Genomic DNA, 57,671 nt, shown 5'->3' with positions numbered 1-57,671 from the left:
TTTGCTTCAACTGAAATGGTTCCATTATTAGGTTTTCCGTCGAATGTAAACGAAAGTGTTCCGCCACCTGCATTATATGGAGCAACATTTCTCACTCGGCTAATAAAACCTCTTCCCGGTGTTGTAGTTACAAGATTCACCCAGGCTCCATCAATAGTTCCGGTAGTATTCCATACATATTTTTTATCAAAATCACTTGGAATTTGACTGACTACATTTTCTTGTATAGGACTCCCCCAATACACATAATCCAATCCTTTCATGGTTCGGGTGTTGCGAGTCATTAGGAGGTTATTGCCCGTATAAGTTGCATTTGGATCAATTTGTACCAAACTACCACCATTTTGAATGGCTATTGTGCCATTGTTTATAATGTCATGCCTTACGTTAACAAAGTTACCGTTTGTTATTGTTAAAACACCTGTAGTGGTCACTATTAATTTACATGCATTAAAACTAGGGCCGTTGTAAGGGCCTGATATTTCTACTGTTGCACCGTTATTAGGGAATCCTTTAGACCAAGTGCTTCCATCCCAAGTTGTAGTTATGAGTGATAAGCAAGAACCAAAAATTTCATTAATCAAAGCCGCATAAGCGGGCGGGTAACCATTTATGGGATCGATAGAATTATTACCGCCTTGAACGCTAATATTAATTGTTGCATTAGGGTCTATAAAGTAAAATTGACCACCGGAGCCTTGATTGATAAAGATACCAATGATATCGCCTCCAACTATAAGATTTCCATTGTTTTGTATTTGCGAAGCAGTATTGGAATTTAAATTACCCACAATTATTACTTCTGCCATGCCGAATTTTGTTGTACCGTCATTGGTATAATTGCCATAAACAACTATAACTGCGGTATCACTATTGCCATTTCCAACGGTAAATGTGCCGCCATTATTTACTACAACATTTCCTTGAATATTGATGCGTCGGCCATTGTCAACATCTAACTTGCCGTTGGTTCCATTGATAGTAATGTTACCGGTATTTAAAAATGAATTTGTTGTTGTTCCGCCATGGTTAATGTTTAAGGTGCCGTTAATAATCAAATGAGCGGGAGAAATTGAACCATTTTCTCCGGTTGAAACCGTGTGGTTTAAAATGGTAATGGTATTAGTGTTGTTAAAAGATACTGCATAAGGTGCAGTTGTTGCGTTCACCCAACCCGACCCGTTATAGATTTGCCATCCGGTAGGATTGTTAAAAGTGACGTTGTTTTGATTGGTTCGATAATCGCCCGTGACTTGCGAAAATAGACTGCCGGTTGTGACCAGCAAGAATAGCATTACAATTTTTGTACGCATGGTTAATTTTAGACTTAGGGTTAATAGACGGGGCAATATTACAATTTTTTTTATAAACGATGCATTTTGTCGATAAAATATAAAATATAATTAATCAATTTTTATTAAACGACATAAAATAAATGCATCTTGTCGATTAAAATAATCATTTAATCGATTATATCTTACAAAATTATAATTTCTATTTTTACTTGATTTTTATTTTGTAAGAATTAATAAAATGCGTTAAAAATCAACACATTGTGCGTATTATAGGAAATTATACACAAAGAATTAAGTTGAAAAAAACCGCAAATTTCACTTTGCGGTTTTTTAAGTATTAGGGTTTAACTATATTTTTCTTTAGTGCAAAATAATTTTTTGAGTATCTGTAGTGTTATTCTCTAAAACGGTTTTAATTATCAAAAATGATTTACTTTTAGTTTGTAGTGGAGTCGTAAATTCATTTGTGTCTAAAGACGTATTTGAAAATAATAGTTTACCTAAAATATCATATACTTGCACCTTTTTAATTTTTAACTCCTTAGAAAAAATGTAGATGGATTTTTCAGAACCATAAGTCAATACCTCATTTTCAATGATGTCTCCACTATAAGTAGCCTTTTCTATATCATAAAGTAGTTCAAATCGATTATTGAAAGATCCTACGGTTGTGTTGAAACTGAAAGCCCCATTTCTTAAATTATGATAGGTATTATTGGTTTTATCATGAAGGTATACCGGAAAACCTTTCTCAAAAAATCCGTCTTGTCCGTTGATTTGTATCGAGTAGTTTCCTGCTTCGTTTGTTTTGAATCCAATAGCAACAACATCATCTTCTTTGAATGGAAGAGCTCTACCTTGTATGGCTAAGTTTTTATCTTCTAATACACTATAAAAATCGATGTTGTTGGATGTAAAGCTTATGCCGTCAAATGCATCTTCAAATCCATTTGTTGCTCCTTCAATATAACCAACCATCATATTTCTAAACGCCCCTTTGTTATTTGATAGGGTTAACCAAATACGGTTTCTTTGTCTTTGTGTTGAAATGTGTTGGTTACTCTTAAGTGGGTTTGCTGTTCTGAAAAATTGATTATTCTCATCCTTTTTACGCATAGCGTTGTTGAACAGAGCGGTGCTATTTGCTTTTGCTTGAACAAATATACCTTGACCGGAAGCAATAGTTCCTCTTGGGTCTAAATCTTCATTATCAGTAGTACTATCTGGGGCATTAGAGCCACTTTTATTCCAAGTAGCATAATCCATGACGTTATATTCACCAGTTCCTGAATATAATGTTACTGATGTCCAAAAATGAATGGTTCCAGAAAGAACGTTATTATTTGCTTCTATAAATTTTGCTGCATCGATACCGCTTGGATAGGGGTTTGCCAATAAATTGTAGTTACTATAATTCGTTGCAACATTATCCACAAAGCTAACAGGTGCAGTTACAACGCCATTATTAGGCTTTCCTGTAAAGGTGAATGTTATTGGAGTAGGTGCTACAATAGTCGGATCAGGGTTTCTGTATCTTGTAATGAATCCGTTGCCCGGACTTGGTGTTGTTGTTGTCAAATCAAACCAATTGGCATTGGCTCCCGCTTGCCATCTGAATTTTTTATCAAATAAAGTCGGAATTTGTTCGATTACATTTTCTTGAACCGGAGAACCCCAATAGACATAATCATTTCTCTTCATAGGTCTGGAAGTTCTTTTGACTGTAATACTGTTTCCAGAGAAAGTTGATGCATCATCATTTTGCACTAAGCTACCTCCGCTTTCAATTACAATTGCCCCTTGATTATCAATACTACCTTCTACTTCCACATAATTGTTTGGATGGATAGTTAGAGTAGCATCATTATTTATTTTTAAAAAACAACTGCTGAAAGAAGCCCCGGAATAATTAGCAGCAATTATTGCACGAGATTCTAGTGTAGGTACTTCATTGTTTGTCCAAGAAGTTCCGTTCCAAACTAATAGTTTGTTATCGTAAGTAACTTTTCGGGTATGTGAAAAAGGCTGGCCACTAATAGTAGTAATATAGGTTAAATTAATCTCATAGACACCGTATTGATTTAAATCTAAAACTAAAGGATTATTTGTTGAATTAATTACAATATTATTGGGTTGTTTAATTGACCAACTGAATGTTGTATTGTTTCCGGCAACTCCAACATAACTAGGAACTAGCGAAACATTAAAAACAGACGCATTACAGTCTGCGAATGCAGCAGTAATGATGCTTAATAATGTACCATTAGACTGCATCAATTCAAAAAATGAAACCGGGTCACCTGGGCCATTTCCGTTACAAGTTGAAAATAATACGGTTCCTATATAAATTCTTTTTGAAGCATTGCAAGTGTTGTTGTTTTCGGCAGGTATTAAGCCACCCGGATGCACTGATAAAGACATGTTTTCAGGAAAATGTAAATCAGCATTACCTAAGAAATTAATTGTTCCAACATTTTGTGTAACAATAGTTGAAGTCGCATTGATGTACACATTTTGATTTAGTGCAATATTGATTTCTCCGTTTACAGTTAGGTTGCCAAATTGAAAAGGCATTAAAGCATTAAAGTTAGCACTAGTTGGTATCGTAACGGTATGGCCCGACACGATTTCAACATCAAAAGCTCCGCTAATCTGTCCAGGATAATTTGTAGCATCTACCCAATTGGTGCCGTTGTAAACTTCCCAACTTGAAGCTAGATTCCAAGCAACTGGACCCGCTCCTTTAGATCGATAATCTCCAGGGTTTTGACTAAGTACCCCAAAGGTACTTATCAGGGCGATAATAAGTAATAATTTTGTACGCATGATTTGTTAAGTTTTCCATTATTAAATAATTAAAAACGCTATAGGGCTGGATTTGGAGAGACAAAATTCTGCACAAATAAACAAGAAGCCTAGTTTTTTCGACATACAACATAGAAACTCGATTAAATGCAGGTTTTTACAAGAGGAATTATATTTATTCTAACGAATTTTAAAAAGAATTAAAAAAAAATCAAAATAATCGACTAAATGCACAAATTGTTATGAATTAATTAAAATTTACAATCCAAATTCTAAATGTCTATAAGTTTTTTTTAAATGTTTTGAAAAGTATTTAAAATGGTATTACTTTTTTTGTAGAAAAAGGTAGTTAGTCGGTGTTTGTTTAATTAGAAAATCGTTATGAAATAGCTGATTATAAAGAATCGAAATAATAAAAATTCAAAGATTCGAATAATCTAAAAAGAAATCAAATATTGAATCTTCGGATCAGTGGTAAACCAAAATAATCGAACAATCATTATTTATGCTATTTCTCAGAAAGCGATTTTATTTTTGCATACACCAAATCCGTTTCCCAACCTTTGCGAAGAAGATAGTCGCAACACTTCTTGAATTTTTTCATCGCATTGCGTTCAGAAATAGTCTCCCAGATTTTAGTAGCGAGTTGTTCGAAGGTAGTTTCATATTCTTCTGAAGAAATATCCCGCAATGCAGATTGAATCAACCGATCTATTACTTGTCGTTGCTTTAATTCGTTTTTTATACGAATGTTACCCCATTTTTTTTGGTGAAACTTACTGATGGCAAAAGTTTTGGCAAACCTTTCTTCGTTTAAAAAGTTGTAAGCAATCAAATGCACCACAATTTCATCTTGTTCCAAATTGGTTAACGGACACGAACGAAGTTTTTGCACCACTTCCTGATGACACCGCTCCTGATAGGAACAATAGTATTCCATTTTTTTGATGCAATCCGAATAAGTAACTTTTTTATCCATAACAGCCCATCGTGTGGTGCTACAAAAATACATTTATTTGGATAGGTACGACAATTTTCCTTTGTTGTAACATTTATACAATACTATCGTCTTTTTTTAATAAAGAAACTAATGAAACATACTATTTTATTGCTACTTACATTTCTTTTTCTAACAAAAGAAACATCCGCTCAACAGCCAACCAAACAAAAGGAGGTGTTATTAATTGGCACTTTTCACTTCCACAATCCCGGTTTGGACTTAGCAAAAACAGATAAGTTTGATGTCTTGTCCCAAGCATCTCAAGCAGAACTTGACAACATAGCCAACAAAATAAAAGCGTTTGCACCGGATAAGCTATTTGTTGAATGGGATTATAACCAGGGGGTCAAATTAGACTCTTTGTATTCCTTGTATGTTGACAATACCTATTTTGAATATATAGCTAAAAAGCACCCAACCACTTCCTTTTTTAAAGAAAATGAGATTTTTCAACTGGGTTTTAGGATTGCCAAATTGTGCAACCACAAAAAAGTGTATGCCATTGATGTAAAAACGGTATTCCCATTTGATAGTTTGATGCTTTCCTTAGAAAGGGCAAACCAAATTGCTTTAAAGGAAAAAATCTTTTCTCGCATTAAAGAGTTTGAAGTAAAGGACAATGATAACAGAAAAAAAATGACACTTACCCAGCTAATGGTAGCCTACAATGAACAAAGTCTTAGAGATCTAGACTTGGGTTCCTATATTTCGTTGTTTAATCGAGCCGGAGGGATTACTGATTTTGCCGGAGCCAATTTAGTAGCAAGTTGGTACCGACGCAATTTAATGATGTATTCGTTGGTTCAGAAAAGCACAACAGAAATAGACAAAAAAATTGTGATACTTCTTGGAGCCAGCCATGTGGCACTGTTCAAACAGTTTATTGATTTAGATGAAAATTTAAAAGTGGTAGAACTAAAAGAGGTGTTGGAGAAATAAACCACGGTCAAAAAGGATTTTGAAAAAATAGGAGCAACTTGATACTAACGCACTTTTGTTATATTTGGATTTGTAAATACAATAGCGTTAGACCTAAAACTAGTAAACAAGAAAATGACAACCAACAATTTCCCCACACTACAAACAGAAAAATTTTTACTACGACAATTTATAGGAAGCGACTTAGCAGCTATTTTTAATGGATTATCAGATCCGGACGTTATAAAATACTACGGTATAAGTTTTAGTACTCTCGAAGAAACAAAAGAGCAGTTGCAGTTCTTTACCGATTTAGAAGAAAATGAAACCGGAATATGGTGGGCCATTTGTTCGTTAGACAACCAAACTTTTTATGGTGGTGGCGGATTTAACAATCGCAGTAAAGAACATAAAAAAGCAGAAATTGGATTTTGGCTACTGAAAGATTTTTGGGGACAAGGCATCATGAGCCAAATCCTCCCGCTACTCTGCAGGTATGGTTTTAATCACTTAGACCTACACCGAATAGAAGCACTTGTAGAAACCGAAAATTGGAACTGCAAAAAGGCCCTGCAAAAATTGATGTTCAACCACGAAGGAACAATGAAAGACTATGAAATAAAAGATGGAAAATTTATAAGTATTGATATTTATGCCCTATTTAAAAATCAAATAGTCCTGCAAATGGAATCAAATTGATTTTGAAATAGAATAGTAATAGGTTATTTAACAAAATTCCGTAACTAAATAACTACTTCAACTATTCACTAGCACGCATGGTTACCGCTTATTTATTTTCATTTTAGACAAAACCCCATCCACTTGATGTAAATGCCTTATGTTGTGATTTATCAAAAAGCGAAAGGTATCGCCCAATTTAAGTGTAAGTAAGGGAAAAGTAGTTGTAATTTTCACCTTGTTCAAGCTGACGTTTCTCGATTTGTTCAACAAATCAATTAGCTGAAGTTGTTGTGTTAAAAATATATCAATAACCTTTTTGTCTAATTGGGCACGAATCGGATTTTTACTTTTAAAAGTTTTCATTTTAACCATTTTCGATTTAGGTAACATGCTTTTTGCAAAGTAATCACCTAAAAAGCTACTGTTGAATTCGGGTTCGCCTTGTGAGGTGGCATTTTTGATTTTATGTTCTATTTGTGGTAAGTAAAAAGCACCATACAAATTCAAATGTTCCAAACATTCCAAAACATTCCACGAATCGGGCTGGTCTTTCCAAGTTAAAGTAGCCAAGTCGTAGTTTTTCAGTTGTTCTACTTGGTTGCTGTTTTGTCGGGTTTGCTCGATAAGTATTTGTAGCAGTTTTTCTGATTCCATGATTTTATTATTTACAGCAAAGTTCAAAAAAACAGTTTGAATAAATCTTGATTGACGTCAAGACTTTTTTAAACGTGAAAGCGTTTCGGCACTCATTCGCAAATAATTGGCGATATATCGGCTTGGTATTTCCTGAAATAGTTGCGGACTTCTCTTTAGCACTCGTTGGTACCTTTCTTTGGGCGAGTTGGTTAACAAATCAACTTCGCGTTCCATTTGTTGTACCACTAAGTTTTGTAAAATTTGAATCCACAGCGTAGCATTGTCATTTTCTTTTAAAAATTGATCCATTTGTTTTTTAGTAATGATTTGCACCACCGTTTTTTTAATGGCTTGAATAAAAAAATCAGAAGGTTTACCGGTCAGAAAAGAGTCTAGCGAAGCAATTAAATTGTTTTTATAACCAAATCGTATCGTTTGTTCTTCAAAATCATCTAAAATGAAAATGCGTAAACTACCGTTTTCCACATAGTACACGTTGGTGTCAATACTTCCTTTTACCTTCAGAAATTCATTTCTTTCCAAGGTTACAGTTTTTTCAGAAAGGGCTATAATGGCTTCCATATCCTTTTGTTTTAAAATGACTTGTTTCTTTTATCTAATTATGACTTGGATATTATTTTTTTATTGTAAAGGTGGCAGTCAACCCAACACAAAAGTTTCTGGGTAATTTGTGTACCCCAAAAATAGCTCTTGAATGTTCGCCTTTGGCTCCCAATACTTTTACAAACAAGTCGGAGGCACCATTGGCTACCATAGGTCCATCGTCCCAATTGTCACCCGATTGAAAATAGATATCCAAGTGATTCAGTCCTACCAATTGGTCAAAACCAATTTTTTTGTCTACTTGAGCCAAGACGTTTAAAGCACAAATTTGCATAGCTTTATAACCATTTTTGGTAGTGAGTTCCTCTCCCAATCGTCCTTGATAAAAATTGACACCGTTTATTATAGGAAATTGGATGGCCACATAAGCAATGTTCTTGCGAATATTCACGGAAACATAACTTCCTCCCGGAGTGGAAACTTCGGGTAAACTAAGTTGTAGTTGTGTCAGAATTTCTTTTGGATGTTGCATGGTTTCTGTTTTAAAAATAGCCATTTTTAACTTATGATAACTTCAATATGTTAAAACTTAAATGGCTTGTATTGTTTGTTTTATCATCTTTAGCCTATCAAAAATAAGCATTTGTTTAAAGTAAAAAACCGGTCCGTACTGAAGCAGTACAAGACCGGAAAAAAACAAACCTATTTTTTAGGTTTAGAAGCGATAGCCAATACTAAATTGGAAACTCGAGTTTTTAATTTTTCCAACGGATTCCGAAGGTTCCTCTTCAAAGTCATCACTTTGTAAGTCTTTATTGATGTTTGTCAAACCAAGGTGGTAACGGGCTTGGAAAAACAAGTTGTTTTTCAACTGATAACCCAAACCAAAGTTTATACCCACATTTATTTTTTCAACAAAATCTTTGATGTCTTCTTTTCCGGATTCCTTGATTACAAATTCATTACCAATGTTAACGTCATAATCATAATGACTGTTGGCATGAAGTAAATAGCCTATTTGCGGACCGGCTTCCAGGCTTAGTCCATCGGCTACATAATATTTAGCCATGATAGGAAGGTTTAAGTATCCCAATTTCATTTTTTCTTCCGTATCAATTCGCGAAATTTCATCTTCATAAAAAAATGAAGATTTACCGCCTTCCAACGAATACAAAAGTTCCGGTTGCACCGAAAACTTTTCAGTTATTTTAAATTCGGCACTACCGCCAACATGATAACCGGTAAGGGATTTCATATCTTCTACATCTCCGGTTAGGGTAGCCAGGTTCAAACCGGCTTTAGCTCCAAAAGTTACTTTTTGAGCGGCAACGTTCAGTGTTGTCAGCAACACTACTACTAGACTTGTGATTTGATTTTTTGTCATTTTTTTTGATTGATTTAAATTACTACTTGTTGTGGGTTTGTTTTTTTACTTTTACTAAGACTGAAATTTTTAAACTTTGTTACAGACCTTTTATTTTTTTGACAAAATTATTTTAATCGTATTTAGAAAAGATTGATTGAAATCAAGAAATTTTTAAGTAGATCAAATGAGGATAAAGAAGGGTTTCTTTAGGGATAAAGAAGGGATACTAAACGGTTGTGGTACCCCAACCAAAATTATTTCGCCAGACCTGTACGTCATTTGTCAAACACCTGCGTAAAAATTGGTAACGGTAATCGGTAGCAAACAAACCGGCTTTGTAAACAATACTACAGGTCTAATAATTTCTTAACCTAAACCGCTTGTATACAAATGTTTTAGTATTATATTTGTTCGCCCAAATCTTCAGAAGAACCTTAAATCAAGTACGGTTTAACACACATTTCTTTCTTTATGAAGATAAAAGTTGTAATTTTCACTTTATTGACAAGTGTTTTGGGTTGGGGGCAGGTTACCATCGCGGGATGGGATATGAATGGATTGGGAAGTTACGGTTCTTCTCCTTTTGCAGCTACAACTTCAAATACCAATGTTACTGTTGGTGGTTTAACCAGAGAATCAGGCGTTACAACTTCAGGCACTGCTGCAGGAAATGCATGGGGTGGCAATGGTTTTGATTCAACAACTTTAGCAGCAGCAATAACAGCGAATGATTTTTTTACTTTTACAGTAACTCCTAATACCGGATTTACACTTTCATTAAATTCTATAAATCCCTATAATGTTAGACGTTCAGAAACCGGCCCAATAACCGGTCAATGGCAATATCAAGTTGGAGCAGGTGCTTTTATAAATATTGGCTCTGCAATTACTTGGGGGACAAATTATGCAGCAGCAGGAAATGCACAACTTGCTATTAATTTATCGGGAATACCGGCTTTACAGAATATTGCTGCTGGTACAACCATTACATTTCGTTGTGTATTGTGGAATGGAGCTTCAGCAGGAAATTTTTATTTAAACAACTTTCAAATAGGTAATGATTTTAGTGTAGATGGTACAGTCAATCCTGTCGGCATCACAACCGCTCAAAATGGCGATTGGTATACGGGTTCAACTTGGATTGACGGCGTTGTTCCCCCAGATGCACAAAATGTCATTATCAACCATCAAGTTACTGCCAATGCTAACATTATACGAAATGTAGGAACGCAAACCACTATAAATGCCGGGGCATCATTAGCAATGAATGGTGCTACTTATACAAATAGTGGCACAACTACAGTAAACGGTACCTTTGAACTACAAAACGGAAGTTTTGCCGATGGAAACAACTTCATCTATAGTGGGTCCACAGGCACACTTACATTTAATGTAGTGCCAAGCTACGGAGTAGCTAATAATCATGTTTATTGGCCCACTACCAACGGACCTTTTAATGTAAATGTAACTAGTGGAGGGTTTACTTTAACTTCTGCGAATCGAATAATTAATGGAACTTTAAATGTATCTAACGGAGGTGTTACTTTAAACACATCAACTTTAACATTAAATGGGACGTGTAGAATAAATGCAGGGGGATTCTTTACTAGTTCCCCGATATTTGGTGCTGAAGCTACTTTAATTTATAACTCGGGAGCAACATTTGGACGTGGAAATGAGTGGCAAGCTACGGGAGTAGGCACAATAGGTACCACCCCCGGTTATCCAAATAATGTCCAACTTTCCAACACCACCACTTTAAATTACAATAACGGAACTCCTTTGGCAAAAGCCATTCATGGTAATTTAACTATAGACGCAGGTTCCAATTTTTATATGGATTTTGGTGGCGGAGCTTCGGGAGGAACATTAACCGTAGCAGGAAACATTAATAATGCGGGGAATTTTAGTTTGGGAAATAGTGTTGGAGATGATTTACGTCTGGGAGGAAATTTTACACAAACAGGTGCAGGAACATTCAATGGGAACAATAGGGCGATTTTCTTCACAAGAAATGGTACGCAAACCGTTTCCTCTGTCACGCCATTAACAATTCCTTATGTAGTTTTTAATCCCGATTCAGGAAGTACAACAGTACAATTGTTGAATAATTTAACGGTTTCTGCCCCGGCAGCAGGGAATGCAATTAGCTTTTCAAGTGCAGCTGACATACTAAATCTTAACAATCAAACCTTAACAATTGGAACTACTGGTGTAGCCAACACAATAGCTGGATTGGGAACATTCAGAGGGACAACCACTTCAAATATGACATTGTTGGGAACGGGAAGTATAGGCACATTACGTTTTACAACAGGACAGCAAATTTTAGCAAATTTGACATTAAACCGTCAAGCTGCTGCAGTTGGATTTGAACTGGGAACTACACTTTCCATTAACGGTGTTTTATCACTTACAAATGGTTTGGTTCAATTGAATAACCAAACCATGATTTTTACCTTAAATGGTTCAGTTGTTGGAAATAATTCGTCTAATTACATTATTGCTGATTTTGATTTAGGAGGTAGAATTCAGAAAAACATCAGCGATGCATCCTTGAATTTTACCTTTCCGATAGGCGATGATTTTAGTTCGGCAGATGGATCTAATTATTCGCCGGCTACCATAAATTTTACAGGCGGTAGTTTTGGTGGCTCTTCAATAACTGTTTCGGTTAGAGATTTGAAGCATCCTAATATGGATTCAACTACTGATTTTATATCCCGATATTGGGCAGTGACTCGTAGTGGCACTTTTACAAATCCGATTTATAATTTTACAGGGACTTATTTGCCATTCGACATCAATGGCATAGAATCTAATAGTTCCTCTCAACAATGGGACGGTTCCGTGTGGTCCGTTTCGGGGACCAGTCTTCTTGGCGGTAACACTTTAACGATGAATGGCTTGACAGAATTGCCAGTAATTAACCATATCGCTGGCGGACTTCGAACCCCTGAAATACGAGTTGAACGTTCAACGAATGCTGAAATTCCAAACGGTTCAGCACCCAGTCCGGGATTCGATACGATTTTTGGAGCACAAAACATTGGTGGCTCAGGTACAAAAACATATAAAATTGTCAATATCGGAACCGCCGATTTAAATGTGTCCTCTATAACCTTGGGCGGTTTAAATCCCGAAGATTTTAGTGTGAATGCAGTGACACCTTTTGCAATTGCACCCGGTAGTTTTGTACCATTTACTGTTACCTTCGCTCCAACGATTTCAGGGGTATTAACTGCACAAGTGATAATTGCAAATAATGATGTGAATGAATCACCATATACTTTTGGAATACAAGGTACCGGAAATTGTAATGCATCAAATACAATCAGCCCCACCTCGGGACCAGTGGGTACAGAAGTAACCATAACAGCAAATATAAATAACTTAGATGGGGCAACAGTTACTTTTAACGGTATTCCCGCAATGGCTGTAACACAGGTTTCAACTACGCTACTAAAGGCAATTGTACCGACAGGAGCCACCACAGGAACAATTACAACAACGAATTTACAAGGCTGTTCCGTTTCAACTCCTTTTACAGTTATTAATAGTTTTACATCAGGTTGTCAAGGAGGTGCTTCGGGAACAGAGCTTTTTATCAGTGAAGTTACAGATGCAACCACCGGCTCATTAACTTACATCGAAATTTATAATCCCACAGCGAATCCAATTCAATTAAATCAATATAGCATACGAATGTTTTTTAATGGAAATGCTACTTCACAAAACATACATACATTAAATGATTACCTACTTAATCCGGGAGAAGTATATGTATTTGCAGTTGGAGTTGTGGCCTCTGCTACACCTAGTAATACATGTACAATAACCGGAGGTAATGGACAATTAGCAAATCAAACTTCTACAGCACAAGGACCAAATTTTGCCGATAGTGGTAATAATACTTTGGGACATGATCATATTGCTTTATTTAAAGGTGAAATAAAAATTGACAGTTGGGGAGTTTATCAAAATCAAAGCTGGGCTATTTCATTAAATTTAGATGGACGGGGTGCTAATTTTAGAAGAAAGAATACAGTAGTTGCACCTAATGTAAACTATAGTAATTCCGATTGGGATATTATAGATTGGGAAGGCTCAGGACAAACTTCTTGTTATACTAATGATTATTCAGATATAGGAAGTTATAGTTTTTTAGCAGGTAATCCACCTTCCATTACTACTCACCCAGTTTTTACACCCAGTTGTCTTTCAACAGTTTTAACAGTAGAAGGAACAGAAGGTTTTACCGGAGGAAATCCCTTAGTTTACCAATGGTTTGTTGCATTGCCAAATCAACTCACTTGGATCGCGTTAACTAACGGTGGTGTTTATTCTGGAGTAACCACCAATGTATTGGCAATATCTGACATTACCGGTTTAGAAGGATATCAATATTATTGTCAAGTTAGAGAAAACACCGCTACTTGTTTTAAAGCGTCCAATGCAGTTCAAATACGCGAGCCACAAACGATAACATGGAATGGCACAACTTGGACTTCAGGCATAACGCCAAGTTTTACTACTAATGTGATTTTTGATGCGGATTATGATACTGCTTTGAACGGTGATGTAACGGCGTGTTCCTGTCACATCAATTCTGGAAAAGTGGTTAATATTGCTAGTGAAGATTATTTTGATATTTACAATGGTGTTACCAATTCAGGCACATTAAACATTGCCAATTCAGCAAGTTTAAAACAACATAATGATTTTGCCATCAATTCAGGAGCCATAAAAATGACTCGCACCACCCGCAACATGTACCGTTGGGATTATGTGTATTGGGGTTCGCCGATTCAAGAAAGCTTGATGAGTCAAATCCCCTATAATTTTGATAAAAGATACAGATGGATGCCCGGTGTTGGGGCTAACTGGTATGTGTTGGATGTGATAACACCGGGACATGGTTTTATTACAAGGGTTAGAAATGTACACCCATTTAATGATTTGGCTCAGCTTGATCGTACCCTTTCTTATACTTTTGAGGGGACACCTAATAATGGTTTAGTACCAGTTAATGTGGCTTGGATGGATGACGTAGATACTAATTTTGAGAATTACAATTTATTAGGCAATCCGTATCCAAGTGCTATCAGTGCTGAAAGTTTTTTAACCCAAAATAGTGGTGCTATTGCCGGTACCATTTATTATTGGACTTCTGTTACTCCCTATCCCGGAATTGGGAATTATTCCACTGGTGATTATGCCAAGTGGAATTTAACAGGAGGTGTTGGAACAAACGCAACCAATGATTCGCCTGCAAACACGGCTCTAAAACCCGACGGACAAATAGTAGCCGGTCAAGGATTTTTTGTCAGGGCTTTGGCGAATAATGCTGTTGTCACTTTTAGAAATTCCCAACGTTTGATTACGCCCAATACTCAGTTTTTTAGAATGGCACAACCAGAGGTGACTCAGGAAAGTGCAGTGACGAAACACCGTTATTGGTTGAACTTGACCAGTACTAACGGTCATTTTAACCAAATGTTAGTGGGTTATCTTGCTGGAGCCACCAACGGCATTGATTCGGCCTATGATGGATTTTCGGTTGTGAATAATCCGGTGAATTTATACAGTATTGTGGAGGGCAAATCGCTGTCCATTCAAGGTAAAGCCTTGCCGTTTGAAACGTCTGATGTGGTTCCCTTAGGACTTCGCATCACCACAGCCGGAACCTATACCATCGCTATTGATGAATTGGATGGCTTGTTTGCTGCAGACCAAGCTATCTATATTGAAGATTTTACAACAGGTGTGATTCATAATTTGAAAACCACTCCTTATACGTTTACATCCGCTGCCGGAACGTTTCCCACGCGTTTCCAAATTCGTTATACCAATGTAACTTTAGGTATTGATGACGTAAGTGTACCTTCCAAATCTGTTTGGGTGTATGGTAATGATTTGATGACAGTGGTTTCCTCAGAAGAATTTTTAGCCACTGTTGTAGTTCACGACTTGTTGGGCCGCCGTTTGTATGAAGCTAAAAATATTGCCGCTTCGCAACATGTGATTGCTTTAAAACCGACAGAACAGGTGTTGTTGGTTACGATTACGTTGGGTAATGGACAGGTTGAGACTAGGAAGGTTAGGTTTTAGGGGTTTAAATTGTTTAAGAGTTTAAAGGTAAACTGCTTAACGGTGTAAAAGTCTCACTGTTTTTGGAATTTCAAATTACTATAATTTATGATAAGAAGCGTTTGTTCTATTGTTTTAGAACAAACGATTTTTTTATAAAATTCCCAACTTTTTATGCGTGCGTTTTACGGCTTCCTCATTTTTATAGTCAATCCAAGCCTGACCTTTTTGTCTTCGCATAAAATTGTCATAATGCCGCATGATAAAAACATTGTAAGCCGCACTAAACAGATTGGATAATTTTCTTGGAAAGGCACGCAAACTCATAGAAAATCCCGGAGTGAGATAGGTCATGTAATGCCAGTACCCTTCGGGCATGTAGAGCATTTCACCGTGATTTAATTCACAAACAAAACCTTTTGCATTTTTAAGAGCGGGCCATTTTTGATAATCCGGATGGTCAAAATCAATGTCTTCTCTCGAAATTAAGGCATGAGGCACTTTGTATAAATAGGGTGTTTGATCAGGAGGAAAAAGCACGCAACGTTTTTTTCCATGAAAATGGAAGTGGAGTATGTTGGAATAATCAATGTCATAATGCATAAAAACCTTGGCGTTTTCACCACCAAAAAAAAGCATGGGTAATTGTTTGACCAATCGCAAACCAATGTCAGGCCATTTAAAATCCTCTTTTAAAATAGGCACTTCTTTCATCAAATTGTAAAGAAATATTCTGTAGTTGGTAGGTTTTGAAAGGAGTAAGTCAACATAATCGGCCATTTTCATTTCAGCATGAGCGGCATTGAATCCGTCTTTGTGCGAAACTGGTCGGTCGTCATATAACGGAACGATTTTGTCACCGGCAACTTGCTTGATATACTCCAAGTGCCATTTTGAATAAGCCGGCCAATCTGCTGTCAATTGCTCAACAACCACTGGTTTTTGTTTTTTTACATAGTTGTTATAAAAATCAGCTTTAGAGATGGTTTTTACGCGTTCAATTTCAATAAGATGTAATGACATAATTATAACCACTAATTTTATTATGAGGATGTTACATAACTCAAACAAAATTACTAAACGTTTTTTTAATAAAACTACGCTAGTAGTGTTAAAAATTTTAAGAATCTAGTTCTTCGTCATAGCGATGAACTGTTGCTTAAATTTTCGTGTGCAATTTTCCATTCCCCATTGATTTTCTCATAAACAATTAGTGATTTTCCCTTTTCTGAAAATGGACCGTTTGGGGTGTCAAAACCCACTTCATAGTCATTTAAAGTATAGGCCATGTCGCCTGCTTTGGCAACAGAAATGCTGATTAATTTTAACTGTAGAGAAAAGTTTTCCATGCTCGTAACAAAAGTGTAATTACCGGTTAAAGCTTCATGTCCCATTAGAATCGGATTGTTGGGGACTTTAAGACTACCGTCTTTTGTAAAACGGTTAACTAATTTTGGGACATCTTTATCCTGAAATAGTTTGATAAAACTGTCTTGAAAGGCAATAACGGCTCTTTCGTTTTCTTTTTGTTGGTCGTTAGTCGAACATGTCGAACATAGAAACAACAGGAGTAAACCTACTAGAAGTGATTTTGATTTCATATTCCATTATTTTAAATTAAAAAAAATCCTTCTTGACTTTCAAGAAGGATTGGGTATTTATTTTTTAAGCGACGCTTCTTTGTTGCGTTCGATAGTGTGACCGGGTCTGGACCATTTTGGTTTTTCGCCTAGTGCCTGCCATTGTGAGTCTTCGGCTTCCACTGTTTTGGGTTGTTCCATTTTTACGAAGGGTTTTTGTGGAACTAAGCCTAAAAGGTCAAACATTTTCATATCGTCGTTTACATCAGGATTTGGTGTGGTTAACAATTTATCGCCGGCAAAAATGGAATTGGCTCCGGCAAAAAAGCATAATGCTTGTCCTTCACGACTCATTTCTGTTCTTCCTGCTGAAAGCCGCACTTGTGTTTCCGGCATTACAATTCGTGTAGTAGCCACCATGCGAATCATCTCCCAAATTTCAATTGGTTTTTGGTCTTCAAGTGGTGTGCCTTCCACGGCAACCAATGCGTTGATTGGCACCGATTCCGGTTGTGGGTTTAAGGTAGAAAGAGCCACTAACATTCCGGCTCTGTCTTCCAGGCTTTCACCCATTCCAATAATACCACCACTACAAACGGTGACATTTGTTTTTCTTACATTTTCTATGGTTTTCAAACGGTCATCAAAGGCTCGGGTTGAAATGACTTCTTTATAATATTCTTCAGAAGAATCTAAGTTGTGGTTGTAGGCATACAAACCGGCTTCTGCCAATCGTAAGGCTTGATTTTCGGTAAGCATACCCAAAGTACAGCATACTTCCATGTCTAACTTGTTAAGCGTTCGCACCATTTCCAAAACTTGGTCAAACTCAGGGCCGTCTTTTACATTTCGCCAAGCGGCACCCATACAAACACGAGAAGAACCCGAAGACTTTGCCCGAAGAGCTTGAGCTTTTACTTGTTGCACCGACATTAAGTCGTTACCTTCTACATTGGTGTGGTATCGTGCGGCTTGCGGGCAATAGCCACAATCTTCCGGACATCCTCCTGTCTTGATAGAAAGTAAAGTGGAAACCTGAACTACATTTGGGTCGTGACGTTCTCTGTGAATGGTTGCTGCTTCATATAATAAATCCATCATTGGCTTTTGATAAATAGCCATAATTTCTTCTTTAGTCCAATTGTTTCTGGATGGTGTCATATTCAAATTTTAGATAATCAAAAATACATATTTTAGACAAAGCATTTTGATTGAAAGCCGAGAAGATATTCACAAGTGGTGTTTACTTCCTTACTTTTCGATTGGATGACCTTGAGAATCATAGAGAATGATCCAGTTGTTATGTGAAAAATAATTCCATTTTGCTTGAGCAAAATCAACTGCGGGGTCAACAAACATAAGGTAGGGTTTGTTGTTGACACTCACTCTGGAATCAATAAATATGGAAACGTCTTTTCCTTGTTCTTGGTATTCTTTTTTTATACGTTGAGCAAATTGCCAAATCCCATCGGGTTTATTCAACATGTTAAATTGCTTAAAAGATGCTTTATCCTGAAGCGAGTATGTCCATTGTTCTTTGGTTTGTTTGTCAACAACTCGGTAGGTGATAAAACCGTTTCGCTGTCTTAACATCATTCGCCAACTCAAACGATGGCCCTCTTCTGTCCACAACACATCTCCTTTGATGAACCAATGGCGTATGGGTAACAAAAGTTGTATGCTGAAAAAAACAATAAAGAAAAGTAAAATTAGTTTTGCCGGCTTTAAATTTAGAGTGGTATCTGGAAGTTCAATTTGGTTTCTGAAAAACAGTTTTCTAATTTTTTCAGGAGGATAGAAGAACACAACAAAGCTTAGTGCAAAAAACGGAAAGATCCCGATTTGAAGTGTAACCGAATTAAAGAGGTGAAAAATCAGTGATGCGATAAAAGCGATGGTTCTTGTTTTTTTCCAAAGTAACGCCGGAATAATCAAGCCATCAAATACAATTCCTGAGTAGGCTATGAACAGGGGGAACCATTTTGTGGAAAAAACAGTACCAATAACGGGGAAATTTGTATGCGGTTGAAACAAGCTACGTGTAAATGTACCATCCAACCAATCGGGATAAAACTTGGCGATAGTAGCAAAACCATATACAATGGTCATTTGGGCTATCATTATTATCAAAACGAATTTTGGCATGTAATTCGTTTTAATCGTCGGATTTTGTTTGGCATCGATTGAAACGGCTCTATTTGCCGGCATGAAAAGCATGATAATACAAACCAAAATCAACAAATAATAATGGTTGTTATAGGCTTCTTTTTGCATGAGATAAACACCCGTCCACAGTAAAGTAAAAATGCCTAAACTCCATCGGTATTTGTAACCCAACATGACAGCAATTCCCATACTTCCCATTAGGGCAAAATAGGCATACATACCATAGCCGGGTAGCGGTTGCAGCCATTCAAAACCGATATGAGAAAAAGTAAATTCGGGTTTAATTAAAACGTTTCGAACCCATCCTGTGAGTATTGCTCCAAACGATTCTGCGGCAATTAGGAATCCAAAAAAGATTCTGAACACAAGTAGTGGAGCGTTGTCAATGGGTTGCCACAGTTTATTCATCTGTTGAATTTTTCAATCATTTGGAGCGACTTGTTTTGATCTTGTTGTAATTGAATCTTTAAGTCATCAATGGAATCAAATTTCTGTTCCTCTCGGATGCGTTCCAAAACATTTACTTGAATTTTTTGGTTGTATAAATCAGCATTCCAATTAAAAAAATGAATTTCTATGGATTGTTTTTCTCCGTTAACAGTTGGATTAAATCCAATATTCATCATCCCAAAAACCGTTTTGTTGTTGAGTAGGGACGAAACTATGTAGACACCATTTTTAGGAATTAATTTGTATGATTCTTTGATGTGTAAATTTGCAGTCGGAAAATTAATGGTTCTACCGATGCTTTTACCTTTTTCAACAGTGCCGGACAAAATATAGGGATAACCCAAATATTCGTTGGCTAATTGGCAGTTGCCTTCAAAGAGAGCATTTCTGATTTTTGTAGAGCTCACGGAAACTTCGTCAATTTCCTGTGCTGAAATTTGTTCTACTTCAAACGAGAATTGATTTCCAAAATTTATCAAGTCGTCTATATTGGCGGTTCTGTTTCTCCCGAAGCGGTGATCGTGACCAATGATAATTTTTTTTAATTGAAATTGGTTGACTAAAATTTCCTGCACAAATTCTTCGGCTGTTAGTCGAGAAAATTCTTGGTCAAACGGATGAATTATTAAATGGTCTATACCGCACTGATCCAGAAGCATGGATTTTTCGTCAATAGTATTCAATAATTTAATGTCGGAACCATCTTGAAGAATCATTCGCGGATGCGGGAAAAAGGTTAAAATTACTGTTTCGCCGCCATTTGCGGCTGCATTTGAAACGAGGCGTTCAATAATTTTTTTATGACCTATATGAACACCATCAAACGTGCCTAAAGTTACAATGGTTTGAGAAGTAGGTTTAAAATCTTTTATGGAATGATATATTTTCAAGAGCTGTTTATTAGTGCATACAAATTTAGTATTTGCAAGTCTAAAAAAAAAGGGATTGAATGAATCAATCCCTTTTTAATTATAAAGAAGGCTTTATTAATTTTTAATAAAACGAAGCGTTTTGCTTTGATTTTCTTTTGTCAGCTTAATGAAATATACTCCATTGCTATAATTAGCAGTATTAATGCTTAAATCAACAGCAGAATGAATGGATTTATTTACAATAACTTGACCCAAGGCATTATAAATGACATACGATTCCGGAAGACCAATTTCGTTAGAAACAAATACGTTTAACAAATCATTTGTTGGGTTTGGATATACATACATTTCATCAAAAGCGGTTACTTCGCCAACGCTTAGCAAGTTGATCGCAAATGTTTTTGATTCGGTATCTGTAAATGTACCCCCACTTATTATTACCTCATTGGTAGGTGTTTTGATATCGTAATAGCCTGCACCAAATTGGCAACAGATACCGTCACCATAGGAATCATTAATAGTAAAAGTATAACAATCGTTACTTGGTAGATTCCATGAAGCTTGTATTAATGCTCCCATAACTCCTACTGTAGCATTACTAGGTGTTGTAACAGGATAATTACCACCGCTGTAAAGTGTAGTTCCGGCGGAGTTTTTTAGATTCCACGTTGTTTCTTCACCATAAAAGTCTAATTGTAATCTAAAATTGACTAAGTTAGAAGCAAAATTAGTTACAGTTGTAAATGCTTGGTTTTTGGTATTATTAAATGTATTTTGGTCTGTTTGACCGTTTACGGATACAATACTTACATTAAATGTATGAGGACCACTTGTTGTGCTTAAGGATCCAACATTTATTGTTGCACTTTGACCGGTTGTCAAAGTACCTGACCAAGATATTGTTTGAGGGTTGTTGCCATCAATGTTGTAACTAATTACAGCAGAAGTTAAGGTGGTTGTTCCAACGTTTTCAAAACTTAGTACAGGAGATAAAGTTGTGCCACAAGGACTTACATTTAAGTTGGTAATGCCAATATTTCCATCTAAACCAAATGTTTCCAGCGGTTGGCAACCGTTAGAAGTAAGTAGTTGAAGTCGTCGTGGGAAGGAATTTAATACGGCTAACATTCTTGTTTTTTGATTTTGGGTAAAGATGTTCATACAAGTATCATTGGTATAATCCATATAATTTTGAACCATATCCGGAATGCCTGCGGGAGTAGGACAACTATCTATATTTATAGGGCAGCCGTAATTTGGGTTTGCAGCAGCAGGAGTGTCTAAACAAAAATCTTGTTGACTATCGTTAGCATCTACAACACAACTAGTATTGTCTCCCCAGATGTGGTACAATCCTAAAAAGTGACCTACTTCATGCGTAGCGGTTCTTCCTCTGTCATAGGGTGCACTATAAGTTCCCGCCGGATAAATGGCTGAAGAACCAAAAGAATTATAACCAATAACCACACCATCCGTTTGAGCAATAGTAGGTGAGGTGGAGCTACTAGGAAACTGTGCATAACCTAAAATGCCACCTGCTATATTTACACTCCATATGTTGAGGTACTTATTAGGATCCCATTGTGTTTGAGGTTTCACATTGTTGTTTATAGAAGTTGTGTTATAACTAGCAACACCTAAATTTACACGATTGATACCATTTGTTGGAAGATTATCCGGTGTTCGTTGAGCTAAACAAAACTCGATTTCAACATCAGCACCCACCGGATTGGTATTGTAGCCTGGAGTACCTAAAAGTTTTCTGAAATCTTGATTTAACACAGTAATTTGCGATTGCACTTGAAGATCGTGAATATTTTCATTGGTTCCATAAGCATCACCGTTGTGTATTACGTGAACCACTACAGGGATAGTTACAACTACCGAAGTGTTTTGTGTACTATTTGACAAGTTGCCTTTCTTTAATAATTCTTCTTGGATTCTATTATTAATAAAATCATTGAATTCTTTTTTTGATGGCATGTCCGGATTCTGAGCACGAAGTAATTCTTCATTTTCGGTGGTATAACATCTCTGAATAGGCGCACCTGACTCAGTGTTGCCTTGAATCGTTTTACCAAAAGTTGTTTTTGGTTTTAACTGAGCATGAGTAATTGTAAAGAAAATTAAAAATGCAAAAAGGGTAATTTTTTTCATGAATTAGTAAATTTTGGCTAATTTAAATATTTTTTGAATATAATTTTAAAATTAACTAGTTTAAAGTTCTTTTTATAAGAAACAGATGGTTATTATATAAAGTTTTGAATTATATACGTAATTTTTTTTGAATAGGATTTCATAAAATATATATTTGTAATAACTAAAATCTTCAAAATGAAAAGAATATTACTCCAAATCGCTGTAATTCTCTTTGCTTTTGGTACAGCTTTTTCCCAAGAAAAGTTATGGAGGCCAACCAATGAGAATCGTTTTTCTTTATTTGAAAAAGTAGAAAGGACTTCAACTTTATTATCTTATGATGTTTATTCAATGGATTTAAACGCCATGAAATCAAGGTTGTCAACTGCTCCAAATCGATTGCATTCATCGGCTACTTCAACAGTAACAATTCCGTTTCCAAATTCTAAGGGAGAGATTCAGGAGTTCAGAGTATATGAAGTTTCAGTTTTACATCCGGATTTGGCAAATCAATTTCCTGATATCAAATCGTATGTAGGGTTTAGTACAACTGATCGTACTGCTATTATTCGTTTTAGTACAACGATTTTTGGATTTCATGGAATGATTTTGTCAAGTGAGGGAACAACTTTTATTGATCCTTTTACAAACGATCGATTGAATTATGTTGTCTATGCTAAAAATCAAGCACAAACAGACAGAGCGTTTGAATGTTTGGTAGAAGAAGTAGAGGAACGCTTGCCTGAAGGTTTACATTTTTCTCCAAAGAATGCCAACTCAATTGAAAATAATGCGGGCCTTTTTAGAACGTACCGCTTGGCTTTAGCTTCAACGGAAGAATATTCGCAGTACCATATCAATCAAGCCGGTTTGGCTGGTGGAACGTTAGTTCAACGTCAAAATGCGGTTTTGGCTGCAATGAATGTAACTATGAATCGTGTGAATGGAATTTTTGAAAGAGACATGTCGTTAACAATGCAAATTATCCCATCTAATGTTGCTATAGTCTTTTTGGTGCCTGAAAATCCTGATGGAACTATGTTATCTAATACATCTAGCATGATTAATCAAATCCAAGGTGTTATTGATACGTACATTGGTTTTTCAAACTATGACATTGGTCACGTATTTAGTACAGGTGGTGGGGGAGTTGCTACTTTAAATTCTCCATGTACTGCAAATAAAGCAAGAGGTGTTACAGGACAAGCAGCACCTGTTGGGGATCCTTTTGATGTGGATTACGTAGCACATGAAATGGGACATCAATTTGGAGCTACCCATACGCAAAATAACAATTGTAACAGAACTAATACAACTGCAGTTGAACCCGGAAGTGCTAGTACCATTATGGGGTATGCGGGAATTTGTGCTCCAAATGTTCAGAGTAATTCTGATGCTCATTTCCATGCAGTAAGTTTGGCTCAAATGGATAATTTTGTAGCAGGAACAGGTAATTGTTCTGTGAATGTTGCGAATAATAATGCAGCACCTGTTGTTCAACCTTTGTTAAATTATACGATACCAATCAGCACTCCTTTTGTCTTAAAAGCTAATGCAACAGACTCAAACAATGATGCTTTAACCTATTGCTGGGAACAGATGGATAATCAAATAGCAACTCAGCCACCCCAACCAACAAATACAGGAGGGCCAACTTTCAGGTCTTTGCCGCCAATGGCATCAAATGCTCGATATTTTCCGGCTTTACCAACAGTTTTGAGTGGTTTAACTCAAACAACATGGGAGGTTGTACCTTCAGTTTCTAGATCCATGAATTTTGCCGTTACTGTTAGGGATAACAGGACTCCTAATGGAGGTCAAACAGCAAGAGCTAATACAACAATAACATCTACTGCGGCAGCAGGTCCTTTTATCGTAACATCACCTAATACTGCAATATCTTGGGTTGCCGGTTCTAACCAAACCGTTACATGGAATGTAGCCGGAACTACTACAAATGGGGTAAATACACCTTTTGTTGATATTTATATGTCTTCAAATGGAGGTGCGACTTTTCCAACATTATTAGCTAGTCAAGTGCCAAATGATGGATCAGAAATTATTACTGTTCCCAACATTGTTGGTTCTCAAAATCGAATTATGGTTATGGGACACGGGAATATTTTTTATGATGTTTCTAATACAAATTTTACAATTACTGCTGCTCCTAGTTCAATGGCAATTGGTTTTTCAGGAGTTGAAGGAGAACAAAACAAGTCAGAATGTAGAGGTAATATGATTTCATATACTTTCCCCTATACTACTTTCGCAGGCTTTTCATCACCAACAACATTTAGTGTAACGGGACAGCCAACAGGAGCTACGGTTACATTTATGCCAAGTTCAATTACTGCAAACGGAACGGTTACAATGCAAGTTGTTACTACAGGATCAACTCCTGTTGGATTTTATACCTTAGCAGTAACAGCAACATCAGGTGCTCAAACCCGAACGGTGAATTTTTACCTCAATTTAGTAGAAGGTAACTTTGGGCCGGTTACACTACAATCGCCTGCAAACGGAGCTACAGGGATAAATCCGAGTAATGTTTCATTCTCATGGAACAGTTCAGCCGGAGCTACCGCTTATGACATACAAATTGCTACTGATTCAAATTTTACTACTATTATTGAGAGCGGTTCTTCTACAACACCAAGTTATACCGCTTCAAGTGTTTCTAATACAACTACTTTATATTGGAGAGTCAGACCAAAGAATGCTGCATGTTCAGGGAATTTTTCAACCATTTTCTCTTTTTCAACAGTATTTTGTGGCACTATTGCTTCAACAAATGTTCCTGTGGTTATTCCTGCAGTTACATCTGTGGTTACGTCAACACTTAATGTGCCTTCCGTTTCAAATGTTTTAATTCAAAAGATTTCTGTGAATTTACAATTAACACACACTTGGGTAAACGATATAATCGTAACGCTTATCAGTCCATCTGGGACACAGGTACAGCTTATGAATACTGAATGCACAAGTAGTGCAAATTTTCAAAATGTATCGGCAACTTTTGACGACTCGGGGGCTGCAGTAGTTTGCCAAACAACACCAAATCCTGCTTTGTCAGGAGTAATATTACCTCAACAACCTTTAAGTGCTTTTAACAATCAAAATTCTCAAGGCTTATGGACGTTACAAGTTGAAGATTTGTTTGATCAAGATGGTGGGGCAGTTTTGAATTGGAGTTTAAATATTTGTAGCATCAATGCTCCGTTGTCTGTTGAAGATACTAAAGTGTTTGATTTCGTTTTGTATCCGAACCCAAATAATGGAACTTTTACGCTTCAAATGGATAATTCAAATGGAGAGCCTGTTGACGTATCGGTTTATGATATGAGAGGAAGGGTTTTATTTAATACTACTTATAACACTGTGGGCAGGATGAATGAAACCATTCAACTGCAAAATGTTCAAACAGGCGTTTATTTAGTTTCAGTGAAATCTGGAAATACAAAAGAGGTAAAGCGAATTATAATAGAATAATTCCAATTTTATAAAAGTAAAAGGGTTGAAGTTTTTAATTTCAACCCTTTTTTTATTGCACTATCCCGGTAATTGTATCGATAATTTGTGGTACTTCTTTTATATTGAAATGACTCCTCACTTCATAACCGGATGTTGCTTTTATAATTTGAAGTGAACCTGAGCTTACTTTAAAGAATCCGGCTTGACCTTTACAATAGCAATGTCTTCCAAAAATCATTTTTGTTTGTTGTAGTGCTTCATTTTCAATTGTTAAGTTGATTACTTCAGTATTAATTTCCCAATATACTTCTTCAATATGGTGGCCGTCTTGAACTTCTTCCGGTACGTTTCGTTGGTATTGGTAATGAAAAACATGAGTGTCATTATTATCCGCTAATGAAAAGTATAAGCTGCCTAAATCGTCGGTTAGGATTTTTAGTTTTTTATTTTTAAAAAGGACAAGATTACACGTTCCGTCTTCCGGACAGTTTCCAACCATTTTTATTTTATTTTCAATGATGCCGAAATTTGAGCTTTTGCAACTTAAAAGACTAAGCAGTAAAGTAGTAAATACTAGTTTTTTCATGATGCTATTTTTTTAAACCTAGTCAAAAGTGATGCCGTTTATCTTCCATTAAAATCATTCATTGTATTTTGTAATCCTGATAATACAAAAGAAGTTATTACATCTGACGCAATAGTTAAGCGTTCCGGTAAAAGATTTTTTTCTTGTTCGTCCCATTCTCCTAAAACATAATCTACTTGTCTTCCTTTTTTGAAGGCATCACTGATTCCAAAACGAAATCGAGGATATTCGGTAGTGCCGAGAATACTTTGAATGCTTTTTAAACCATTGTGTCCGCCGTCGCTACCTTTAGCTTTAATTCGGATCGTTCCAAAACTCAAATTCAAGTCGTCAGTAATTATCAAAACATTTTCTTTAGCTATATTTTCTTTTTCCATCCAATAATGAACTGCTTTTCCACTTAGATTCATGTAGGTGTTAGGCTTAAGAAGTAAAATGGTTCTGCCTTTTGTTTTGAATTGTGCAATTTCACCCAGTTTTACGATTTCAAAAGGGACGAGTTCTTTTTTGGCTAAAAATTCAACAATTTTAAAACCTATATTATGGCGTGTATTTACGTAGTCGGCACCGATGTTTCCTAGTCCAACAATTAAGAATTTTTTCATATCCGATGGTGTAGCGGGTTTAGTAGGTTTAAAAAAAGAGGTAATCCAATTGCTCATGATGCAAAAGTACAAAAGTTTCTATTGTCAGCTTTATTTAGTTTATCAGCTTTAAAAATGGAAATGAATAACATAAAAAAAGCACCGGCGTAAACCGATGCTTTTTGTATTGCTAAAAATGAAATTATTTTTTCTTTTTTGCTCCACCTTTTTCTGCTTTTGCAGCTTCTTGAGCGGCTTTCATAGCTGCACGAGAGATTCTCACCTGAGCCACAACAGTGTTGTCAGGGTGTATTAATTTGAAATTATTAGTAACCAATTTAGTTACATATAATTTATTACCCATTTCTAATTCAGAGATGTTAGCTTCTACAAAATCAGGAAGGTTTTTTGGTAATGCTTTTACTTTTAAACGACGTTGGTTTAAACGTAATACACCACCGGCAAGAACACCTGGAGAAGTACCTGTAACTTTAACAGGGATTTCCATAGTGATTTCTTTGTCGTCTTTTAATTGGTAAAAGTCAACGTGTAAAATTTTGTCAGACACCGGGTGTACCTGAATGTCTTGAAGAATAGCATCTGCTTTTTTACCATTTTCCAATTCAATCACTACTGTGTGTGCGTTTGGAGTGTAAACCAAGTTTTTAAATGCTTTTTCTTCTGCAGTAAAATGTACTGGTTGATCTCCTCCGTAAATAACGCAAGGAACCATTCCAGCATCACGTACGGCCTTCGTTGCCTTTTTGCCTACGCTTTCTCTTTCTGATCCTTTAATCGTAATCGATTTCATTGTAAATAATATATAGTTAATAATAATTCTTTGCTTTGGGCAATAAGCTTTAGGCTTTATGCCGAATTTTAAAGTAATTAGGGTGGCTTATTGCTTATAGCCTACTGCTTTTACATTAAAAATTTTCCACTAATGGAATTGTTGTGTTGCACCATGTGCATTACTTCTGCAAAAAGTGGAGCACAACTCACCACTCTTATTTTGTTGGATTCTTTCTTTAAAGGAATAGAATCGGTTACTATCAATTCGCTCAATTGCGATTTTTCAATTTTTTCATACGCATCACCTGATAAAATAGCATGCGTACAAATGGCACGAACACTTAAAGCTCCTTTTTCAATCATTAGGTCAGCTGCTTTTGCTAATGTTCCTCCGGTGTCAATCATGTCATCTACCAAAATTACGTTTCTGCCTTTTACTTCGCCAATCAACTCCATAGTATCAATCACGTTGGCTACTTTTCGTTGTTTGTAACAGATTACCACATCCGATTCTAAAAATTTAGAATAGGCATAAGCTCTTTTGGAACCACCCATGTCCGGTGAAGCGATTGTCAAATTCTCCAAATTCAAACTTTTTACATAAGGCAAGAAAATGGTGGAAGCAAACAAATGGTCAACCGGTTTTTCAAAGAAACCTTGAATTTGATCAGCATGTAAATCCATGGTCATGATTCGGGTAGCTCCGGCAGTTTCCAATAATTTGGCTACTAATTTTGCACCTATTGGCACTCTTGGTTTGTCTTTTCTGTCTTGTCTTGCCCATCCAAAGTAAGGAATAACCGGAGTAATATGTCGGGCTGATGCTCTTTTTGCAGCATCAATCATCAATAATAACTCCATTAAATTATCTGCACTTGGAAAAGTGGAACAAACAATAAAAACCCGTAATCCACGAATTGACTCTTCATAAGAAGGTTGAAATTCGCCATCACTATAATGTGAGAACGTAACTTTACCTAGTGGAATGCCATAGTTTTTAGCTATTTGTTCCGCTAGATAGACACTTTGTGAACAAGCAAATATCTTTGCTTCCGGTTCGTTGTGTGACATTTTAATTCGTTGTTATTACTCCGCTACGCTCCATACAATTCGGCTTCAGAATTCTACTAAAACAAAACATATGTAAACGCCTCGGGTGTAGTTAGTTAGTTGTGTGTCGCCGAAACGAGGTGCAAATTTAGAAATAAAAATCAACTTGTAAAGCAATTTTTGCACATTTTTCTTGAAAGTATGTCAAAAAATTATTTACATTTGCACCCACAAATAAGCATCCTTATGCCCGGATGGCGGAATTGGTAGACGCGCACGACTCAAACTCGTGTACTTAGGTGTGTGGGTTCGATTCCCACTCCGGGTACTTTAAAAATCCTTAATCAGTTTTAAATAAGCTAGTTAAGGATTTTTTGTTTTTAAATTTGTACGGTATTTGTATTGTTGGGTTAATAATTACGAAAGTTTAGTAAATTACTGTTTTAGAAAGTACAAGTTAAAGACTCATTTTATCCTATAAATGATTAAAAATGAAATCAATCGATAAATCAATTATTAAATATAATATTTGTATTTCGTTTATTTTAAGCCACACTTTTTATTTAATGAACTTCCTAAAATCAATTGAATATAATGAATGTCCTCATCCTGACTCCAATGAAAATAGAACAAGAGAAAGTACTCAGTGCATTGTCTCGTATATCAAATTTAAAGCATGATTATGAAGTTGTAATTTCTGGCATTGGAAGAGAAAGTACTGCCAAAGCATTGATGCAATTACCACAAAGCGATGTTTGTGTTTTAATAGGGTTTGCTGCTATTGTTGGTAAAGAAAGTAAATTACCGATACATTTAGGCTTTGGAAAACCGATTGAAATTACAAATTCTTCATTGTATGGTTATGAAGGAGGATTGTTTGAAAATGGTGCATCAATTGTTGATGAACCCAAAACAAAACTTCCAAGTTTAGCCTCAATTACTTCGGATAAATTTGTAAGAACAACCGATTTGTCTAATCAAACCATAATTAACATGGAAGATTATACCTTTATGTTTTTAAAAAAACCTCAAGATTTCATTGTACGCATCATTTCTGATTTTCTTCCTCATGAGAATGAAATTGATTTTTTTGAAGAAGTTAAAGGAATTGATTTTATGGAAGCTATTAAAATGATTGATGAGAGTATTTAGTTGAAAATTAAAAGATACCCGTTGGGTGTAATTATTTAATTCAATAGTATTCTGGATATTTTTGCCACGAATTCACAAATTATAAATTTAGTAAATGCAATAATTTGTTCATCTTTGATGAAAATTCGAATTTAATCGAATAATTAGTCAAAAAAATTGGTGAATTAGTGGTAAAATTATTTGAAAATTTAATTACACCCAACGGGTTAAAAGATAAAAGATTTTATAAACACTCTCTTAGTTTTTATCTAAAGCATTACGCTTTTTGCTGACAATTTACACTAGTTAACAATTTAGAAGTTTTTTGTTTTATTTCTCATGTAAGCTGAATTTTGAATTATTCCATTCAAGCGTAAAATTTTTACTTTTCTACTATATTTTTTTCACCACATACGTCACAATTCCCCAAATGATTAACTGATTTTCATCTGTGATTTTGATGGGTTCAAAAGCTTTATTTTCCGGCATCAAAAACATTTCTTCTTTGCTTACTTTGATTCGTTTTACAGTAAATTCACCATCCAATAAGCATACAGCTACTTTGTTCTTTCGGGGTTCTAAACTTCGGTCAATGACTAAAATGTCACCATCGTCTATTCCGGCTCCGGTCATGGAGGTGCCAGAAGCTTTCGCATAAAAAGTAGCTTCACGATTCTTGACCAAAACGGCATCCAAACTGATTTTTGTTTCATCAAAATCGGCTGCAGGAGATGGAAAACCGGCTTTGATTCCTGCTGTTATAAACGGAAGTTCAATTGGATTGTCCAAATCAGGACGAAAAAAAGTAAGTTTATTTTTTGACATATTTTTTAACTGCAAAGTTTGCTAAGACGTCACAAAGTTCGCAAAATAAAGGATTAGTGACAATTTACTTTAAAAATATCGCGGATGTCCGTCGTGTATTTTGGTGAAAGTAAATTCTGTTTCATTTTCCAAGTGCGTTGCAAATCCTGATTGCCCAATCGTATTTTGCGTTCGCCGGTTTTCTTGTGAAAGGCATCCATCACTTCCATGATTTTTTGGTGTTTCGGATTTTCTTCTTCAAACAAGTTAAATTGTTTTTGATCTTGCGGAATAATTTGCGTGACAATCACTCCTGCTTTTTTGTAAATTTCGCCTTCTTCAAAAATTTCTTTCAACATTTTTACAGCTATTGCACTGATGGTAATACCGGAATTACTCGCAAAAGGCAAGGTTTCCATTTTATAAAAATTATATTTCGGTTTATCGACTTTGTATTTGTCTTTTCGCAAATATAAAATCACGCCATAGCAACAGGATTTTTGTTTGCGAAGTTTCTCCGCACAAACGGTAGCGAATGTAGAAACGCGTTCTTTCATCTCGGTAAATGTGGTGATGTTGCCTTCGAAACTTCGGGTGATGGCAATGTTTTTTCGGTCTTTTGGTTCCTCGAGTTCTAAGACGGATTGACCTAATAATTCCGATCGCAAGCGGTTGCCCACCACACCCATTTCTTTTTTAATAAATGCTTCGTTGTGTGGTAAGGTAAAATCGTAAGCGGTATGAATATTTTGTGCCTTCATTTTTTTTGTTAACCGAAAACCGATACCCCAAACGTCTTCAATTTTGGTCCATTTTAAACCTTTGATCCGCTTCTCTTCGGTGTCGATTACATAACTTCCCAAGGTTTGTTTTGGAAATTTTCGGGCAATTTTGTTGGCTACTTTTGCCAATGCTTTGGTAGGAGCGAAGCCAACAGAAACCGGAATACTCAACCATTTCATCGTTCGCTTTTTCATATCTAAACCGTAGTGTTGATAATCCGGAATGGTCATGCCGTCAAAGTTTAGAAAGGCTTCATCGATGCTATACACTTCTATATTGGGTGTGAATTGGCCTAAAATTGCCATTACTCGACTACTCAAATCGCCATACAACGCATAGTTGGAAGAAAAAACGGTGATATTTTTTTGTTTGAGTTCGTCGCGTATTTTGAATTCAGGTGCTCCCATCGGGATGCCTAACGCTTTGGCTTCGTCGCTGCGGGAGATGATGCAACCGTCGTTGTTAGACAAAATAACAATGGGTTTTCCATTCAGTTGCGGTTGGAAAACACGTTCGCACGAAGCATAAAAATTGTTACAATCTACTAAAGCATACATGTGGTAAAGTTAGTGGATTGTTGCTGTTTGCAGAAACGAACGAATGTTAATGTTGATAAGAAAATAGAAAATAGAGAATAGAAGAAAGAAGAAAGAGGCAAGATAAACAGTTAACTGCAAGCGACAACCGATACAACAGACAACCGATAACAGACAACTTACAACACCTTCTCATATGCTCGTCTCGGACTTCCTCTGAAATGCACAATGCCACAAAACACAAAACCTGATTTTTCAAAGATGTTCATCATGGCATAATTATCGTGGTTGGTATCGGCTTTCAAGCTGTGGATGTTGTTGGCCAAAGCAAATTCTTCAATAAAATCTATCATTTTTTTAGACAAGTTTTGACCGATATAGTTTTGAGCAATCGCCACACGATGAAAAACAACAAAATCACTTGTAGTCAACCATTCGCCTTGCAAGTTATCATATTCCGGTTCGTCATTGATTAAAACGGCAGAATAACCCACAATAATTTCTCCATCGGTGAGTACATAACCAATTTCTTTTTCAATGTCTTGTTGAATGATTTGTGGGTTGGGATAACCGTCTTGCCATTGGTTGCTGCCGTCGGCTTTTCTACGAAGAATGGCATTTTGTAAGATGGTCCAGATTTGTGGAGCATCGGTGGTGGTGGCTTTTCTGAATTGGTAGTTCATGGAAAGTTGGGTTCTGTTTACTAGGCAATAAGTTGTAAAGTTAGCAGAATTTTTACTGAAGCACAAATTGTGTTAGGGTATGAAGTGGAAAGCCTGAACCCCAAAAAATATTTTTTAGATTTTTCTAATTATTTTAATCCGTGTTCTTTAAAATAAAAAAAACGTCTCGAGCAATCGAGACGTTAACCATTCATTCGGTAATCTAAATAATATATATTATTCGATCACAGCTACTTGAGCTGCTACTTTACCTTTTCTACCTTCTTCTTCTTCGTAATGAACTCTGTCACCTTCTTTAAGCTCTTCAGCTTTAATTCCGGTTGCGTGAACGAAGATGTCTTTTCCGGTTTCTTCATCTGTGATGAATCCGTAACCTTTAGACTCATTGAAAAATTTTACTGTACCTGTACGCATTGTGTAATAAAAAAATAATTAATAATGGTCAAAGGTAGTCTTTAATTGATTACGAATGTTAAAACAATGTTACTTTTTTGTGAAAATTATTGATTTTCAGCATTTTCACCTTTTTTATTGTCAAATTTAAAACTATAGTCTTCTAATTTCTTGTTTTTATATCGATGCCATAAAAAAATGGGCATCAGGACTAAAGCTGTAAGTAAAACGCCAATGCCCACCCATTTATCACCTTCTTGACCAACGGTATTTTTAATGTAAAAGCCATAGGAAATAAAACCAACGATGATGAAAAATAAGATGCGGATGACGTATTTCATAAGTCTATTTTAGATTTAATTTGATGTGCAACTCGTTTAATTGGGCTTCGTCAATTGTTGAAGGAGCATCAATCATGACATCGCGACCGCTGTTGTTTTTTGGGAAAGCAATGAAATCACGAATGGTTTCTTGTCCACCTAAAATAGCCACTAAACGGTCTAATCCGAACGCTAAACCTCCGTGTGGCGGTGCTCCGAATTGGAAGGCATTCATCAAGAATCCGAATTGGTTTTCGGCTTGTTCAGGAGAAAATCCTAACAACGAGAACATTCTGCTTTGTAAATCACGGTCGTGAATACGGATAGAACCACCACCGATTTCGTTTCCGTTTAACACCATATCATAGGCATTTGCACGTACTTTTCCCGGTTCGGTTTCAATGAGTTTCATATCTTCCGGTTTTGGCGAAGTGAACGGATGGTGCATTGCGTGGTAGCGTTGCGAATCTTCGTCCCATTCCAACAATGGAAAATCGACTACCCAAAGTGGAGCAAATTCGTCTGGTTTTCGCAAGCCTAAACGAGTGGCAACTTCCATACGAAGTGCCGATAATTGTGTTCTGGTTTTATCGGCTTTTCCGGAAAGAATTAGAATTAAATCGCCGGGTTTGGCGTTGGTGATTTCGGCCCATTTTTTTAAATCGGCTTCGTCATAAAATTTATCGACGGACGATTTTAGACTTCCGTCTAATTCATATTTTACATACACCATTCCGGTTGCACCGATTTGCGGACGTTTTATCCAATCGATTAACGCATCAATTTCTTTTCTGGAGTAGGATGCACAGCCGGGAACGGCAATTCCAACTACTAATTCGGCTGAATTGAATACCGGAAAATCTTTATGTTGAGCAACGGCGTTTAACTCTCCGAATTTCATATCAAAACGAATGTCCGGTTTGTCGTTTCCGTAGGTTTTCATGGCATAATCGTAGGTAATTCTCGGAAATTTATCTACTTCAACACCTTTGATTTCTTTTAGTAAATGACGGGTCAATCCTTCAAAAACATTTAAAATGTCTTCTTGTTCTACAAATGCCATTTCGCAATCGATTTGTGTGAATTCCGGTTGACGGTCGGCACGCAAATCTTCGTCTCTAAAACATTTTACGATTTGGAAATATTTATCCATTCCGCCTACCATCAATAATTGTTTAAAGGTTTGTGGTGATTGCGGTAACGCATAAAATTGTCCTTCGTTCATTCTGCTTGGCACCACAAAATCTCTTGCACCTTCCGGAGTAGACTTGATTAAATAAGGTGTTTCGATTTCGCAAAAACCTTGTTTAGACAAATAATTTCGAACTTCCATAGACACTTTATGACGGAAAATCAGGGAATTTTTTACCGGATTTCTACGAATATCTAAATAGCGGTATTTCATGCGGATGTCTTCGCCGCCATCGGTTTCGTCTTCGATGGTGAAAGGTGGAAGTTGAGCGGCATTTAAAATCCTTAATTCAGAAACTAAAATTTCAATATCTCCTGTTGGAATGTTTTTGTTTTTTGCTTCGCGTTCGATCACAGTTCCTTTTACTTGAATCACGAATTCTCGACCCAATGTTTTAGCGGCTTCAAAAACGGATTTTTCGGTACGGCTTTCATCAAAAATTAATTGTGTGATGCCGTAACGATCGCGTAAATCTACCCAATTCATAAATCCTTTATCACGTGATTTTTGCACCCATCCGGCTAAGGTAACTTCTGTATTGATGTGCGAACTGTTTAATTCTCCGCAAGTATGACTTCTGTACATTTTGATTCGAAATTTTTTGAGTTGCAAAAGTACTATTTTGTTTGAAGAATTTTGATTTTTTTTTTGAAAAGCCATTAGCCAATAGGCAATAGTCAAAAGCCAAAAGTAGTCTATGTAATAGTAAAGATTGTTACAGCTAAAAAATCATTTATATACATATGCTACCTCTAAACTTTTGCCTTTTGGCTATTGGCTCTTGCCTTTTCAATTTTCCAATGTTAAGTTTTCATCTAATGTTACCAAATTGTTACCAAATTGTTTTTTTATTGTAAATTAATTTTTATATTTGTTGTGTTAATGTTAACCTACTTAAAAAAGAAAGAGTATGAAAAAGTTATTTATCGCAGCAATGCTAGTAGTTTCAGGGGTTATTTCAGCACAAGATGCTAATGTAAAACATGAAGTAGTGGATCAAATGGTAAAATCTACATTTTATCATGACAATGGACAAGTGCAACAAGAAGGTTTTTATAAAGACGGAAAAGTTCACGGTCAATGGGTATCTTATGATGAGAATGGTAAAAAAGTTGCCATGGGTCAATATAATGAAGGGAAGAAAATCGGAAAATGGTTGTTTTGGTCAGGAATGGATTTAACAGAAGTAGATTATACAGATAGTAGAGTTGCTCAAGTTAAAAAATGGTCTGAAGGAGCAATTGTTATCGTTAACAAAAACTAACCAACTTATTTAAAGTTTAAAAAGCTGTTCAGAAATGAGCAGCTTTTTTTTGGGGAATATCTACAAAAAAACCCTCACTTTACAGCAAGGGTTCTGTCTTAATACTTATATCTTAATACTAGTATCTATAATACTCCGGTTTATAAGGTCCTTGAACTTCCACACCAATATAAGCTGCTTGTTCTTCATTTAATGTTTCCAATTCAACGCCTAATTTAGCTAAATGTAAAGCCGCCACTTTTTCATCTAAATGTTTTGGTAACATATACACTTCATTTTTGTAGGCTTCACTATTGGTCCACAATTCAATTTGAGCCAAAGTTTGGTTGGTGAATGAATTACTCATTACAAAACTTGGGTGACCTGTAGCACAACCTAAGTTTACCAAACGGCCTTCAGCCAAAATGATGATGTCATTTCCGTTGATAGTATATTTATCAACTTGAGGTTTGATTTCGATTTTTGAAGCACCATGGTTTTCGTTCAACCAAGCCATGTCAATTTCATTGTCAAAGTGACCAATATTACAAACGATAGTTTTATCTTTCATTTGTTCAAAATGCTTTCCAACAACAATGTCTTTATTACCGGTTGTAGTAATTACAATATCCGCGGTTTTGATAACCGTATCTAATTTTTTAACTTCAAAACCATCCATGGCCGCTTGAAGAGCACAAATTGGATCAATTTCAGTTACAGTTACAATCGAACCTGCACCTCTAAACGAAGCTGCTGTTCCTTTTCCAACATCACCATAACCACAAACGATTACTCTTTTTCCGGCTAACATGATGTCTGTTGCACGACGTACCGCATCAACAGCAGATTCTTTACAACCGTATTTGTTATCAAATTTTGATTTAGTAACCGAATCGTTAACGTTGATAGCAGGAATATGTAACGTTCCGTTTTTCATTCTTTCATACAAACGGTGAACTCCTGTAGTTGTTTCTTCAGAAAGTCCTTTGATTCCACTAATCAATTCCGGGTATTTATCAAAAACCATATTGGTTAAATCACCACCATCATCCAAAATCATGTTCAATGGTTTTCTGTCTTCACCAAAGAATAAGGTTTGTTCAATACACCAATCAAAATCTACTTCGTTTAATCCTTTCCATGCATATACTTGAATACCTTCAGCAGCAATTGCAGCGGCAGCATGGTCTTGAGTAGAAAATATATTACAGGAACTCCAAGTAACTTCTGCACCTAAAGCGATTAACGTTTCAATTAAAACAGCTGTTTGAATCGTCATGTGTAAACATCCCGCTATACGAGCTCCTTTTAAAGGCTGACTGTCTCCGTATTCTTCACGAAGTGCCATTAAGCCCGGCATTTCTGCTTCGGCCAATTCAATTTCTTTTCTTCCCCAAGCGGCTAATGAAATGTCTTTCACTTTGAACGCTACAAATGGCAATGTTTGTGTACTCATCTATAAATTAGTTATATTAGCTAAAATTTTTTGCAAACTTACGGAATTAGCTACTATTTTAAAAAGCTTTTACCATTTTTTGTGATTTGTTTAGTTTGCTAAAGTTTTGAAATACAAATTGATATTGCCTTTTTTATTATGCCTTTTTTTCAAAGAATTGTTGTTGACACTTTTACCAATGTTTATGTTTGGAAGATTTCTGAATCGTTTGATGCATTGTTTCGAGCCGTTTCATTAAAAGATATTTCGTTGGCTCGATTAGAAAACATGAAATCAGAAAGCCATCAAAAAGGATTTTTAGCCGTAAGAATGTTGTTGCAACACGCCGGTTATACCGATTATGATTTGTATTATGATGCATTTGGGAAACCCAACTTAAAAGACGGTACTCATATTTCTATATCGCATTCTTTTGAATTTTCTACTATAATATTGTCAAATAAAAATTGCGGTATCGATTTGGAATTGCGGCGTGATTTGATAAAAAAGATTGCTCGTAAATTTGCCGAAGAACCTTTTGTCTATCACTGTGATGAAAATTCATCAGATTATGTTAGTAAACTGACTGTCATTTGGGGCGTGAAAGAAGCGGTTTTTAAAGTGAGAAACGAAGTGGGAATTAGTTTCAAAGATCATATTTTTGTGAGTCCTTTTGAAATGGAGGATCAAAACACTACCGCTTTATTGGACTTTAACGATCTAAAAATTCCTTTTGAGGTGTATTTTACTGAAATTGAAAACTATACGTTAGTTTGGTTATGGGAAAAAGAACTATGAAAAACTACTACCAAGAAATAGTTCAAGCCAAGAGCGACAACAGAAAATTAATTGCAATACTCTTAGATCCTGATAAAATAGTGTTGAATAATTTGCCAACGCTTATTGAGAAAATCCAACTTTCACCGGCAACTCATGTTTTTGTGGGCGGTAGTAGCGTTTCCAATCAAATTATGGATACATTGATTCAAAGGTTAAAAGAAAAAGTTACACTACCCATCATTTTATTTCCCGGCAATCCATCACAAATTTCTGAGCATGCCGATGCTATTTTGTTCTTGAGTTTAATTTCCGGAAGAAATTCCGATTATTTAATCGACCATCAAGTGAATGCAGTGCCGATTTTGAAAAAAACAGCTTTAGAGGTAATTTCTACAGGCTATATTTTGATTGAAAGTGGGAGTGAAACAGCTGTGGAACAAGTCAGCAAAACCAAACCACTAAGCAGAAATAATTGCGATTACGTTTGTCAAACTGCCGTAGCCGGAACCTACTTAGGAAACAAACTCATTTATTTAGAAGCCGGTAGCGGAGCAAAATTAGCCGTTCCATTGGAAATGATTCGGAAAGTAACGGCTGCTATTTCTGTTCCATTACTTGTTGGTGGCGGCATTAGAAGCCACAAGGAAATTCAAGAGGCCTTTGATCACGGAGCAGATTTGGTGGTGATTGGAACAGCTTTTGAAAACAATCCTAATTTTTTTAATCATGATTGAGTTTTTATTTTCCCAATATAATGAGTATACAACCACCGCTATCGTTCTTGAAATTGTGGGTGTTTTGTTTGGTTTAGCAAGTGTTTGGTATGCCAAAAAAGACAACATACTGGTTTTTCCAACAGGAATTGTCAGTACCACCATTTTTATTTATTTGTTGTGGCAGTGGGAACTTTTAGGTGATTTGATAATCAATTGTTATTATTCCATCATGAGTGTTTACGGTTGGTACCATTGGTCACGTAAAAAAGGAGATGAAATTCAATTTCCAATTGCGTCAATTTCAAGAATAGAAAAAATTTGGAGCTGCGTTATCTTTGTTTTAACAATCATTGCTGTAGTAGTTATCTATGATTTTTTTGATAAATTTACAACTTGGTACAGTTATGTTGACACATTAACCACCGGATTATTTTTTGTTGGTATGTGGCTCATGGCTAAACGAAAAATAGAACATTGGATTTTTTGGATTATAGGTGATGTAATTTCAGTTCCATTGTATTTTTTTAAAGGATATACCTTTACCAGTATCCAATATTTAATTTTCACAATTATTGCCATTTTTGGCTATATCGAATGGAAGAAGCACTTAAACAAGAACCAACCGAAATTATAAAAATTGCTTTATACGGTCCTGAAAGTACCGGAAAAACAACGTTAGCAAAACAGTTGGCAAAACACTATACAACCACTTGGATTCCTGAATTTGCTCGTGATTATTTGCAGCAAAAATGGGACAGTTCCAAGCAAATTTGTACAGAAGACGATTTGTTACCCATTGCCATTGGTCAAATTAAATTGGAAAATGAAGCCTTACACACGGCAAATCAAGTTTTGTTTGTGGATACTACTTTACTAGTTACTAAAGTCTTTTCCGATTTGTATTATGGCAAAACAGGAACAGTTTTAGAACAAGCAGCCAGAGAACACAACTATGATCTTTTTTTGCTTACAGATGTTGATGTGCCATGGCAAAAAGATGATTTGAGAGATCGTCCTGAAAATAGAGAGCAAACGCTGCTACAATTTGAAAAAGCGTTAATTGATTTGAAAAAACCTTATATAAAAATCTCTGGGACAAAAGAAGTGAGATTGAATAAAGCCATTGCTATTATAGACGAATTAAAACAAGCAAAAGCATTTGGATTTACTTCTAAAGATTTTGTCCAACTCTACCACCATACCGTTTCTGTTTCAAAGATTATCAAGCAAGTTGCTTTTTTGAAAGAGGGTATTCCTCATGCAGCATTGAATAGAGTTGCAAAAATTGGCGATGGTATTGAAACACTTTCTGCAGAAGGAGCCAATTATTTTTCTAATTTATTTGACTCCAAAAAAGAACATTTAAAACTCAAAAAGTTTGTACCCGCATCAGGAGCCGCTAGTAGAATGTTTAAATTTTTATTGGAGTTTTTACACGATTTCAATCCGGAAACCGAGAGTATCAATGCCTATGTCAATAGAAAAAAAGCTAGAAACGTGACGCTTTTTTTAATTGGAATGGAGAAATTTCCGTTTTATAATGAAATTCTAAAAGCTACCAAAGACAAGTATCCGGAATATAGTCAATGGTCAAAAGATAAGAAAGATTATGCTTTTATTAAAACTATGTTGTCAGAAAGCGACTTTAATTTTTCCAACAAACCAAAAGGGATTTTGCCCTTTCATCACTATCCAACCCATATTGCAACGCCAATCGAAGAGCATCTCATTGAAGCTTCTATATATGGCAGTTCTAGTTCAAAAGCCTATGTGCATTTTACAATTTCAGAAGAACATCAAAAAGCCTTTGATGCAATTGTGGATAAAGTAAAACCTAAAATTGAAGACCAAAACTCAATTCGAATTAACGTCAATTATTCCTATCAAAATCAAGCAACTGATAGTCTCGCTTTTGACATGAAGAACAATCCTTTTCGGGATGAAAATGGCAACTTAATTTTCAGGCCCGGTGGTCACGGAGCTTTATTGGAAAATTTAAATCAAATAGATGCTGATTTGGTATTCATCAAAAACATAGATAATATTATCCAAAATCACATAGCTACCATTGCTTTGTACAAAAAAGCATTAGCCGGAGTTTTGCTCGAAAAACAACAAAAAGTATTTCACTACCTCAATGAATTAGACGCTCATCAGCTTACTAAGGATACTATTTATGAAGTGGTAGAATTTTTAGAAACACAATTCAATATAACGGTAAGTGATGATTTTGCAATGTTTACCAAACAAAGTAAAATAGATTACCTTCATAAATTGCTCAACCGACCAATTCGAGTTTGCGGAATGGTAAAAAACGAAGGCGAACCCGGCGGTGGTCCTTTTTGGGTAACCAATAATAAAGGACAGGTTTTTTTACAAATTGTAGAAACGTCACAAATTGATACAGCGGATGCTCATCAGGCGAAAATTCTTGAAAGTGCCACCCACTTTAATCCGGTTGATTTGGTTTGTGGTATTCGAAATTATAAAGGTTCGCGATTTGATTTGATGCAATTTGTAGATTATAACAGCGGATTTATTGTTTATAAAAATAAAGGCGGCAAAGATTTAAAAGCCTATGAATTACCCGGATTGTGGAATGGCGGCATGGCAAAATGGCTAACTGTTTTTGTGGAAGTACCCCTAATTACTTTTAATCCCGTTAAAACGGTAAATGATTTATTAAAAGCCCCTCATCAACCGCAATAATGGATAGTGAAAAAATCATAACGGAATTGACTTTTAAAGCGGTCAGAAGTAGTGGAGCCGGAGGACAAAACGTAAATAAAGTTTCCTCAAAAGTGGTGCTTTCATTTGATTTGTTCGCGTCCAAATGTTTATCCGATGATGAGAAAACGCTGATTTCAGAAAAATTAAAAACAAAGTTAACTTCAGAATCCATTTTGATTTTAGCTTGTGACGAAGACAGAAGCCAACTAAAAAACAAAGAAATTGTAATCAAACGATTTATAAAATTACTTCAAAACGCTTTGATTGTTCCTAAAAAAAGAAAACCTACTAAAATCCCTCGTTCCGTAATCGAAAAACGAATCAAGGAAAAACGAACGACTTCAGAAATTAAACAGAACAGAAAGAGACCAGATGTTTAGAAGGTAATGGGTAACTAGGTAATAGTTGGTAAATCCCTAAATACAATTGACCGATTTTTAAGCTAATTTTTAAATTTATCACGAATCAAAAATCCGTTTTATCAGCTTAATACGAGGCTAAAAAACTTTTCGTTGCCCGATAACCCATTACCTTTTGATATTGAAATTTTTTACTATCTTTGCCCCGTCTCAAAGGGGTGCTCTAAAAAACGAGCTGAGATCATACCCAACGAACCTGGAACAGGTAATGCTGTTTAGGGATTAGACAAAAAAACAAAAGTGCACGTTTGTTTTGCTGTCAAGAGTATCAATTTTAATTTTTAACCAAGAATAATTACCCCTTTTATTCGTATATTTTTTACGAATGAAAACTTTATTCAATTATCGCCAAAATGGCTCAAGGTCACTTAGCAGGTATTTCATAGCAGGCTTACTTTTTTATTCCTTTTCCGGATTTTCACAAGAAACCGTTAATGACACCATCAAAGCAAAAGAAATTTCATTAGATGAGGTTTTGGTTGGTGCAGTTCGTGTAACCGCACAAACACCGGTAACCTTTTCCAATCTGACCAAGAAAGAATTTCAATCGCGAAACCTCGGACAAGATATTCCGATTATGATGAATTATTTGCCGTCAGTTGTTACCACAACCGATGCCGGAGCCGGAGTGGGATATACCGGAATTCGAGTGCGTGGTTCTGATGCGACACGTGTCAATGTAACCATCAACGGAATTCCCTACAATGATTCAGAAAGTCAAGGTACATTTTGGGTAAACATGCCCGACTTTGCCAGTTCTACTGAAAGTTTACAACTACAACGCGGTGTTGGAACTTCAACCAATGGAGCGGGAGCTTTTGGAGCCAGTTTGAATATTTTAACGGATTCCTATGCTCAAGAAGCCAATGGAGAAATTTCCAACTCTTTCGGAAGTTTTAACACCAGAAAACACACTTTGAAATTCAGTACCGGATTGATGAATGATAAATTTGAGATTGCTGGAAGATTATCCACTATTTATTCTGATGGTTATATTGACAGGGCTTTTTCTGATTTAAAATCCTATTTTTTGCAAGGTACATATGTTGGCGAAACCACATTAATTAAAGGATTGGTTTTTGGAGGCAATCAAAAAACCTATCAAGCTTGGTATGGTTTAGAAGACCCGGAATTACGACAAAAAAACAGAACCTTTAATGTTGCGGGAATGTATTTTGATGACCAAGGCAACATGAAATTTTATGATAACGAAACCGATAATTACCAACAAGACCATTACCAATTGCATTGGAATGAGCGATGGAGCGACAATTGGAGCACTAATTTAGCCTTTCATTATACCATCGGGAGAGGTTATTTTGAACAATACAGACAAAACCAACGATTTGCAGTCTATGGTTTGGAGCCCGTTGAAATTGGCGGAGAAATTATAAACAGAACCGATTTAATCCGTCGTCGTTGGCTAGACAATGATTTTTATGGGACTACTTTTTCGGCCAATTATAAAAAAGAAAAGGTAGATTTAATTTTAGGTGGAGGCATCAACAACTATGAAGGTGCTCACTTTGGTGAAATCATTTGGGCACGTTATGCCTCGCAAAGTGAAATTAGAGACCGCTACTATGATGATTTTTCAACAAAAAGAGACATCAATTTATTTTCTAAACTAAACTATCAATTAACTGAAAAATGGCGTTTGTTTGGTGATATTCAATACCGAAATGTAAATTTCACAGCCAATGGTGCCGAAACGGGAATTGTTGATGATACGTTCCATTTTTTCAATCCAAAAGCGGGGGTTACTTATACTTTAAATCAAAAAAATAATTTTTACTTATCTTATGCACAAGCCAACAGAGAGCCGAATCGTAATGATTATGAAAACGGCAATCCAAGACCGGAGCAATTGCATGATGTTGAATTAGGATGGCGACATGCGACGGAAAAAACACAATTAAATGTGAATGGTTATTTTATGAAATACAAAGATCAATTGGTGTTGACGGGCGAATTAAATGATGTGGGAGCTCCAATTCGAGCAAACAGTGGCGATAGTTACAGAATTGGATTGGAGGTTGATGTTACACTGAAATTAACTGAAAAATGGTTTTTACAACCTAATGTCACTTTAAGTCAAAACAAAAACCAAGATTTTGTTTTTCAACGTGATGGTGTTCTAGAGAATTTAGGTACTACTAACATTGCTTTTTCACCCAACTTTATTGCCGCGAATCGATTGACCTTTATGCCGTTAAAAAACTTACAGCTTTCTTTCTTATCTAAATTTGTTGGAGAACAATATATGGGTAATATCGATGCTGAAAGTTCAAAATTAGATAGCTACTTTGTGAACGATTTGAATGTTTCTTATGAAATCAACTTCAATAAGGTTTTTAAAACCATGCGATTTAATGCTCTAGTGAATAATATTTTCAATTTAAAATATGAGAGCAATGGGTATTTCTATACTTATGACGATGATTTTTCAAACCCCGGAACGATTTCAACGATAGAAGGAGCCGGTTTTTATCCGCAAGCGGGAATTAACTTTTTGGTTGGTTTGACCTTGCTGTTTTAATAATAGACTATTGAAAACCCTGATCTTGAAATCAGGGTTTTTTGTTAATTATAAACTCTTATAATATTTCCCAATACTTCCACGCGGTATCTTTTTAAAGGATATTGCAATCCTCCAAGACCGGTGAACAAACTGTATTCCACATTATCACACGGACAAACCGCATTGATGCCATTGATGGTCATCGTAGAGCAGGATGTCAAAGGTTGGTTTGGACAACCTGCATCAAAAGCATTAAAACCACTTCCCGTATTAAAAACGATAATGCCATTCACTCCAACACCAGGTTGTGTGATTAAAACGGCATTGCTCACAAATTGCAGTTGACTGTAAGAAGGCAAATTTATGTTGACATCAAACGAAAAACTATAATTGGGCAGATACGGATTGTTGTTGTTAAACCCGTCGCTGTCACAATTTAATAGCGTGAAACTAAAAATAAGTACTAAAATCGCTTTTCTCATTTTAAAAATTGGTTAAAGGAAATGAAAACAAATTTAATTTAATTAACTTTGTATTGTTCGAAGGGACGAAAAAAATTAAAATAAAATTAAAAATACTATCTTTGTAGAGAGAAATCCCGTGCAAGTGGGATTTTTTCTATTTATATAAACGAATATATTATGAGTACAGTATCTTATTATACCGCAGAAGGATTAAAAAAATTAAAAGACGAGTTAGAACATCTAAAACATGTGGAACGTCCTAAAGCATCTCTAGCCATTGCAGAAGCTCGTGATAAAGGAGATTTGTCTGAAAATGCCGAATATGATGCAGCAAAAGAAGCTCAAGGTTTATTAGAAATGAGAATTTCTAAAATGGAAGAAATATATGCTAACGCCAGATTGATTGATGAGTCACAATTGGACTTAACAAAAGCATTGGTGCTGTCTAACGTAAAAATTAAAAACCAAGCCAACGGCATGGAGATGAAATATACTTTAGTTGCAGAAAGTGAAGCCGATTTAAAAACCGGAAAAATTTCTGTTACGTCTCCAATTGGTAAAGGTTTATTAGGCAAATCAGTTGGTGATGTTGCCGAAATCACCGTGCCAAACGGTGTCTTAAAATTTGAAATTTTAGAAGTTTCAAGAGATTAAATAGCGAACCATGGCGAGCATTTTTACCAAAATAATCAACGGCGAGATTCCATCTTATAAAATAGCAGAAAATGAAAATTTCATTGCTTTTTTGGATGTCAATCCCAATGCTATTGGTCACACACTTTGTGTTCCAAAACAAGAAATCAACAAGCTGTTTGAAATGGAGGAAGACCATTATTTGGCTTTACTGCAATTTTCAAGAACTATTGCCCTTGCTTTAGAAAAAGCAATTCCGTGTAAGCGAATTGGTTTAGCTGTTGTCGGTTTGGAAGTGCCACACGTTCATGTGCATTTAATTCCGCTACAAGAAATGGATGATATGCGATTTCAGCGGAAAGTAACTTTGAGTAAAGAAGAATTTGAAGCAACGGTTTTAAAAATCCAAAATCAATTATAAAAAACATCCCGATGAACTCGGGATATTTTTATGCCTTTTTAAAACTAACCAACATTGTTGTTCCTTTTCCCACATCCGAATGTTGTACTCTGATTTTTCCTTTGTGGTATTCTTCAACAATGCGTTTGGTTAAGGAAAGCCCTAAACCCCAGCCGCGTTTTTTGGTGGTATAACCGGGTTCAAAAATCTTTTTGAATTGGTTTTTCGGAATTCCTTTTCCTGAATCAGAAATATAAATGTTTACTTCTTTCTCAATTTCAATGATATTCACATCCAAAACACCTTTGCCCTTCATAGCATCCACCGAGTTTTTGATGAGGTTTTCAATAGTCCAACTGTGAAGTGCCGGATTTAAGAAAACCATGATTTCTTTATCAGGTGCTGAAAATGAAAATTCAACTTGTTTTGAAAAACGGGATTGTAAATAATCAAATGAATTTTTTGTCTCTGCAACGATGTCTTTCTCTTCCAAAATCGGTTCTGATCCCACTTTTGAAAATCGATCTGTTATGGTTTGTAAACGTTGAATGTCTTTTTCAATTTCAGAAATGATCGTCTCATCATAATTGTTGGCTTTCATAATTTCTAACCAACCAATTAATGACGATAAAGGAGTACCAATTTGATGAGCGGTTTCTTTTGCCATTCCGGCCCAAAGTTTGTTTTGGGTGGCAATTTTAGAAGTTTTATAAAAATTGAAAACCAATAATGCAAATAACAAAATGATTAGCAATAATGCAATGGGATAGTACTTTAATTTATTGATTAAAGGGGAGTTGCCGTAATATAAATAGTTGTATTTTCCTTCGTCATATTCAATTTTGATAGGAGTGTTTTCGTTTTTAAAGTTGTTAATCAAGGCAACAGATTTTTCCGGATTGTTTAATAACAACGGGTCGATGTTTCTTCCGTCAATGATGCTGTCGTTTGCATTGGTTAAAATTAACGGAATACTTGTATTTTTGTTTAATAAAATCAAAGTCAGTTCAATGTCAGTATTGGTGTCTGTTGTATTCAATGATTTTTGTGCCTCAGCCCAAAGTTCCATTTTCATACGTTCGTCTTCTTTGAAGATTTGAAAGAACGTAAAGGTGTTCCATAGAATCAAAGAAATGATTACAAAGGAAGAAAAAATAAGAATCCAACGGGTGATGTTTCTGCTCTCGGAAAATTGCATTTCAAAATATTTAGGTTAAATGTAGTAAATCTTGTTTGAAATGAAAAAATCAAACTAATTTAAAGGTCATTTTAGTACTTTTGTATAAACTACATTTTGTTATGATTAGTATTTCACCTGATTCCATTTCGCCGGTTCAATTGCAAGGCTATTTGCAAAGTTCAGTAGGGCCAAGACCTATTGCATTTGCCAGCACCATTGATGTGGACGGCAACCCAAATTTATCACCCTTTAGCTTTTTTAATGTTTTTAGTTCCAATCCACCTATTTTAATTTTCTCTCCGGCAAGAAGAGTTCGAGATAATACCATAAAACATACGTTGATAAATTGTGAAGCAACGAGAGAAGTTGTTATTAACGTGGTGAATTATGATATCGTGCAACAAATGTCGCTTTCCAGTACAGAATATCCTGATGGGGTGAATGAGTTTTTAAAATCAGGATTAACCATGTTGCCTTCAGATAGTGTGAAACCATTTCGGGTAGCGGAAAGTCCGGTTCAATTTGAATGTAAAGTAAACGACATTATTTCTTTAGGAACAGAAGGTGGAGCCGGAAATTTAATTATTTGTCAAGTACTAAAACTTCATATTTCTGAAACCATTTTAGATGAAAAAGGAGCCATTGACCAAGCCAAAATTGATTTGGTTTCAAGAATGGGAGGTCATTGGTATTCGCGTTCCAATCAAGGCCTTTTCGAAATACCAAAGCCATTGGCCACTTTAGGAATTGGAGTAGATGAAATACCGGATTTTATTAAAAGAAGCCCTGTTTTTGACGGGAATGATTTAGGTATGTTGGGGAATGTAGAAAGTTTGCCAACCAACGAAGAAATTAATATATTTGTACAAGAAAATATTCAGGTAAAAGGTGTTTTGAGTTCAGCAGATGAAATGAAAGTGCATCACAAAGCCAAAGAATATTTAAACCAACAAGATGCGAATGCCGCTTGGAAAGTTTTATTAGCCAAAAGAGTATAAGTATAAGCCAATAGTAACATTAAACATTTAAAATTATGGAAGTTTCAGGAAAAGTAAAAGTTGTTGGAGATGTACAACAAGTAAGCCCAACATTTAAAAAAAGAGAATTAGTTGTCACCACAGAAGAGCAGTATCCACAAAGTATCATGATTGAATTTGTTCAGGACAAAACGGACTTATTGAACACGGTTGCTGTTGGAGAAAATGTAAAAGTTTCAATTAATTTAGGAGGAAGAGAATGGGTAAATCCGCAAGGAGAAACAAAATACTTCAATTCGATTAAAGGTTGGAGAATTGAAAAATTACAAGCAGAAGCACCTGCTGCAATGCCTCCAATGCCTGCTGCAGAAGCTTTTGAGCCGGCAACAAACTTTAATGAAGAAGAACACGACGATTTACCTTTTTAATCAATAAAGGCACTAATTTTAAATTCCAAATTCCAAGACTTTATGTTTGGAGTTTGGGATTTTTTTAATTTTTTCAAATTCCACTGACTGAAGTCAGGATGAAGACCTCCGACTGAAGTCGGAGGGAAGTTAGTGCTGTCGGATTGGACTATTTAATTTTATGAGTTTAGATTGTCCACCGACTGAAGTCGGGGGTAAGTTAGTGCTGTAGCACAGAAATATTGAACTTTTTATTGTTTTGAATTATGTACTTTCTGACTTCTGAATTATATTTTCCGCCGGTTACAGAAGCTTCTTATGAAGGGATATTGGCCGTTGGTGGAGATTTAAGCGAAGAGCGACTGTTGTTGGCTTATCAAAACGGAATATTCCCCTGGTTTGATGATGATGAACCAATACTTTGGTGGTGTCCGTCTGAACGAATGGTAATTAACCCGCATGATTATAAAATTCCGAAAAGCTTGAGAAATATTCTTAACAGAAATTTATTTGAAGTTTCCTTTAATCAAAATTTTCCAGAGGTTATAAAGAATTGTCAAACCAGTAAACGTAAGGGACAACGTGGTACATGGATTACAGATTCCATGATGGAAGCCTATCTTAAATTGCACGAATTGGGTGTTGCAAAATCAGTAGAAGTTTGGCAAAATAACGAATTAGTAGGCGGTTTATATGGTGTAGATTTAGGTCATGTTTTTTGCGGCGAAAGCATGTTCAGCAAAGTGTCAAATGCCAGCAAAGTAGCTTTTGTTTCACTCATTCAACAATTGAAAGAAGCCAATTATCATTTGTTAGATTGCCAAGTGCACAATGACCATCTGGAAAAATTAGGAGCTTTTGAAATTTCAAGAGCCAGTTATTTGAAAATTTTAAAATCAAATTAACTTCTTTTCCAACAACTTAATAAATGGTCATTTACCATTCCGGTGGCTTGCATGTGAGCATACATGGTAGTTGGTCCGATAAATTTAAAACCACGCTTTTTTAAATCTTTACTGATTTTTTCTGCTAAAGGTGTAAATGCAGGGACTTCGCTTAAAGAAGTAAATTGATTCATAATTGGCTTTCCTTCCACATAACCCCAAATAAAATTTGAAAAAGATCCAAATTCTTCCTGCACTTTTATAAAAGCTTTTGCATTACTTATGGCCGATTTTATTTTTAATGTGTTTCGTATGATTCCCGCATCTTTCATTAATTCTTGTACTTCATAATCGCCAAAGTAGGCAATTTGCTTATAATCAAAATCAAGAAAAGCTTTTCTGAAATGCTCTCTCTTCTTTAAAATCAAATGCCAACTCACTCCGGCTTGAAATGTTTCTAAAATAAGAAATTCGAATAACTTAGCATCATCAAAAACAGGATTTCCCCATTCTTCATCGTGATATTTTCTGTAAAGATCATCTTTTTCGCACCAGGCACATCTGTTTTTAAGGGTTGTCATGAGTATTGATTTAAAACAGTTTGTAAATATAATTCTTCAACTTTTTTTCGAGCCCAATCGGTTTTTCTTAAAAAAGTCAAACTTGATTTGATGGAAGGATTTTCAGTAAAACATTTGATTTTTATCTTCTCACCAAGTTTTTCAAAACCATAAAAATCCACAAGAAATTCAAGAATAACTTGTAATGTTTTGCCATGAAGTGGGTCGTTGTTTTTCATTTTTAAATCAATTAATAAAACCCCATCATATTCATACGATCATAATCAGATTCAATTTTACCAAATGAAGCACGAACACGCTTTTTATGAATTGATTCATCCATCATTTCTGTCATTAAGGAAGGAATGAGTTCATCATCAATCAATTGTTTTTGAATTGGGCTGAAATAAGCTTTTGGGTTGCAATTGTTGTTTTTGTCTAAAACAAAAGCAATACATAGCAATTTCTCAGATTGCATATTGTAATAATTAGTGTCATCTTCTTTTGAAGGAATCATTTTATAAAACCAATACCCAATGTCTTTACCTTCATGTTCAAGATTTTTTTTCTCTATAAAAACCAATTTTTCTTTCTTTGAATTTACTTTATCCAAATGAATTATTGCAGCTTCAATTAAATTTTCGTCTGTAATGTTTTCAAGAAATTGAAACTCTTTGGCATCATATAACATTTGATATGTTGCAAAAAGTGTTTGCTTGTTTGAAAGTAAATTATTAACAAGTTGTTTGTCAATTGTAGTTTTGTTTTTTAGTTCAATGTGAAGTATTTCTAATTGAAGCGGTTCAATATCCAAAGCAATGATTTTTGAAATCAGTGTTTCAAAATCTTTTTCTTTTTTAAATGGATAGATGAGTTGAATGTATTTTTTCAAATCGCCACTAACAGATTCTGAATTACCGTAAATTTCTGCATCATTATTCTTTTTAGATTTCCATCCTGCCACTCTTTTGTATTCCAATTTGGCATTGGTTAAAATCATTTTTTTATAAGATTTCAGCTTATTGGGTTGAATCATTTTTTTGTTTAGCAGTGCCGCACAAAAAGAAATAACGGGTTCTTGGTATTCTCTAATGCTATAAAATTGAAAAATATCAGGAAACAAAACTTGACTGTTTGCTAGGTCTTTCTGAAATAATCCCATAAGGTTAATTATTTCAAATTTATTAGTGGATAAGGGTAAATCATAAACCATAAGCTCAAGAATTTTATCATACGCTTTTTTTGATTTTTGATGAGCCAAACCTTTTAAGATGGAAAGCTGTAATGACGTGCTTATGTTGTCTCTTTTATAATTTTGTTCTAAAAAACGAATTACAGCAGGGTCTTTTAAATGACCAATTTTTTCATAAAGAGCGGCAAGTGTTTCAATTTCATCAGCGTTAAATTCAAATTGATTTATAAATTCCTGTAGGGTGCTGATTTCCTCTTTTTGAATTTTAAGAAAGCCTATAGATTTTAAGGCAGAATAACGAATGCTGTCATGTGGACTTTTGGCATCTTCAATAAAATTTTTAAGTTTAGCTTGGTATAATGAATTTTCAAAATCGGTAGTTGTTGGTGAAAAAGATTGATATACTTTTTCAATAAACGGATCATTATTTTGATAGTTTTTAGCAACTAAAGTTCGAAGTTGGTAGGTAATTCCATCTTTAAAAATTGCTTTTAATTTTAAAGCTTGTTGTGAATCTGCTTTTGAAATCAACGCGTTATAGGTTATTTCTCCTGTTGCATTATTTTTTTCTGTATTTTCAGCTATGATGGTTAATTGTGAGGCTTTCTTTTTGGAAGCAGCGTTTAAACCAAGTTCTGTCTCCCACTTTGAATTGAAATAAGCAGCATCATTTGAATCATAATATCCCCATTCTTCATCTTCATAAAAATTTTCAAATGCAATTTCATTTTCAACAAATTCAAGATCATTGCTCTGTTGAAATACTTTTTTATAGTTCAATAAAGTAGAGTCTGCATTTTTTTCAAACTCATATTTATGAAATTTATAATAATCTAAGTGGATTGATTTTCCACTCGCTGATTTTATAACCAAGTTGTTGGATTCACTTTTAAAATGATTGGTTTTTTTACTTTTTTTGTGAGAAGCCTTTTTGTGAGTTCTTAAAAATAAAATTTCATTAGGCTTTCTTGGAATTTCTACCTGAAAGTGACCGGTACTATCATTTAAAACTTCAAATTCTTCGGAGATAGTAAGAGGTTTAAGTTCAAAAGAGTTTAAAAATTGCGTTGCTTTTTTTTCACTCGCATTAACAGTTCCCAAAAGATAATAGCTGCTACCGTTTAAAAAACTTTTAAGTTGAACAGGTTGTTCGTATAAAGTTGATTTGGAATGATAGCTGTTTTCTGATTTTGATACCTCACTAAAATCCTCTGTTGCGTCATATTGGGTATAAAATTCTTCTTGAATTCTCTTTAATTCATAAGCCGTTTCTTCAAGAGTAGATTTGTCATTTAAATGTCTTTCTAATACAAAGTAATAGGCATTTTCATCTTTGTCAAAGGCATAAATTTCGGTGTCTTCATATTTATTAGCATTGTTTTGATTTCCATAAATGATGTGATAATCAGGAATTGAAACTTCAAAAGCTCCTTTTTTAGGGGTTACTTTTTGCCATTCATTGGTTGTGTTTCTTAATTTTATTTTAGAAAAAACCTCGTTTTCATATTGGTTCACATAATCACCATTTCCAATCATGTTAATGCTTATGATTTCTAAAGGAGTTACATAAAAACGATATCTTTGGTCGTTACCTGTCTTTGTTCGGTTTTTAATATCATAAGCTACAAAGTTTTTGCCTTCAAAAAATTTTTTTTCAATGATGTTTCCGGGTATGTTTTCATAAAACAAACTATCGAGTGTGGTGTGAGAAATATGTTGTTTTTTCTTTTTTAAGAAATTTAATAACAGCGATCGTTTGACATTAATATAGCCTCCATTGGATAAATCAGGACTGTTGTAATCTTCTTTTGATGGGATTATCATTGAAAACAAAGGAAGAGATAAAAAGCCATCATTAGAAACTTTTGTCTCCAAAACCGGATTGGTAAAATATTTATCAATTTGTTTTTTAATCGTTTTGCCTTTTTCAGTATAATTATCAAATACCGGAGTTACAGTATAACCTTTGCTGCGAAGCATCTCAATGACACCTTTTTTTCCGGGTAAGTGAGCAGCACCAATTGCGGCAAATAAACTTCCTTTTTTTACAATGGAGTCAATGCTTTTTACCATGTTATAGTTCCTTTTATAAAGCATGCCATCTAAGAAAGGTTCCGTGGATGACAAGGTCAATAAAGAGTCTATCATGTCCAAATCTTTATCTCTATAAAAATCTGAAAGTGCTTCTTCAAAACTTTTGTTTTTTAGAATACGACTAATTTTTAGAATGTTTTCTTCCTTTGGCATGGCGTCATCATAATCAATATTCATGACTAACATCATCGATTCTTTTGCTCCCTCCAAGCCGATAGTTTTTTTGTTATACTTTTTACCTGTTTGATAAATAAACATGTCCAAATAGGTTTCTTCTTGAAAATCTTTACCGTGTTCGTTTGTTCTGAATAATAAATTATCCATGGTATAGTTTTGAGCCCGAAACAATTCAATCAAACCTCTTTTGTCAAGTGGTTTTAAGTAAAACTGTTGATAAAATTTTTTGTAATAATTGAAATCCTCGCTGGGTAGAATATCATAAAGTTCTGACCAAGTACTTGGTTCGCTCTCATTTGCCACAAAATCAGATTCTAACAAATGTTTGAAAAAAGCATCTGATAAATGGTAGGATATTTTTTCACTTACGTGCATTGAACCATATAAATAGGAGTTTTTAGCAATACCGTTTCCGGAAATTTCCCAGAGTAAACTTTGGTATTTTTTGGATTGAGCAGTTATTAAACCAGGTATAATTAAAAGCAGAAGGATTATTTTTTTCAACACGTTAGATTTTTTTGAGCTTATTTCAAATATAAAAGAAATAGATAATATAAAAGAGAATTAAATCATAAAATTAATTTTCTATTTTCACCCTTGATTTAAATAAAAAAACCTCAATAAAATTGAGGTTTAGTGTATGGAATTTGAATCGAGTTTATGAAAAATGAATGTAGCTTATTCTAACTTCATAAATAGTGAAAATTAGTTTTAATCTTCATAATATGTTATTTCTCTTTCGATAACTAATGACGGTTTTGGGGTTTTTACACCTCTAAGATAAGCTGTGCATTTTATCCAATTGTTGTGTTTATCATATTCATATTCATAAAAGCGTGGTGCAAACGGATTTCGCCACCACTCTTCATAAGGGTCTTTTCGAGCATTAATTATTTGACTCCTTTCACTTAAAAACTCTCTTTTAATAATATCGCCATGTTCATTATAATGTATTTTTGAATGAATGTCTGTATATTCAGTAGAACCGCCATCATGATATTTATAAAAATAGATTGAATCAAGAACTATTTCCTTACTTATTAAATAATTTTCTGTTGGGTGATATTCATATTTGTATTTTTTATTTAGAATTGGTTCGGGACTTTTAGTACCTGTTGAAGAAATCTTTAATTCTTTAACTTTATTCTTCGCATTATACTCAAATTCATAAATTAATTTATTCCTTATGTTCATACCGTCCCTCTCATTTTCTACAGTCACATTTGTTAAAATTAATTTTACAATACGGTCTTCACCATCATAATAATAATCCCATTTATAATCCAAATCTTCCTCGTCTTTGAGATATTTGAAAGGTTCTTTTTGAAACTCATTTATAGAATCTTTATAATTTATACAATTATAAAATCCTTTTGAATAGTGTTTTCGAGTTTCTATTCTGCCTTTAGTATCTATATCATATTTATAATAGAATACATTTAAGGTTTTATCAAATCTGTCAATTCTAAAGTAATTGACAAATAATTTATAAATATCCTGTTCTAAGTTGCTCTCTCCAAAATGTTCTATGAAACTATATTTGGGTTGAAATTTCATTTTGTCTTTCAAGTCTATGCTATCATATAGTATTTTTCCTGAAAATCGGTCTTCAGTCATGTCATAATGACTCCACATTTTTATAGTATCTATAACTCTAATATGATTTTGCGATGGTAGTCTATAAACATTATTTTTTTGATCAAATTCATAAAACCAGGGATATGACTTATTTAAAAGCCCATTTTTGTAGAGAACATAACCTCGAACACGATTATCACTATTGAATAACAACATATTTTGTATTGAATATTGATCTTCATTATTAGTAGTGACAACCGATTTTATCTCTTTTACAGGGCCTTTTAAATTTAAGGTTTCAATATCTTTATTAATACCTACTATAGTGTTATTGTCTGATTGAGCTTTACAGCCATTCACAAAAACCAAGATTATAAATATTTTGTATAGTAGTGATTTTGTCATTTTTTGAGTATTTTATTTCTAATGATGTTACAATTCAACAAAAATTTTCAACTACTCAGTCAAGAATTTAGTGTCTTTTTTTCTTCGTGGCAAATCAAAAGTAACCACTTTTCGTCATTATTAAAAACAAAAAACCTCAATCATTACAATTGAGGTTTTAAAATGTCTAGATTCTGAATCAAGTTCAGGATAAAATTACCCTAAAGTAACTCTTTTGAAACCTGTAATTTCAACATTGAAGCCTTTAACATAATCACTAACTTTTTTGCTGTCATCTTTGATGAAGTTTTGGTCTAGTAATGCTTTTTCTTGATCTAAAGTTGTGTTATCAGAGATAAAACGTTGAATTTTTCCGGGAATAATTTTGTCCCAAATTTGCTCTGGTTTACCTTCTGCTTTTAATTCTGCTTTAGCATCTTCTTCTGCTTGTTTTAAAACTTCTTCTGTTAATTGAGAGAAAGAAATATATTTAGGTACATTTTTCAATGTTTTTCCTAAACGTTTTGCTTCTTCATTTTCTTTTTCGATTATAGCAATACGAGCAGCAAGTTCAGAAGCAACGAAAGCAGGATCAAAATCTTTGTATGATAAAGTATCTGCTCCCATTGAAGCTACTTGCATAGAAATGTCTTTTGTTAAAACTTCTGCATCGGCAATTGCTGATGAAATAGCAGTTAAAGCTGCAATTTTGTTTACGTGTACATACGAACCAACAAAAGCACCTTCTAAAATTTCAAATCCGCCAATTTCAATTTTCTCTCCGATAACTCCGGTTTGCTCAATCAATTTTTCAGCAACTGTCATGTTAGCATCAAATGAAGAAGCTAAAAATTCTTCTTTCGAAGCAAAGTTGATTGCTTTTTCTACTAATTGTTTAGCTAAAGAAACAAACGATTCGTTTTTACCTACGAAATCTGTTTCACAGTTTAAAGTAATTACAGCACCTTTAGTTTTGTCTGCATTTATAAAAGCAACAGCAGCACCTTCACTAGACTCACGGTCAGAACGGTTAGCCGCCACTTTTTGCCCTTTTTCTCTAAGGATTTGTATAGCTTTATCGAAATCTCCTTCAGCTTCAACCAAAGCTTTTTTACAGTCCATCATTCCGGCACCTGTAGTTTGTCTTAATTTATTTACGTCTGCAGCAGTAATTGTTGCCATTTTGTATCTATTTTTAAGTTTTAAATTTTTTTTGTAAAAAAACAAATTCCAATAATCAAATTCCAAATTCCAATTTTATTAAATCATCAATTTTTAGAGAGACAATTTTTTGGAACTTGGAATTTTTCCTATTGGAATTTAATGTTATTTATTCTTCTGAAGTTGTTTTAGCTTCTTCTGCTTCCACTGCTGGAGCAGCTGTTGCTACTACTTCTTCTACTGTATCTTCAGTTACAACAGCATCGCTATCTTTTTCAGATCCTCTTTCAGAAAGACCTTCAATGATAGCACCGGTTACTAATGATAAAATTTTATCGATTGATTTAGAAGCATCATCATTTGAAGGGATAACATACTCAACTTGACGAGGGTCAGAATTGGTGTCAACCATTGCAAAAACTGGAATGTTTAATTTTTGAGCTTCTTTTACTGCGATGTGTTCAGCTTTGATATCTACTACAAATAATGCAGCAGGTAATCTAGACATGTCAGCGATAGAACCTAAGTTCTTCTCTAGTTTAGCACGAAGACGATCTACTTGGAGTCTTTCTTTTTTAGAAAGTGTATCAAAGGTGCCATCTTTCTTCATTCTATCAATAGAAGCCATTTTTTTAACAGCTTTACGAATAGTCACGAAGTTTGTTAGCATACCACCAGGCCATCTTTCCGTAATATACGGCATGTTAGCGGCAGCAGCTTTCTCGGCTACGATATCTTTTGCTTGTTTTTTGGTAGCTACGAAAAGTACTTTTCTACCAGATGCTGCAATTTTTTTCAAAGCTTCGTTAGCCTCTTCAATTTTAGCAGCAGTTTTATATAGGTTAATGA

49 protein-coding genes and 1 tRNA gene (1 of these 50 running past the window's edge) are annotated in these 57,671 nt (G+C 35.0%); 18 read left to right on the top strand and 32 right to left on the bottom strand.

Features of this window, described 5'->3' with window-relative positions; genetic code table 11:
* The 3 genes from B3L86_RS01465 to B3L86_RS01455 all read right to left on the bottom strand — a co-directional run.
* Positions 1 to 1,313 carry the 5' portion of a T9SS sorting signal type C domain-containing protein gene (locus B3L86_RS01465; RefSeq protein ID WP_291114263.1) on the bottom strand. The gene continues 1,114 nt to the left of window position 1, outside the view, so 1,313 of the gene's 2,427 nt are visible here — the first part of the coding sequence; the start codon lies at positions 1,311 to 1,313; the stop codon falls past the left edge of the window.
* 342 nt (positions 1,314 to 1,655) lie between these two features.
* Positions 1,656 to 4,121: a T9SS sorting signal type C domain-containing protein gene (locus tag B3L86_RS01460; RefSeq protein ID WP_291114261.1), complete on the bottom strand. Its 2,466-nt coding sequence runs from the start codon at positions 4,119 to 4,121 to the stop codon at positions 1,656 to 1,658.
* Positions 4,122 to 4,608: 487 nt separating this feature from the next.
* A complete protein-coding gene (locus B3L86_RS01455) occupies positions 4,609 to 5,112 on the bottom strand; it encodes a regulatory protein RecX (protein ID WP_291114258.1) in 504 nt (167 codons plus the stop codon).
* A 78-nt stretch (positions 5,113 to 5,190) separates the two neighbouring features.
* Here B3L86_RS01455 and B3L86_RS01450 point away from each other — a divergent pair, with 78 nt between their 5' ends.
* Together B3L86_RS01450 and B3L86_RS01445 are read left to right on the top strand one after the other, a co-directional pair.
* A complete protein-coding gene (locus B3L86_RS01450) occupies positions 5,191 to 6,039 on the top strand; it encodes a DUF5694 domain-containing protein (RefSeq protein WP_291114255.1) in 849 nt (282 codons plus the stop codon).
* Between the two features lie 114 nt (positions 6,040 to 6,153).
* On the top strand, positions 6,154 to 6,717 hold the full coding sequence (locus tag B3L86_RS01445; RefSeq protein ID WP_291114252.1) for a GNAT family N-acetyltransferase: 564 nt from the start codon (positions 6,154 to 6,156) through the stop codon (positions 6,715 to 6,717).
* Positions 6,718 to 6,798: 81 nt separating this feature from the next.
* Here B3L86_RS01445 and B3L86_RS01440 read toward each other — a convergent pair whose 3' ends face one another.
* From B3L86_RS01440 to B3L86_RS01425, 4 genes are all read right to left on the bottom strand, one after another.
* Positions 6,799 to 7,353: a DinB family protein gene (locus tag B3L86_RS01440; protein ID WP_291114249.1), complete on the bottom strand. Its 555-nt coding sequence runs from the start codon at positions 7,351 to 7,353 to the stop codon at positions 6,799 to 6,801.
* Between the two features lie 57 nt (positions 7,354 to 7,410).
* Positions 7,411 to 7,917, bottom strand: coding sequence for a Crp/Fnr family transcriptional regulator (locus B3L86_RS01435; protein WP_291114247.1), 507 nt, complete (start codon positions 7,915 to 7,917; stop codon positions 7,411 to 7,413).
* 52 nt (positions 7,918 to 7,969) lie between these two features.
* Positions 7,970 to 8,455: a RidA family protein gene (locus B3L86_RS01430; RefSeq protein WP_291114244.1), complete on the bottom strand. Its 486-nt coding sequence runs from the start codon at positions 8,453 to 8,455 to the stop codon at positions 7,970 to 7,972.
* Positions 8,456 to 8,614: 159 nt separating this feature from the next.
* The gene (locus tag B3L86_RS01425; RefSeq protein ID WP_291114242.1) at positions 8,615 to 9,283 is read right to left on the bottom strand and encodes a porin family protein; all 669 of its coding nucleotides are present in this window, start codon (positions 9,281 to 9,283) and stop codon (positions 8,615 to 8,617) included.
* Positions 9,284 to 9,736: 453 nt separating this feature from the next.
* Here B3L86_RS01425 and B3L86_RS01420 point away from each other — a divergent pair, with 453 nt between their 5' ends.
* A complete protein-coding gene (locus tag B3L86_RS01420) occupies positions 9,737 to 15,376 on the top strand; it encodes a choice-of-anchor D domain-containing protein (protein ID WP_291114239.1) in 5,640 nt (1,879 codons plus the stop codon).
* Between the two features lie 132 nt (positions 15,377 to 15,508).
* On the opposite strand, the gene B3L86_RS01415 is transcribed toward B3L86_RS01420, so the two are convergent.
* From B3L86_RS01415 to B3L86_RS01390, 6 genes are all read right to left on the bottom strand, one after another.
* Complete coding sequence (locus B3L86_RS01415) at positions 15,509 to 16,378, bottom strand: cupin-like domain-containing protein (RefSeq protein WP_291114237.1); 870 nt, start codon at positions 16,376 to 16,378, stop codon at positions 15,509 to 15,511.
* A 116-nt stretch (positions 16,379 to 16,494) separates the two neighbouring features.
* On the bottom strand, positions 16,495 to 16,956 hold the full coding sequence (locus B3L86_RS01410; protein WP_291114234.1) for a YybH family protein: 462 nt from the start codon (positions 16,954 to 16,956) through the stop codon (positions 16,495 to 16,497).
* A 57-nt stretch (positions 16,957 to 17,013) separates the two neighbouring features.
* The gene (bioB, locus tag B3L86_RS01405; RefSeq protein WP_291114231.1) at positions 17,014 to 18,096 is read right to left on the bottom strand and encodes a biotin synthase BioB; all 1,083 of its coding nucleotides are present in this window, start codon (positions 18,094 to 18,096) and stop codon (positions 17,014 to 17,016) included.
* 90 nt (positions 18,097 to 18,186) lie between these two features.
* A complete protein-coding gene (locus tag B3L86_RS01400; protein WP_291114228.1) occupies positions 18,187 to 19,509 on the bottom strand; it encodes an HTTM domain-containing protein in 1,323 nt (440 codons plus the stop codon).
* The gene (locus B3L86_RS01395; RefSeq protein WP_291114225.1) at positions 19,506 to 20,441 is read right to left on the bottom strand and encodes a bifunctional riboflavin kinase/FAD synthetase; all 936 of its coding nucleotides are present in this window, start codon (positions 20,439 to 20,441) and stop codon (positions 19,506 to 19,508) included. Before B3L86_RS01395 ends, B3L86_RS01400 begins: the two co-directional genes overlap by 4 nt.
* Positions 20,442 to 20,537: 96 nt before the next feature.
* Entirely contained in the window at positions 20,538 to 22,580 is a 2,043-nt protein-coding gene (locus tag B3L86_RS01390; RefSeq protein WP_291114222.1) for a M43 family zinc metalloprotease, read from the bottom strand.
* Positions 22,581 to 22,757: 177 nt separating this feature from the next.
* Between B3L86_RS01390 and B3L86_RS01385 the strand changes: the two genes are divergently transcribed.
* Positions 22,758 to 26,051 (top strand): reprolysin-like metallopeptidase, encoded by a 3,294-nt coding sequence (locus B3L86_RS01385; protein ID WP_291114219.1) that lies wholly within the window; start codon positions 22,758 to 22,760, stop codon positions 26,049 to 26,051.
* Between the two features lie 52 nt (positions 26,052 to 26,103).
* Here the strand turns inward: B3L86_RS01385 and B3L86_RS01380 are convergent, their stop codons facing one another.
* From B3L86_RS01380 to B3L86_RS01365, 4 genes are all read right to left on the bottom strand, one after another.
* Entirely contained in the window at positions 26,104 to 26,619 is a 516-nt protein-coding gene (locus B3L86_RS01380; RefSeq protein ID WP_291114216.1) for a hypothetical protein, read from the bottom strand.
* 38 nt (positions 26,620 to 26,657) lie between these two features.
* Positions 26,658 to 27,281 (bottom strand): aminoacyl-tRNA hydrolase, encoded by a 624-nt coding sequence (gene pth, locus B3L86_RS01375; RefSeq protein ID WP_414655113.1) that lies wholly within the window; start codon positions 27,279 to 27,281, stop codon positions 26,658 to 26,660.
* Positions 27,282 to 27,405: 124 nt separating this feature from the next.
* A complete protein-coding gene (locus B3L86_RS01370) occupies positions 27,406 to 28,014 on the bottom strand; it encodes a 50S ribosomal protein L25/general stress protein Ctc (RefSeq protein WP_291114210.1) in 609 nt (202 codons plus the stop codon).
* A gap of 110 nt (positions 28,015 to 28,124) precedes the next feature.
* A complete protein-coding gene (locus B3L86_RS01365) occupies positions 28,125 to 29,066 on the bottom strand; it encodes a ribose-phosphate pyrophosphokinase (RefSeq protein WP_291114207.1) in 942 nt (313 codons plus the stop codon).
* A 227-nt stretch (positions 29,067 to 29,293) separates the two neighbouring features.
* On the opposite strand from B3L86_RS01365, the gene B3L86_RS01360 reads away from it, so the two are divergent.
* Both B3L86_RS01360 and B3L86_RS01355 read left to right on the top strand, forming a co-directional pair.
* Positions 29,294 to 29,373: transfer RNA gene (locus B3L86_RS01360), tRNA-Leu, on the top strand.
* A gap of 266 nt (positions 29,374 to 29,639) precedes the next feature.
* Positions 29,640 to 30,197 (top strand): hypothetical protein, encoded by a 558-nt coding sequence (locus B3L86_RS01355; protein WP_291114204.1) that lies wholly within the window; start codon positions 29,640 to 29,642, stop codon positions 30,195 to 30,197.
* A 372-nt stretch (positions 30,198 to 30,569) separates the two neighbouring features.
* On the opposite strand, the gene B3L86_RS01350 is transcribed toward B3L86_RS01355, so the two are convergent.
* The 6 genes from B3L86_RS01350 to aspS all read right to left on the bottom strand — a co-directional run bounded on the left by B3L86_RS01350 (position 30,570) and on the right by aspS (position 35,472).
* On the bottom strand, positions 30,570 to 31,001 hold the full coding sequence (locus B3L86_RS01350) for a LexA family protein (RefSeq protein WP_291114201.1): 432 nt from the start codon (positions 30,999 to 31,001) through the stop codon (positions 30,570 to 30,572).
* Between the two features lie 53 nt (positions 31,002 to 31,054).
* Positions 31,055 to 32,320 (bottom strand): Y-family DNA polymerase, encoded by a 1,266-nt coding sequence (locus B3L86_RS01345; RefSeq protein ID WP_291114199.1) that lies wholly within the window; start codon positions 32,318 to 32,320, stop codon positions 31,055 to 31,057.
* 158 nt (positions 32,321 to 32,478) lie between these two features.
* A complete protein-coding gene (locus B3L86_RS01340) occupies positions 32,479 to 32,982 on the bottom strand; it encodes a GNAT family N-acetyltransferase (protein WP_291114196.1) in 504 nt (167 codons plus the stop codon).
* 216 nt (positions 32,983 to 33,198) lie between these two features.
* Positions 33,199 to 33,396: a cold-shock protein gene (locus tag B3L86_RS01335; RefSeq protein WP_188361102.1), complete on the bottom strand. Its 198-nt coding sequence runs from the start codon at positions 33,394 to 33,396 to the stop codon at positions 33,199 to 33,201.
* An 86-nt stretch (positions 33,397 to 33,482) separates the two neighbouring features.
* Positions 33,483 to 33,716: a hypothetical protein gene (locus tag B3L86_RS01330; protein WP_291114191.1), complete on the bottom strand. Its 234-nt coding sequence runs from the start codon at positions 33,714 to 33,716 to the stop codon at positions 33,483 to 33,485.
* 4 nt (positions 33,717 to 33,720) lie between these two features.
* Entirely contained in the window at positions 33,721 to 35,472 is a 1,752-nt protein-coding gene (aspS, locus tag B3L86_RS01325; protein ID WP_291114187.1) for an aspartate--tRNA ligase, read from the bottom strand.
* Between the two features lie 325 nt (positions 35,473 to 35,797).
* Between aspS and B3L86_RS01320 the strand changes: the two genes are divergently transcribed.
* Entirely contained in the window at positions 35,798 to 36,151 is a 354-nt protein-coding gene (locus B3L86_RS01320; protein WP_291114185.1) for a toxin-antitoxin system YwqK family antitoxin, read from the top strand.
* Positions 36,152 to 36,269: 118 nt separating this feature from the next.
* Here B3L86_RS01320 and ahcY read toward each other — a convergent pair whose 3' ends face one another.
* Positions 36,270 to 37,586 carry an adenosylhomocysteinase gene (gene ahcY / locus B3L86_RS01315; RefSeq protein ID WP_291114182.1) on the bottom strand — a complete coding sequence of 439 codons (1,317 nt, stop codon included), beginning with the start codon at positions 37,584 to 37,586 and terminating at the stop codon, positions 36,270 to 36,272.
* A gap of 138 nt (positions 37,587 to 37,724) precedes the next feature.
* Here ahcY and B3L86_RS01310 point away from each other — a divergent pair, with 138 nt between their 5' ends.
* The 6 genes from B3L86_RS01310 (at position 37,725) to B3L86_RS01285 (ending at position 44,749) form a co-directional block, all read left to right on the top strand.
* Entirely contained in the window at positions 37,725 to 38,363 is a 639-nt protein-coding gene (locus tag B3L86_RS01310) for a 4'-phosphopantetheinyl transferase family protein (RefSeq protein ID WP_291114179.1), read from the top strand.
* Positions 38,360 to 39,079 (top strand): geranylgeranylglyceryl/heptaprenylglyceryl phosphate synthase, encoded by a 720-nt coding sequence (locus B3L86_RS01305; protein WP_291114176.1) that lies wholly within the window; start codon positions 38,360 to 38,362, stop codon positions 39,077 to 39,079. Before B3L86_RS01310 ends, B3L86_RS01305 begins: the two co-directional genes overlap by 4 nt.
* Positions 39,072 to 39,695 carry a nicotinamide riboside transporter PnuC gene (gene pnuC, locus B3L86_RS01300; RefSeq protein WP_291114173.1) on the top strand — a complete coding sequence of 208 codons (624 nt, stop codon included), beginning with the start codon at positions 39,072 to 39,074 and terminating at the stop codon, positions 39,693 to 39,695. The genes B3L86_RS01305 and pnuC overlap by 8 nt, the downstream gene beginning before the upstream one ends.
* On the top strand, positions 39,656 to 41,770 hold the full coding sequence (locus B3L86_RS01295; RefSeq protein WP_291114170.1) for a DUF4301 family protein: 2,115 nt from the start codon (positions 39,656 to 39,658) through the stop codon (positions 41,768 to 41,770). Before pnuC ends, B3L86_RS01295 begins: the two co-directional genes overlap by 40 nt.
* On the top strand, positions 41,770 to 42,171 hold the full coding sequence (gene arfB / locus B3L86_RS01290) for an alternative ribosome rescue aminoacyl-tRNA hydrolase ArfB (protein WP_291114167.1): 402 nt from the start codon (positions 41,770 to 41,772) through the stop codon (positions 42,169 to 42,171). The genes B3L86_RS01295 and arfB overlap by 1 nt, the downstream gene beginning before the upstream one ends.
* 364 nt (positions 42,172 to 42,535) lie before the next feature.
* Positions 42,536 to 44,749 carry a TonB-dependent receptor gene (locus B3L86_RS01285; protein WP_291114164.1) on the top strand — a complete coding sequence of 738 codons (2,214 nt, stop codon included), beginning with the start codon at positions 42,536 to 42,538 and terminating at the stop codon, positions 44,747 to 44,749.
* A 44-nt stretch (positions 44,750 to 44,793) separates the two neighbouring features.
* Here the strand turns inward: B3L86_RS01285 and B3L86_RS01280 are convergent, their stop codons facing one another.
* Positions 44,794 to 45,213, bottom strand: coding sequence for a Rieske (2Fe-2S) protein (locus tag B3L86_RS01280; RefSeq protein WP_291114161.1), 420 nt, complete (start codon positions 45,211 to 45,213; stop codon positions 44,794 to 44,796).
* 159 nt (positions 45,214 to 45,372) lie between these two features.
* Here B3L86_RS01280 and greA point away from each other — a divergent pair, with 159 nt between their 5' ends.
* Together greA and B3L86_RS01270 are read left to right on the top strand one after the other, a co-directional pair.
* Positions 45,373 to 45,849, top strand: coding sequence for a transcription elongation factor GreA (greA, locus tag B3L86_RS01275; protein WP_188361114.1), 477 nt, complete (start codon positions 45,373 to 45,375; stop codon positions 45,847 to 45,849).
* A 10-nt stretch (positions 45,850 to 45,859) separates the two neighbouring features.
* Positions 45,860 to 46,249, top strand: a complete 390-nt coding sequence (locus tag B3L86_RS01270; protein ID WP_291114158.1) for an HIT family protein — start codon at positions 45,860 to 45,862, stop codon at positions 46,247 to 46,249.
* Positions 46,250 to 46,277: 28 nt separating this feature from the next.
* Here B3L86_RS01270 and B3L86_RS01265 read toward each other — a convergent pair whose 3' ends face one another.
* A complete protein-coding gene (locus B3L86_RS01265; protein ID WP_291114155.1) occupies positions 46,278 to 47,426 on the bottom strand; it encodes a sensor histidine kinase in 1,149 nt (382 codons plus the stop codon).
* Positions 47,427 to 47,527: 101 nt separating this feature from the next.
* Here B3L86_RS01265 and B3L86_RS01260 point away from each other — a divergent pair, with 101 nt between their 5' ends.
* From B3L86_RS01260 to aat, 3 genes are all read left to right on the top strand, one after another.
* Complete coding sequence (locus B3L86_RS01260) at positions 47,528 to 48,406, top strand: flavin reductase family protein (RefSeq protein WP_291114152.1); 879 nt, start codon at positions 47,528 to 47,530, stop codon at positions 48,404 to 48,406.
* A gap of 35 nt (positions 48,407 to 48,441) precedes the next feature.
* Entirely contained in the window at positions 48,442 to 48,813 is a 372-nt protein-coding gene (locus tag B3L86_RS01255; RefSeq protein WP_291114149.1) for a DUF3127 domain-containing protein, read from the top strand.
* Between the two features lie 245 nt (positions 48,814 to 49,058).
* Positions 49,059 to 49,697, top strand: coding sequence for a leucyl/phenylalanyl-tRNA--protein transferase (aat, locus tag B3L86_RS01250; RefSeq protein ID WP_291114146.1), 639 nt, complete (start codon positions 49,059 to 49,061; stop codon positions 49,695 to 49,697).
* Here aat and B3L86_RS01245 read toward each other — a convergent pair.
* The 6 genes from B3L86_RS01245 to rpsB form a co-directional block, all read right to left on the bottom strand.
* Entirely contained in the window at positions 49,694 to 50,257 is a 564-nt protein-coding gene (locus B3L86_RS01245; RefSeq protein WP_291114143.1) for a DNA-3-methyladenine glycosylase I, read from the bottom strand. The genes aat and B3L86_RS01245 overlap by 4 nt on opposite strands.
* Positions 50,254 to 50,475 carry a VF530 family protein gene (locus B3L86_RS01240; RefSeq protein WP_291114140.1) on the bottom strand — a complete coding sequence of 74 codons (222 nt, stop codon included), beginning with the start codon at positions 50,473 to 50,475 and terminating at the stop codon, positions 50,254 to 50,256. Before B3L86_RS01240 ends, B3L86_RS01245 begins: the two co-directional genes overlap by 4 nt.
* 11 nt (positions 50,476 to 50,486) lie before the next feature.
* The gene (locus B3L86_RS01235) at positions 50,487 to 54,203 is read right to left on the bottom strand and encodes a TraB/GumN family protein (protein WP_291114137.1); all 3,717 of its coding nucleotides are present in this window, start codon (positions 54,201 to 54,203) and stop codon (positions 50,487 to 50,489) included.
* A gap of 207 nt (positions 54,204 to 54,410) precedes the next feature.
* A complete protein-coding gene (locus B3L86_RS01230) occupies positions 54,411 to 55,682 on the bottom strand; it encodes a hypothetical protein (protein WP_291114134.1) in 1,272 nt (423 codons plus the stop codon).
* A gap of 195 nt (positions 55,683 to 55,877) precedes the next feature.
* Entirely contained in the window at positions 55,878 to 56,843 is a 966-nt protein-coding gene (gene tsf / locus B3L86_RS01225; protein ID WP_291114131.1) for a translation elongation factor Ts, read from the bottom strand.
* A 148-nt stretch (positions 56,844 to 56,991) separates the two neighbouring features.
* A partial coding sequence (gene rpsB, locus B3L86_RS01220) for a 30S ribosomal protein S2 (protein WP_291114127.1) occupies positions 56,992 to 57,671 on the bottom strand: 680 nt, incomplete at its 5' end.

It is taken from the genome of Flavobacterium sp. UBA6135, from assembly GCF_002428305.1.
In the GTDB taxonomy this organism is placed as follows: Bacteria; Bacteroidota; Bacteroidia; order Flavobacteriales; family Flavobacteriaceae; genus Flavobacterium.
The sequence above is the reverse complement of the archived record's forward strand: the minus strand, read 5'-3'. Positions and strand labels throughout refer to the sequence as shown.

What these genes read in the sequence shown, in the direction of transcription:
- B3L86_RS01460 (WP_291114261.1), bottom strand. Translation starts at nt 4,121, where the DNA reads ATGCGTACAAAATTATTACTTATTATCGCCCTGATAAGTACCTTTGGG.
- B3L86_RS01455 (WP_291114258.1), bottom strand. Translation starts at nt 5,112, where the DNA reads ATGTATTTTTGTAGCACCACACGATGGGCTGTTATGGATAAAAAAGTT.
- B3L86_RS01450 (WP_291114255.1), top strand. Translation starts at nt 5,191, where the DNA reads ATGAAACATACTATTTTATTGCTACTTACATTTCTTTTTCTAACAAAA.
- B3L86_RS01445 (WP_291114252.1), top strand. Translation starts at nt 6,154, where the DNA reads ATGACAACCAACAATTTCCCCACACTACAAACAGAAAAATTTTTACTA.
- B3L86_RS01440 (WP_291114249.1), bottom strand. Translation starts at nt 7,353, where the DNA reads ATGGAATCAGAAAAACTGCTACAAATACTTATCGAGCAAACCCGACAA.
- B3L86_RS01435 (WP_291114247.1), bottom strand. Translation starts at nt 7,917, where the DNA reads ATGGAAGCCATTATAGCCCTTTCTGAAAAAACTGTAACCTTGGAAAGA.
- B3L86_RS01430 (WP_291114244.1), bottom strand. Translation starts at nt 8,455, where the DNA reads ATGGCTATTTTTAAAACAGAAACCATGCAACATCCAAAAGAAATTCTG.
- B3L86_RS01425 (WP_291114242.1), bottom strand. Translation starts at nt 9,283, where the DNA reads ATGACAAAAAATCAAATCACAAGTCTAGTAGTAGTGTTGCTGACAACA.
- B3L86_RS01420 (WP_291114239.1), top strand. Translation starts at nt 9,737, where the DNA reads ATGAAGATAAAAGTTGTAATTTTCACTTTATTGACAAGTGTTTTGGGT.
- B3L86_RS01415 (WP_291114237.1), bottom strand. Translation starts at nt 16,378, where the DNA reads ATGTCATTACATCTTATTGAAATTGAACGCGTAAAAACCATCTCTAAA.
- B3L86_RS01410 (WP_291114234.1), bottom strand. Translation starts at nt 16,956, where the DNA reads ATGAAATCAAAATCACTTCTAGTAGGTTTACTCCTGTTGTTTCTATGT.
- bioB (WP_291114231.1), bottom strand. Translation starts at nt 18,096, where the DNA reads ATGACACCATCCAGAAACAATTGGACTAAAGAAGAAATTATGGCTATT.
- B3L86_RS01400 (WP_291114228.1), bottom strand. Translation starts at nt 19,509, where the DNA reads ATGAATAAACTGTGGCAACCCATTGACAACGCTCCACTACTTGTGTTC.
- B3L86_RS01390 (WP_291114222.1), bottom strand. Translation starts at nt 22,580, where the DNA reads ATGAAAAAAATTACCCTTTTTGCATTTTTAATTTTCTTTACAATTACT.
- B3L86_RS01385 (WP_291114219.1), top strand. Translation starts at nt 22,758, where the DNA reads ATGAAAAGAATATTACTCCAAATCGCTGTAATTCTCTTTGCTTTTGGT.
- B3L86_RS01380 (WP_291114216.1), bottom strand. Translation starts at nt 26,619, where the DNA reads ATGAAAAAACTAGTATTTACTACTTTACTGCTTAGTCTTTTAAGTTGC.
- pth (WP_414655113.1), bottom strand. Translation starts at nt 27,281, where the DNA reads ATGAGCAATTGGATTACCTCTTTTTTTAAACCTACTAAACCCGCTACA.
- B3L86_RS01370 (WP_291114210.1), bottom strand. Translation starts at nt 28,014, where the DNA reads ATGAAATCGATTACGATTAAAGGATCAGAAAGAGAAAGCGTAGGCAAA.
- B3L86_RS01365 (WP_291114207.1), bottom strand. Translation starts at nt 29,066, where the DNA reads ATGTCACACAACGAACCGGAAGCAAAGATATTTGCTTGTTCACAAAGT.
- B3L86_RS01355 (WP_291114204.1), top strand. Translation starts at nt 29,640, where the DNA reads ATGAATGTCCTCATCCTGACTCCAATGAAAATAGAACAAGAGAAAGTA.
- B3L86_RS01350 (WP_291114201.1), bottom strand. Translation starts at nt 31,001, where the DNA reads ATGTCAAAAAATAAACTTACTTTTTTTCGTCCTGATTTGGACAATCCA.
- B3L86_RS01345 (WP_291114199.1), bottom strand. Translation starts at nt 32,320, where the DNA reads ATGTATGCTTTAGTAGATTGTAACAATTTTTATGCTTCGTGCGAACGT.
- B3L86_RS01340 (WP_291114196.1), bottom strand. Translation starts at nt 32,982, where the DNA reads ATGAACTACCAATTCAGAAAAGCCACCACCACCGATGCTCCACAAATC.
- B3L86_RS01335 (WP_188361102.1), bottom strand. Translation starts at nt 33,396, where the DNA reads ATGCGTACAGGTACAGTAAAATTTTTCAATGAGTCTAAAGGTTACGGA.
- B3L86_RS01330 (WP_291114191.1), bottom strand. Translation starts at nt 33,716, where the DNA reads ATGAAATACGTCATCCGCATCTTATTTTTCATCATCGTTGGTTTTATT.
- aspS (WP_291114187.1), bottom strand. Translation starts at nt 35,472, where the DNA reads ATGTACAGAAGTCATACTTGCGGAGAATTAAACAGTTCGCACATCAAT.
- B3L86_RS01320 (WP_291114185.1), top strand. Translation starts at nt 35,798, where the DNA reads ATGAAAAAGTTATTTATCGCAGCAATGCTAGTAGTTTCAGGGGTTATT.
- ahcY (WP_291114182.1), bottom strand. Translation starts at nt 37,586, where the DNA reads ATGAGTACACAAACATTGCCATTTGTAGCGTTCAAAGTGAAAGACATT.
- B3L86_RS01310 (WP_291114179.1), top strand. Translation starts at nt 37,725, where the DNA reads ATGCCTTTTTTTCAAAGAATTGTTGTTGACACTTTTACCAATGTTTAT.
- B3L86_RS01305 (WP_291114176.1), top strand. Translation starts at nt 38,360, where the DNA reads ATGAAAAACTACTACCAAGAAATAGTTCAAGCCAAGAGCGACAACAGA.
- pnuC (WP_291114173.1), top strand. Translation starts at nt 39,072, where the DNA reads ATGATTGAGTTTTTATTTTCCCAATATAATGAGTATACAACCACCGCT.
- B3L86_RS01295 (WP_291114170.1), top strand. Translation starts at nt 39,656, where the DNA reads ATGGAAGAAGCACTTAAACAAGAACCAACCGAAATTATAAAAATTGCT.
- arfB (WP_291114167.1), top strand. Translation starts at nt 41,770, where the DNA reads ATGGATAGTGAAAAAATCATAACGGAATTGACTTTTAAAGCGGTCAGA.
- B3L86_RS01285 (WP_291114164.1), top strand. Translation starts at nt 42,536, where the DNA reads ATGAAAACTTTATTCAATTATCGCCAAAATGGCTCAAGGTCACTTAGC.
- B3L86_RS01280 (WP_291114161.1), bottom strand. Translation starts at nt 45,213, where the DNA reads ATGAGAAAAGCGATTTTAGTACTTATTTTTAGTTTCACGCTATTAAAT.
- greA (WP_188361114.1), top strand. Translation starts at nt 45,373, where the DNA reads ATGAGTACAGTATCTTATTATACCGCAGAAGGATTAAAAAAATTAAAA.
- B3L86_RS01270 (WP_291114158.1), top strand. Translation starts at nt 45,860, where the DNA reads ATGGCGAGCATTTTTACCAAAATAATCAACGGCGAGATTCCATCTTAT.
- B3L86_RS01265 (WP_291114155.1), bottom strand. Translation starts at nt 47,426, where the DNA reads ATGCAATTTTCCGAGAGCAGAAACATCACCCGTTGGATTCTTATTTTT.
- B3L86_RS01260 (WP_291114152.1), top strand. Translation starts at nt 47,528, where the DNA reads ATGATTAGTATTTCACCTGATTCCATTTCGCCGGTTCAATTGCAAGGC.
- B3L86_RS01255 (WP_291114149.1), top strand. Translation starts at nt 48,442, where the DNA reads ATGGAAGTTTCAGGAAAAGTAAAAGTTGTTGGAGATGTACAACAAGTA.
- aat (WP_291114146.1), top strand. Translation starts at nt 49,059, where the DNA reads ATGTACTTTCTGACTTCTGAATTATATTTTCCGCCGGTTACAGAAGCT.
- B3L86_RS01245 (WP_291114143.1), bottom strand. Translation starts at nt 50,257, where the DNA reads ATGACAACCCTTAAAAACAGATGTGCCTGGTGCGAAAAAGATGATCTT.
- B3L86_RS01240 (WP_291114140.1), bottom strand. Translation starts at nt 50,475, where the DNA reads ATGAAAAACAACGACCCACTTCATGGCAAAACATTACAAGTTATTCTT.
- B3L86_RS01230 (WP_291114134.1), bottom strand. Translation starts at nt 55,682, where the DNA reads ATGACAAAATCACTACTATACAAAATATTTATAATCTTGGTTTTTGTG.
- tsf (WP_291114131.1), bottom strand. Translation starts at nt 56,843, where the DNA reads ATGGCAACAATTACTGCTGCAGACGTAAATAAATTAAGACAAACTACA.